Source organism: Paraburkholderia sp. (assembly GCF_035501035.1).
Lineage (GTDB): Bacteria > Pseudomonadota > Gammaproteobacteria > Burkholderiales > Burkholderiaceae > Paraburkholderia.
Genome location: NZ_DATJWR010000018.1, coordinates 1 through 45536 on the forward strand (window position 1 = coordinate 1; position 45536 = coordinate 45536).

Here is a 45536-nt window from a genome sequence, read left to right on the forward strand (position 1 = left end):
CCAGCTCACAAATCGCTCCCGCGAAATCGCTTTACGTACTACGACGCGTTCGGCGCTATCGACCGCATGAACCTGCATCACGCTCTTCGCGAGATCCACGCCAACACGAGTAATCCTGTCCATGACGTTCCCCTTTCCCGATAGGTTGTAGCACTATCCATGATGGCACCAGACGGTGCAGATCCGGCGATCGGGGAGGTCCTTACCAATTCAGTCGATCTTCAGTCCGCTTGCCTCGGCGGCGGCCCGCAAGACCTTCACGGCCTCGGGCACGACCTCGTGCCCAATATCGTCGCCTTCGAGAATGCCAATCTTCATGAGTCGTGCTCCAGTTGCGGTAAAAAATCCAGCTCAGGGGGAAAGCACTTCCAGGCTGCGCCCGTTCGTGCGCGGCCCGAATACGCCAACGCCAACAATGATGGCGAGCATGGCGGCGCCAATCATGCAAAACACGCCGGACTGGCCGTAGCGCGCCATCAGGTCGCCAACCCAGTAGCCGACGAGTAGAGACCGCGGCTCGTGCGCGGCGTCAGCTCCGTCACCTTCCGATTTATTTTTCACGCCTTTTGATGTGAACACCGGCAGTTCTGGAAAGGCGTGACCGCTCGTGGAAATGAAGCGCATGAAATCTGCCCGGTTGGCGGTTTGGATTGGCCGAGCAACGGCATTGTTGATGCGCAGATGCGCGCAGGCAATAGCAAAACCAGTTACTTCTTTACTAACCGGAGGTAATCAATGATCGACCGAACTGACCTCAGCCTCGTGCTCGCCGTCCGGGAAACCGGCAGTCTGACGGGTGCGGCGAAGCGTCTGCAAATCACGGGTGCCGCGGTCACGAAACGGCTCGCGCAGGTCGAAGCGTGGCTCTCGGTCAAGCTCTTCGTGAGGACGACGCGAAGCGTCGCGGCAACTCCCGAGGGCGAAATATTCTGCGAATACGCGAGGCATCTGGTCTCGGGATTCGAGACGCTCGAATCGCGTCTCGCCGATTTCACCACCACGCCGGTCGGATCGATCAAGCTCGCGAGCAACGTGGGGTTCGGCAGGCAGTGGCTCGCGCCGGCCATTCAGGTATTTTCGCAGTGCTATCCGTCGGTGAAGATCGAATTGCACCTGCTGAATCGGCTACCGGACCTGCAGGCAGAAGGATTCGATGCCGCCATCTGGCTTTGGCAACCCGTCTCGCCGCAGTGGATCGTCCACACACTGGCGCGCAACACGCGTGTCGTGGTCGCGTCGCCGGACTACATCGAGCGCTTTGGCGCACCCCTCGTGCCGGAGGACCTGCCCCGTCATCAATGCCTGCGCATGCGTGAGCGGGACATGCCGGCGAATGTGTGGCGGCTCAACCGCATCGCTCCAGATGCCGGAGACTCGCCTCTGGTCGAAATCAACGTGACAGGTCGGCTTTCCAGCAACAATGGAGAGGTGTTGCGCGATTGGGCATTGAGCGGCGCGGGAATCGCACTGCGTCCCTATTGGGATGTCCACGGACACATTCGGGATGGCAGCCTCGTTCACGTGCTGAGCGACTATGCCAAGCTTGATTCGGACGTCCAATGGATTGCGCCCTATCGGCCACATCTGCCCGAACGCGTGCGCTTGTTGAGGGAGTTCCTTGAGATTCGAGTTCGAGAGGCGGCGTGGCTCGATTAGGTCGGGTATGCGAAATCTCGCTCAGGTCACACACGGCGACGCTGAAACATTCCAAGGGGAGTCAGCCCCGCCGCGTCAATCAACCTTAGAAGGTGTGCCTTATGCCAATGTTTCCCCCAACGGTGGTGCCTGACACTCCATGCAACAGGCTGAGATCGGATACCGCAAGACCGGTCCTCATGTTACCGTGATTGGAGACCACGCCAATCTGCAAATACAGCGCAGTGCGCCTCGAAAGAAAGTAGTCCGTTCCCCCTGCCACCATCAACGAGTGGTTCGCGGTGGCGTCGCGGTCGCTCGTGTACCACGCACCCGTATTCACATCGAGGAATGGCGTAATCTGATATCGGATACCGCCGCCGTAGACGTTGTTATTGTTCGACCCCGCGACCTTGTAGTTGACAAATGCCCCCCTTATCGTCAACGACCCGATCGTGTAGCTTCCTCCGATCGTTCGCCCCTCGAATTCAACGGTACTCGGGATCGGGGTCTGGACTGTTCCGCCGCCGTTGCCATCGTAGATCGCCGCATTGATTTCGGCGGCACCGTTCTGGTACTTCAAGCTCGCCGACCATTGCCGTCCCGCCGGGAAGTCACCCGCTTCACCGCCCAGTGCAAGCATCACGCTGCCCTGAAAACCTGCCACTTTGGGGCTCGTATAGGACACCGCGTTGGAATTGAATGCTCCCGTTACGTAGACGTTGTTGCAGTACACAACAAGCGCGCTACCGAACTCCGAAAACTGACGCGGATCCGTATCGTACAACGCGAGATAAAACGGGGAGAACTGTACGCCCCCCTTGACCATACCGAATGGGCTGTCGATCCCGACCCACGCCTGTTGCCCGAAAAAATTCCCGTTCGAACTCTTGAATCCCCCGTTGGCAACGCTGATCCCACTCGCGAGTGTGAACTCCGCCTTCACCCCCGAACCCAGGTCCTCCCTTCCGGCCATGCCAAACGATGACGGACCCACGCCGCTATCGACCAACGCAAACTTGCTTCCAGCGTTGCCTCCATTTGAATTTGCCACCTTGCTGGAATAGGCCAGCCCCGCATCCACCACCCCATACAGCGTGACACTCGATTGTGCGTAGGCTACAACTGAATCGAGCAACAACATGAAGAAGGCCAACAATCTCAACCTGATACGTCCCATCTTGAATCTCCTTATGGTTAGATCTGCATTCCTAATCAATTTCCATGACCTTTTAATCCCGCGAGACGAGCAGAATGCCGTGGGGAGCCGGATCGCCGTATGATGGTCACGCGATTTCCCCCGCGCGTCACGGCGAACAGCACTACGTTGTGTCGGCCCCTCTTAAGAAAACAGGGGCTTTGCCATGCCAGCGGCGTCCGCGTCGGTCATGTCTCAGCGAATCCGATTAGATCTATTTCGCGAGCAACGCCCGCAAAAATCCGCTCTTCGGCGTTTCTACGACCTGTGAATTTGCGCGCCTTGCGAGCATCGTTTTGCCGGATTGCAGCCGGTCAGGTTCGGCCGCCAAAGCCGGCGCGCTCTTTCCCTGCACAAAATCGACCGCCGGGAAACAATTGAAATCGAGGATAGTGCACCGCCCCTCCACGGATCGAGGCGAAGGGCAACGGAGAGGGTCAAACTGGACCGATATCCATGCCGGTAACCCATGTAAAATCGCCAACCACGACTCACCGAGGTACGCAGCGTCGGCCTCATGGGCGTAGACGCCACGGTCACAACATCGCAACCTGATGGAAAATTGCATCGCCTGAGCGCCGTTGCCACGACCCAGGCGTCTCGCCTTCAAACATGTCAGAGACCTGCGCCAGCCCACGAGCGCCCGAGCAGATCGCTCAATGGGCCGATTTCGACAGGACGTGGGTTAGCGTAAGGATTCGCGAGCGCCTGTTCGATCGCATATGCAATGCCATCATGCGGCATCCCGATATCACGTAGCGCCAGTGGAATACCACAGTCGTATTCCAGCCGCAGCAGAGCGCGAGGAGCATCATCAGAACCGATCGCACGGCACAGGCGCGTCATGGCCTCCGGGACCATCGGCGCGTTATAGGCGAGCGCGTAAGGCAACACGATGGCATGCGTTTGCGCGTGCGGAAGATCGAACAATCCACCCAGCGTATGGCACAGCTTGTGATGCAGACCCATTGTGGTCACACCGAGGCAGCACGCGCAGAGCCAGGCTCCATACAGCAGCGATGCACGCGCCTCTGGGTTGCCCGGTTCCTTCAGCACTTTCGGTAGCGCAGCTACGATCGCGCGAACCCCATCTTCAGCCATCATCGCGACTATTGGATTGCTGTCGGGCGCATACAGCGCCTCGACAGCGTGCGCGATTGCGTTGAATGCGGACAGTGCCGACATCAACGGTGCAAGCGTAAGTGTGAGGTCCACATCGTAAATCACCACCTCGGGCTGGATCTTCGGGCTGCGCTGGGTCGTCTTGCGGCGATCCTGCGTCTCGCCGAGAATCGGCGTCATTTCGGAGCCCGCGTAGGTGGTAGGAAGCACGATCTGTGGCAGATCGGTGCGCAGTGCGATGGCTTTGCCAAGCCCGGTTGTGGACCCGCCCCCCGCCGAGACGACGCCGTCGATCCGCTCTGCCTCGACGACCTCCAGTGCTTGCTTCGTCACCTCGATCGGCGTGTGAATAGTCGCAGAACTAAGCGTCCCGACTGCACGATCACCCAGAAGCTTTCGCACACGTTCCGCCAGATCGGCCTGCTCCGGCGTCGACAACACCAGCAAGCGCCGCAAGCCGAGCCGCTCCGCCTCTGCGGAGAGAGCGGCGATCGTGCCATGGCCGAAGACGACCCTCGCCGGGAGCATCTGATAGACAAAAGAACCCTTCACCATTCTGTTCCCCCGATGTATCGCACAGCGGCGCTCTTACAAGAATTGGCACGCCTCGTGGAACGCAAGGCGCGGCAACCGCTCGAGCACCTTGCCCGGATCGCCATAGCCAATGTTGCAAAGGAAGTTCACCTTGATATCGCCTTCCGGGAAGAACTCGTCGTTGATTTTCTGTGCGTCGAAGCCTGACATCGGCCCACAGTCCAGTCCGAGAGCACGCGCAGCGAGAATCAGATAAGCGCCCTGCAAGGTGCCGTTTCGAAATGCCGTGCTCTCGATCAGATCCGCGTTGCCTTCGAACATCGTGCGAGCGTCGGCGCGATGCGGAAATAACTTCGTCAAGTGGTCGTAAAAGCGATGATCGTGCGCGACGATCACACACACCGGCGCGGCAAGGGTCTTATCGACGTTCCCCGGCGCCAGCGCCGGCAGCAAGCGCGCCTTCGCTTCGGGCGTACGCAGGAACACGAAGCGCGCCGGAGAAGTGTTCATGCTCGTCGGGCCGTATTTGGCCAGATCGTAGAGCGCCCGTAACTGCTCATCGGTGACTGACTTGTCGAGCCAGCCGTTTTGAGTGCGGGCACCGCGGAACAGCGTGTCGAGTGCGACTGAAATCGGCTCGTTGATCATGTTCGTTATCCAAAGTAAAGAAGGGAATTTATGCGCCGGACGCTGGAGACGAGGCTACGTCAACACGGGATCAGCGTCGGCTGGACTCACTACCCAGCATCGTTCCGATGCGGGACCGCAGTCGCGGCTCGATTCAGGACGAAAGTGAAGTCGAGCGTACTGAACGGCGTATCGATTCGAGTGCCATCGGGCGCCGTGCCACGCTCGTGTTGCTCCCAGTCGGCTATCAACGAAGAACGCACGCCGAACACGGCATCAGAATCGAGGTAGCGGTCGCCTTCGCGAAATACGTGAGTGATAAGACGCTCGTAGCCTGGTGCCTCGATCATGAAGTGCAGATGAGCCGGACGCCATGGATGCCGCCCGAGTGCCTCCAGCATGCGTCCAACCGGACCGTCGTATGGAATTGGATAGGATTCCGCTGTAATCGAACGGAAGTGGAACGATCCGTCCTCGAGACTGCGCAGCGAGCCACGGGCTTTGCTCTCCGCGCCATCGTACTGAATGTCGTAGAAGCCATTGGAATCCGCTTGCCAGACCTCGATATGCGCGTTCGGCACCGGCTCCCCGGCGAGTCCCAGCACCCGCCCGCTCACGAAGCACGGCTGCCCCGTTGCACCATTGGCAACGTCGTCGCCATTTTCGTAACGAGGTGCGTTTGAGACAAAAAATGGCCCAAAGACTGTCGACTCCGTGCAGCCAGCCGGCTTGCGGTTGTTGAGCGCAGTGACGAGCATGGAAAGGCCCAAGGCGTCCGAGAGCAGGATGAATTCCTGCCGCTTGTCATCGGTGATGTGGCCAACATCCGTGAGGAACTGAATACCCTGGTACAACTCGTCTTCGGTCAGGGCCACGTCCCGTGCGAATGCATGGAGATGCTCGATAGCGCTTGTCATGATCCGCTTGAAGCGGCCATCTTTGGCTTGCGCGTGATACGCAAGGGCAATTTGCGTAATGCTGTCTTCGTTGACGTTTCGCATGCATCCTCCAAGTGGTCCGGAATTTGAATAAAGATATATCCAACTGGCGGGATCCGCCTCATGCCCCCGCGGAATAGTGTCCATGACCCGGAATACATAGAGCCCGATTATTGACCGGTGTACTGTTGGCTCCGATAAAAGACACATGCTTCAAAACCGGGCCGATTGCACAGCCGTGTCGCGGAAATGCTCTTTTTTCGGGCATCGGCAAAGCGCTGAAAAACGGGCAGTTCAATCACGCCGCTCCGCAGTTATCCGGACTCGGTGCTATGTGTTGCATCAACGCGCCCCGCTGCATGGGGCTTGTGCCGTGGCCACGGACGGTCGAACTGATCGCCTTCGGTCAGTTGTTTTGCTTTGGCTACGCCGATATCACGGTGTTGCTCGTCATGACGTGGTAGCTGAATCGGTTCCATTCACGGAAATAAGGAATTCGCGTTTCCCCTCCCGGCATCACATATCCAAAACAGAATATCGTGCAAAAAAGATGCAGACACTCAGCGAGTGCACCGTTTTGGATCGGAGGGGAAGTTATTTTCGCCAATTTGTGTGATTCACCAACAGAGAGGAGTCATCTTGCCAATTCAAGCAATCGATTCGACTTATGCGGGAAGAGATTCCCGCGAAGAGCTGTTCGCCTGTGTTGTCGATCAGCAGGAACGTTTCGCAAATAAGGTGTTTCAGACCAGCAGCCCTGACCTGGAGGTGATCTCATGCCCGTCGCACTAGTCACAGGAGCCAGCCGCGGAATTGGTGCGGCTATCGCAATGACCCTTGCCAAACAGGGGTACCGCGTAGTCGTCAATCATCGGAACAGCGCGCCGCTCGCCGAAGACGTCGTCGGGACCATTGTCGCGGCAGGCGGCGAAGCGGTGGCGATCAAAGCGGACGTCACCGAGCCCGCCGATGTCACGGCCATGGTCGATGAAATCACCCAGCGGTGGGGCGGCGTGGACGTGCTCGTGCATAACGCGTTGACGCCCTATGCCATCACCTCGTTCGCCGACCTGACGTGGGAGCAACTCGGAGACAAGCTGGACAGCGAACTGCGCGCCGCCTTCCTGACAACGAAAGCGGTGGTGCCGGGCATGATGTCTCGTAGTCACGGACGGTTGATCTACCTGAGCGCGTTGCTGTCGCGTCGTCCGCGTGTCGGGATGATTACGCTCGGCACCGCCAAGGCGGCCATGGACCAGTTTGTCCGGTATATCGCGCTGGAACTCGCGCCGCACGGAATCACGGCCAACATCGTCGCACCGACCACCGTGGAGGGCGCAACCTCGACTGAGTTGGTCTCGCCCGACCGGTTGCGAGCGATTGCCGCCGCCATACCGATGCAACGACTCGCCCGTCCGAACGAAGTAGCTAGCACGGTGGCGTTCCTCGCAAGCGAGGATTCGGGCTTCACCACCGGCCACTACCTTCCGGTCAGTGGCGGCCTTGGCATGGACTGAACCGGGCGAATGCGCCAATCGCTACGAGACGGCGGGCGCGCTGCGCTCGCCGAAGCATCCGATCGACCTGATAGAGGAGTAACTTGCTCATGCTCTCGATTGACTTGACCTATGTGGGAAGTGGTATTCACGAAGAACTGATCGCGCATGTAGCCGATCAGGAGGGCTTTTTCGAAGACGAGGGTGTGCACGTCGCACTCCGTGACGGAGCGGTCTGGCCGACTGAACGCGTGCGCGGCGGCGCGACCATCGGTCTGGGCCGTGCTCTGTTGTCGCGAATGACCAATGGCATCCCGTGGACCGTGCTCGCCGCCAATACTCATCGCCCGCTGTTCTGGTTTCTGGCGCGCGGCGATATCAAGTCCATGGACGAGCTTCGTGGGCGCCGTCTCGCTGTCCATGGCGCCCGCACCGCCCCCGGTTGCTTCGCGCGGATCGTACTCCGCAAGCACGGACTGGATCCCGATCGCGACCTGCAGTGCGTGGAGCGGATCCCTGCCGACTATCAAATGGACTTGCGGCGCCTTCGCGATGGGTCGATCGATGCGGCCTACGTGGGTAGCACGCTGGCGCCCGAGCAAATCGCCGCTGAGGAGGGCCTGACGCTGCTGTCCTGGGTCGGCGACCACCTCCAGATCCCGACCGTGGGCATTGCTGTGGACCGTTCGCGCATTGCGCTCGACGATCCCGCCCTTCAGGCCGTGGTTCGGGCAAACAAGCGTGCTCTTCGGGTCATCGCCGAGCAACCGCGCGTGGCCGTCAAGCACATTGCGTCGCTCCTGAATCGATTGACGATGGAGGAAGCACAGCAGCACTACGAGCGCTACGTTCGCCCCTACTTCACCGGTGACGGCAAGGTGAACCCCGAGGCGGTTCGGGAAGGGGTCGCGGCTGTCGCCACCGAACTCGGTGTCTCTGCGGCAGATGCCGATCAGATGTACCTCCCTGCTCTTTGATCGCGGCGGCTTCGAAATATCGGCCCGCAGGTGCTCGTTTCGGACCCGCGGGACCGACAGCTTCGGAGTTCTAATCTCCGGCAGTGCGATTGCGATGGACGTAGTGCTCGATTCATGAATAACCGGCGACGCCCCAGCGAGATCTAGGCTAATACCTCTTCCTGTCGAACCATTTCGAGCAGGTCAAGAAATTGCATCGTGACCTGGATACCCGGTTCTAAATCCGCGCGCGACGCAAAACAGCGGTGTGACCCGCGCTCGTTCATTATGTTCACGTTTGCCTGCAGCGTCGCGCCGCGCCCTTGACACAGAAGAACCGAATATCGTCCGGCGTGAGGAATACACATCCCCTTCGGCAAGAATAATTCTCCCGCCGGTCCAACTTCGCATACCAGCTCGTGACACCTTCCCAGTAATTGGGCGGAGCGCCGCATATCGCCATCGAGAATCAGCTGGCGAATGACGGTCGACGAAGCGGGTTTTGCGTCCAATGCAACACGCAAGGGGACAGGATGGACGCTGAAATTCGTGGACTTTCCAAGTTGCCTCAAATACTCGACTGTCCCTACACGCCCCTTTCCGCAAACAAAATTCTCCCCAACCACGAGCGCCCGCATCCCCAGCTGCCCGATGAGCGCTTCCCGTACGAAATCGTCCGCCGCCTGTTCCCGCTGATTCCGGTCAAAGGGTATCAAGTACGTACGATCGACACATCCCGTCGATTCGAGGAGCTCCAGCCTTCGCTGCACGCTCACGAGCATGGCCGGCGCCCTCGCCGGCTGCAGCACACTGCGCGGATGCGGGTCGAACGTCACGACCACCGACTGCAATCCACGGTCCCTCGCCGTTTCTCGCAACATCTGCAACACGCGCCGATGACCGTCATGCACGCCGTCGAAGACACCAATCGAAATCACGCATCCTTGCTTCGATAATTTCATGATCTCGCTCCATGACGGGTGATGAAGCGGATCATAGAAGGCAATCGAGGCCAGGGCCACCTACCCCATCGAATGATCTAAATAACCGGCAGTCATAGTCCGGTGGCAATCTTCCTGGGAAAAGAGTTGCTTCATTACGGTTCGGAGCCATTGGTTTCCCAGATCGCGGTGTACACGATCGTGCCAATACTGGGCAATCTCAATTGTTGGGAAATCAAGCGGCGGCTCGATAAGCTGGAGGCCGCAATCGCGAACCAGCCCGATAGCCAGCGAGCGCGGAATCGTAACAATGGCGTCCGTGCGCTGCGCGATCAGCGCGGCGGCCGAAAACGTGGGCACGCGGGACACGATGTTCTCGCGCGGCACGTGGGTCTCGAGCAACCGCTCGACGGACAGATGCTCGTGCCCTGTGCCGACGGCCGAAACGACGACGTGCCTCTCGGCGATGAACGCCTCCAGACTCGGCGTAGCGCCGATACGAAGATGGCCCCTGCGCGCCACACAGGCAAATCGCTCCGACCACAACGGCAAACGGCGGATGCCTGTCGTGAGCGAAGGGAACGAACCAATCGCGATGTCGATCAACCCCGATTCCAGCCATAGATCCAGATGTTGGGCGTCGCAGTGGACGGCCTGCAAATGCGCACGTGGTGCGTGCTCGCGCAAATAGTTGAGCAGCGGCGGGAACATGTTCACCACGCCGGCGTCGACCACATGAATTCTGAACACACGCTCCGTAGTCTCTGGATTGAAAGCAGCATGTGACGAGCGCAACTGCCTGAAGTTATCGAGGATCGACTTGATGGGGTCTGCGAGTTCGAGTGCCTTGGGCGTCGGCTCCATGCGCATGGATACGCGAATGAAGAGCGGGTCGCCGAAATATAGGCGCAGACGCGCGAGCGTCTTGCTCAGCGCCGGCTGTGTGACGTTGAGTACATGCGCGGCTTTCGTGATGCTGTGCTCAGTCATCAACACATCAAAAACCTGCAGGTGATGAAAGTCGAGATCCGCCTCATTCCGCTGCGGAATAGTGTCCATGACGCGTCATCCATAGAGCTGTAGGTTGGGTCGGTGTAATTTAGCTCAAACAAAAAAGCTGCAGGGCACCGGGTAATCCCCAAGGCGCGCGCCGAGAATGCGGCCGATACGCCCAGCCTCGCACGCTTGTTCAACACATGCAAAGCCAGAGCCAACCAGGAGACACCATGACTCAAGCGCAAATTCAATCGGTGCAGGCGGCCACCCCGCCGCTTTATGAAGCCGCCGACGGATTACCGCACATCGACGCCACGGCGTTTCGCGAGGCGCTTGCCCATGCTGCAACCCCGGTTACGGTCATCGCATCGGACGGCGTGGCAGGCAAGGCTGGCGTGACCTGCTCAGCTGTCTGCTCGGTCAGCGATTCGCCGCCTACGATTCTTTTTTGCGTCAACCGGCGCAGCGCCGCGAATAGCATCATCAAGGCGAACGGATTTTTGTCCGTGAACTGGCTGCATGCGCTCCAAACCGACGTTTCTCAGCTTTTTTCCGGCGTCGGCCAGATACCCATGTCAGAACGCTTCAGCGACGAGCGCTGGCAGTTCTCCGAACATGGCATTCCATACCGCGCCGACGCCATTGTCTCGCTCGATTGCCGATTCACCTCGGCAACGGAAGTGGGAACGCACAGCGTTTTCTTCGCACGAGTCCTGAGCGCACGGAAATCACCAGATGCAGCACCGCTGGTTTATTGCCAGCGTACATATGCAACGACACGCCCCACAGAATCCTGACCACGCTGTTTCAAGACCACCAAAGGAGTAGACGTATGATTCGCACCGGCAAGCAATATCTCGAGTCGCTCAACGACGGACGTGACGTCTGGGTCGGCAACGAGAAGATCGACAATATCGCAACGCACCCGAAAACGCGCGGCTATGCAAAGGTTCACGCCGACTTCTACGATCTGCACCACCGGGAAGACCTCCAGGACGTGCTGACCTTCGTCGACGAAGATGGCATTCGACGTTCGATGCAGTGGTTTGGCCATCGCAACAAGGAAGAGCTTCGCCGCAAACGTAAGTACCACGAAACGATCATGCGCGAGCTTGCCGGCGCTTCGTTTCCGCGCACGCCCGACGTGAACAACTATGTGCTGATGACTTACGTCGATGACCCGACGCCGTGGGAAACCCACGCTATCGGTGCAGAAGGAAAGGGTCTCGCGCAAAATATCGTGAATTTCGTGAAGCACGCCAAGGACAACGACTTCAACTGTGCACCGCAATTCGTCGATCCTCAAATGGATCGCTCGGGTCCCGAGGCGCAGGCGAAATCTCCTGGCCTGCGCGTCGTCAAGAGCGATGAGCACGGCATTACCGTCACCGGGGTAAAGGCCATCGGCACCGGCGTGCCATTTGCCGACTGGATCCATATCGGCGTTTTCTTCCGCCCCGGCATTCCAGGCGAGCAGATCATTTTTGCCGCAACGCCGGTCAATACGAAGGGCGTGACGATCGTTTGCCGTGAAAGCACCGTGCGGGAGGACGAAACGGAGCACCCGCTTGCGTCACAAGGCGACGAACTCGATGGCGTAACGGTATTCGACAATGTGTTCATTCCGTGGAGCCATGTGTTCCATATTGGCAACCCGGACCATGCCAAGCTTTATCCGCAACGTGTATTCGACTGGCTCCACTATGCCGCGCTGATTCGTCAGGTGGTGCGAGCCGAACTGATGGCGGGGCTTGCAGTGCTGATCACCGAGCACATCGGCACGAACAAGATTCCGCAGGTGCAGACACGCGTCGCGAAGCTGATCGGCTTCCATCAGGCGACGCTCGCGCACATGATCGCAGCCGAAGAACTCGGGTTTCACACGCCGGGCGGGCACTACAAGCCCAATATCCTGATCTACGATTTCGGCCGCGCGTATTACCTCGAGCATTTCTCGGCGATGATCTACGAACTGGTCGATCTATGCGGCCGCAGCGCGCTGATTTTCCCGACCGACGCACAGTGGAAAGATCCGAAGCTTGGTCCGTGGTTCGAGCGCATGAACAGCGGCCCGATGGGCGAACCGATCGATCGCGTGAAGATTGGTCGCGTCGTGCGCGATCTGTTCCTCTCGGAATGGGGCGGCCGCCTCTTCATGTTCGAGAACTTCAACGGCACGCCGCTGCAGACCATTCGCTCCCTGACGATGCAACGTGCGGAGTTTGCCGGATCGGGGCCCTACGGCGCGCTCGCCTCCAAGGTTTGTGGCATCGAACACCGCACCGAGGCGATGACGGAATATGCCGCTGCCGCTGACTACGCCAAGGCTCAGGACAAGGCGCGTCATCAGGAGCAGATCGCCATGCGCAGTGCGCTGACGGTTTAGTGATGAAGGGTGTGCGGCGCTTGCCGTGCCGCACACCTCGCGATGGTTTGAAGCCATTCCCCGAGCGCCCCGGATTCGGTAATGCCTCGTGCTCAAAGCAGCGCATCAGGACCCAACCGCGAGGTCGTTATCCTGCACGTAAAATAATCAGACGATTTACACGTACCTGTCCCGACACTGCAAATAAACAACACTCCGCAACCAATATCTTTGCCTCAACGAAATGACGCGCTACGCTCCCGTTCACGGTCTTATTGTCGAGCGTGGAAAATCTTCCCCAGTCCGCTCACCAATTACTGTGGATTGCTGATGAAAAAAGTGCTCATTTCCAGTGCAACTGGCGCGCTTTTCGCTGCCGCGGCGTCGTCGGTGTTCGCACAAAGCTCGGTCACGCTGTACGGCATCGTCGATGAAGCCATCCGATATCAGACGAATGCTGGCCCGGGCGGCAACGACCAGGTCGCCATGACGTCCGGCCCGGAAACCCACAGCCGCTGGGGCTTGAGGGGCAGTGAGGATCTGGGGGACGGCTGGTCCGCAATCTTCCGCCTCGAAAACGGCTTCGAAGCCTTCAATGGGCAACTACACGTCCCTGACACGCTGTTCAGTCGGCAAGCTTTTGTGGGTCTTTCGAACAAAACGTGGGGCTCGCTGACCTTTGGCAGGCAATATGCGCCGGCCTACGACACCTTGGGCGATATCTTCGACCCATTGACCGTTGGCAACTATTGGCAAAACAGCTGGATGTATAACGGCATCGGCCCTTACCTGGAAGTCAACAACTCGGTCAAGTACAAGGGCAGCTTCCAGGGCCTGGATGTCAATGCCCTTTACGGCTTTGGCAACCAGCCGGGCGCGGTCGGTCTCGGCGCCACCTATGCCGTGGAACTGACGTACACGTATGGCCCTGCCATGCTTAACGCTGGCTTTCAGCAGGTCTCCGTTCCGACATCTGCGACTGGCTCTTCGGTTGGCAACAATGTCGGCAGCTCGATCAATGGCGCCAAGACCAACTTCCTGCACATCAGCGGCGCATTTCAGCTCACCCACGACATCCGCCTCCTCGCCGGCTGGCTGCGGGCGCAGGACCAGACTGGTTTGACTGACAGCTACATGCAACAAGCTGGCGCGCCGGCACTGAAGGGTGCCAGCCCCAACCGTATCGACGACACCTATTACGTCGGTGCGAACTGGCACGCCATGCCTGCGCTGCTGTTCACGTTCGCCTACTACTACGGGCAGACGCGCAATGCTGAACTACTCGACGGCTCGCTCGGCAATGGGGTGAACCAATCGGCTACCGTTCTCGCCGAATACTCGTTCACCAAGCGCACGGAAGTCTACGGGATCACCGACTTCGCGCGCGGCACAGGCGCCTTCTCCGCCGACTACCCGGGCGGAGTCAACGGCGAGGGCGTTCCGACCAACACCATTGGCCGGACCAACCAGGTGGGCGTGGCAATCGGACTTCGCACGATCTTCTAATGACGCGTTCATAGCATTCGACACGCCCCCGTCGCGTGCACGCGCCCCGATTGCTGCGGCCTTGAATGCAAGGCAGCAAACAATTCCTCCGCATGCCTCGCAGCTGAACGTCGACTGCCTGGCCGCGAAGCGTAGGTGCATCAGCCAGCTCATTGCATCGTCCACGTATACCAACAGCGTGCAGGTCGGCGCACGCGTGGCTGGTAGACCTTCAGCGGTCGTTGCCGGCGCGGCACCCAGTCCGACCTCCGTCATGCGTTTCCCGAACGCTTCGTTCGCGAGCCGGATGCCATGGCAAACGAGCGGTTCTCTCAAGTACGAAGGGGCCTCAGAGGCCCCTTCGTGTTGATGCAGCCGTGGTTCACGTCAGGACGTCGGGCGTCGTTTGCGAGGACGAGCGCTCGCTGGGTCGCCCCGCCCCGCTCAGCGTTCGAGAAAGGACCTCAACTTGTCAGCGTGACCGGGACCCCTGAGCCTGCGCATCGCCTGGCTTTCGATTTGACGGATCCGCTCGCGGGTCACGCCAAACTGCTCGCCGACCTCCCCCAGCGTATGGTCAGAGGTCGTATCGAGCCCGAATCGCATCCGCAGGACTTTGGCCTCGCGTGGCGACAATCCGTCGAGCGCCTCATCAATTGCGGCACGCATGTTCGCGTGAACTGCGGCCTCAGCCGGCGAACTCGCAGAGACATCCTCGATCAAGTCACCGAGCGTCGCGTCGGCATCGTCGCCTGCCGGCGTTTCGAGCGACACAGGTAGCCTGGCGGTCCTGAGAATACTGCGGACTTTATCCTCGGACATCTCCATACGCTCCGCAAGCGCAGCGGGATGCGCTTCCTGTCCCGTCTGTTGCAGGATTTCGCGCGAAATCCGGTTCAACCTGTTGATCGCCTCGATCATGTGCACCGGCACACGAATGGTCCGCGCCTGATCGGCAAGTGCACGCGCGACAGCCTGCCGGACCCACCAGGTAGCGTACGTCGAGAACTTCCAGCCGCGCCGATATTCGAACTTGTCGACCGCCTTCATCAGGCCGATATTGCCTTCCTGGATCAGATCCAGGAACGGCATGCCGCGGTTCACGTATTTCTTGGCAATTGAAATGACAAGGCGAAGATTCGCTTCGATCAGCTCCCGCTTGGCCTGCCGCATTTTCGACTCCGCGGTGCTCATCTTGCGGTTGATCTCCTTGAGCTGCTGGAGCGGCAACGAGACCCTGGCCTCGATGCCAGTGAGTTTCTGCTGCCCGGCCTGAATGGCTGGCAGATGTCGCTCGAGCGCCGCGCCAAACCGCCGCGAAGTCGCCGCCATGCGGTTGGTCCATTCAAGGTCGGTCTCGTGGCCCGGGAACGACTCGACAAAGGACTCCCGTGGCATGCCGCAACGGCCGACGGCGATTTCGAGGATGCCACGCTCGATCGCGCGAACTTCCGCAATTTGTTCGTGCACATTGGCACACAGGCGGTCGACGGTTCTAGCCGTAAAGCGGATCTGTACCAGTTCGCGCTGGATCTCCGAGCGCACTCGCGCAACGGCTGCAGAAGGGGCTGTACCAGTGTCGGTAATATCCTGCAACTGTTCGAACAGTGCACGTACACGCGCGAAAACCGCCAGACACTCGTTCGTGAGTAGTTCACGGCGGGCTGCGTTCGCCGCCTCCGGATCCTCCGCGTCCAGCTCAATATCGTCACTGTCCGCAGTCGAAATCTTCACTTCATTTTCTTCGGAGTCCGGCGTGATTGCGCCTTCGCTTACCTCGTCGCTGATGCCATCGACCAGATCGTCGATACTCAGTTCGCCGGCAACGATGCGGTCCACATCGGCGAGCATCGTGGCCACGATCGACGGACACGCAGCGACCGCCTGAATCATGTCGTGCAGGCCGCACTCGATACGTTTCGCGATCTCAACTTCGCCTGCACGGGTCAGCAACTCTCTGGCGCCCATCTCGCGCATGTACATCCGGACCGGATCAGTCGTGCGTCCGAATTCGGAATCGACGGTCGACAGGGCAGCTTCCGCTTCCTCGTCCGCCTGCTCGTCGGGCGAGACGGTGCGTGCGGTGTCGCTTAGGAGGAGTGTTGCTGCGTCCGGCACCTGCTCGTACACCACCACGCCCATTTCGCTGAACGTGCCGATGATTGCCTCCATCGCGGCAGTTTGCGTAAAGTCGTCTGCAAGGTGATCGTTGATCTCCATGTGCGTGAGATACCCGCGCTCACGGCCAAGCGCGATCAGCGCACGCATCTGGCGTTGACGTTCTTCGTCCTGTCGTGCGATTGACTCGATGTCGAGAGGTGCTTCGACGGCCAGGGGCGTTCCCTTTGCCGCTCGGCGACTGGCCTTTGGCGTAACCGCGATCGCGCGGGATGCTAAATCGTCACGAACTGGATTTGCCAATACGTTCTCCTCGACAGGTTGGCTGACGATCGGCGCAGGCAGGACGGCAGATCAAGTTGACTGTCGGGGTGCAAACGGAATCGCGGAATGACGCACGGACAATCGAGGCTGGGCTGCCTCCATCTGGATCTGGTGTGCGAAGATTGGGGAATCCTAAATCATACCCGACATTGTTGTGCAGCGCAACATGCGATGCCGATCTTCGACCCGCGCACGTGCGGTGCCGCCCTTGCGCCGCCCCTCGGGTGGTGCCTCTATGCCGCCATCGAACTGGCCTCACTGCCGCCCCGTGGGTGGGACTGCCCCTCATTCGCATAGCGGATGAACGCATCTGCGTTCGCACGAACAAGCACGCGACAGCTTTGAACCAGACCGGGATCTCCAGGCGCGCAGGGGGAGGTGTCTGGCATCTGGAAGCGTTGCCTGGAGGCGGGAGATCATGCGTCGTCATAGCGGCATGCCTATCACTCCGGCCATGTCAGTACCTTCTCGCGTACCCTTCGCGCCACAAGGCAGCACCCACGGAAGCCAGCAACATTACGTCGCTCTCGCCCAAACCATCCCATGCGCCGGCCAGCCACTTTGCGAAGCTCGCGCAGGCACGGTCTAGATCGATCGCCGCGCGACCTTCGCGATTCAGCTGCTCGAAGACGGAAATCACATCATCCGGGGTCATCGTCAGTTCCATTTTAGGGGGACTGCAAGCGTGCATCAGCGCTTCAAGGCCGCCGCCCATATCGAACTACGCCATCGCAGCGCCCCATAACAGCGCGCCACATGTCGCGATCAATTTCCAGTTTTCACTGTCCATCGCTGCATATGTATGCACGAGCAGAAAAGCCAGGCTGAACATCGCTGGTTCAGGCTCGACATCACCCCAATGCGCCGCCGATCGGAGCATGAACACACGACATCAGGAGTCACCGTGGTGACTTCCCGAAGGCCTTCTTGCCAGCGCCGCATCAATTCATCGATGCGGCCTCCCGGTACGACTGCCAGGTACGCCAGTCTCGCCACAGACAGGCGCCCGCTGCAGCAATGACATCCTGGCCTGCGTCATCCAGCGCTCCATGGGTGCGCGAGCGTCCGCCTGGCAGATCAAGCATCGTAGCGGCTGACCGCAAGCTCCCGCAATAAACCAGGGGTGGATGACTGCCAGCACAAGACAAGCTGAGGTGCCGCGATATTCTCCGGCAACGTGTCCATGGCTAAAGTCGCCGGATATCAACAGCGACAGGCAGCGAGAACACGCGCTATGCGTTGGGGCCGATGACGGCGTCGACTGCGGCCTGTCCTGCACCCTCGGCAACAAGGTACGCCTCAGCAAGAGCGAATGGGCCACTATGGAGCTGAGTGGGTGCGCCGATGTTGCCCATCACCCTGACGTTACCGCCGCCCCTGATCTGGAAAAACACGTTGTATTTACCCTCGAAAGCCACGGCCACTCTCGCGTGGATTTCGAATCCACGATACGCGAACACCCGGTACATGGACACCCCTGATCTCCGACGACGATGTGAACCCACGAACTAGCTGAATTTATGTAGACCACGGAATTTGATCGCACCCCGGATGGCGTGTCTGCAATCCGAGAACGCTGCATAAAAGGCAGCATCGGCAGTTTCGAAGGCGGTATCCGTGTTCTTCTTGATTACGCAGCATAGCGAAACTTCCGTCGAGAATTCCTTGTATGTGGCGGGCTGGACGATGTAATACTTCAAGCTGCCCCCATTGGTGGGCCGGCTTTCAACGGTTGCCTTCATTTGCCAACCGTTGAAGGTATCAAGACGTGTTTCCATATGGTCTCCGACCGGCAGTGGGGAAGACCGTCGCCAGATCGAAAGTAATTCCCACAATCATCCTGCGCCCGATTTCCGCACAACGCAAGGAAAACCAGGGAACGGAAATGAGCGAGGCCGTCACGCCAATGACCACTAGTTCTGGCAGCAAATTCGCCGCTCTTTCCTAGCCGTTACCTGAAGACCTATGGACGGATGGTCCGCGCGATGGTCTGCATTACAGATCTCGCAATTGACGATGCGCACGAGCCCGCCCTCGGTCAATTCAGTTCTGGTAACAGTCTGTGCGCCACTCCGCGCTGCCCGTTTCCGGGTATAGTGAGGCGTCCCCTACGGAGTGACCAATATGTCGACACACCCGTTTCTACTCTATAAGGGGTACGAACTTCATCCCCTCGTCTTCCCCCGAACGTTCAGTCGCTTTGACGGGCATTCCCGTTACGCTGAAGGTTATGACATTGCAGTACGGATATGTCGTCCGGGAGCAATAGCAACCTCCACGGCAAGCCGTGTCTTCCGGCTGAACCAACCGCATGCATTCTCCGACTTCGGTGTGGCAAGGCGTGCCGCGAGGCAGCAGGGAAAGGACATCGTCGATGGAAAGGTCAGCGGAGCTTCGGTCATCGACATGTGAAAGGGCGGCTGGCGTGTGGCATCAGCTGATTTGCTCGAGCGGCGAGCCGGTCTCTACTTGATGGCCGCTTTGGCCACCGTTGTTTCAGCCGTGCAGCCGTCGCTGCCGGATCAAATAACTTGACTCCTGCCCCGTTCAGGCGTAGGCTGCGAAGCTGAAGTCTTCAAGAAGTGCGATTGCTGCTCATCATTCACCGCGAAGCGCGGTATTCGTTGTCCTCTCCCTCCTTGATTCTTTTCCGTGCGCTCCATGTGGAGCACACCTATATTCGTTCATATTCAGGAGAATTCCATGGACACCGGTACTGTGAAGTGGTTCAACGACAGCAAGGGTTTTGGCTTTATCACGCCCGATGCAGGCGGCGACGACCTGTTTGCGCATTTCTCTGAAGTTCGCGGCGATGGCTTCAAGACGCTCGCAGAAGGCCAGAAGGTCAGCTACGAAACGAAGCGCGGCCCCAAGGGCATGCAGGCATCCAACATCACCCCGCTGTAAGTCATCTGCGGGGCCGGCGCCATAGCTGGCGTCGCCCCCCTCGTGAAACGGGTCCCATCTGAGTTCGCTTGAAGAGCCAGCCCGTAATGCGGCGGCTTTCGCGGTGAAACCCGTTCACCCAGCTCAAGCGGCCTCCCAGAGCGCGAGGCCCGCTCCAGTATTCTTTCTCCAAGGTTATAGTGCAGATTGCTGTCGCCAGGCATTACCGCGGTTACGCGGTCGGCCCCTCGGCTCACCGTCTTTCCGACGGCTGTTTTTCATCCAACCTCACACTCAACCGCCTCAACACTCGCGAGGAACGAGCGTGTTATGACTTTTACTCGCTCGGGTACTTCACTACCGAGACTGAAGCCTTGCGCTTTTCGGACCTGTGGGCACGTGACTGGATCGACAATCGAGGCTAGTTCCGTATTCGCCAAAACTGACGGCGGATGCCATCCGTTTTTCAGCCCGCTTCAAGGCAGGTTGCCAGACGAGCAGCAAACCGGCTCACCCCAACGCTTCCCTAACCAAAGCGTGCATCCAGCCATTGTTGTGCCCAGCCTTTTGCATAGGCAATGGCATCATCACGCAGGTCAAATCCTGCGAGATCACCGCTTAGGTGGACGTCATATTCGCTTCCATCTGCGCGTCTGCTGCTGATACGCGCGTGCGCCATATATTCCCCGTCGGCACAACGTGGTGTCGGGTCTATCCTGAATTGGGTCGAATCGGAGCGCATGCTTACCTCATCAATTACGTGCGACATCTGTTTACCGCTGACGACTTCTCCATCATGAGCCTCAGGTTGCGCATCTGCTCAACCGGGCCATGATCTGCCCCGCTTCGCAGTCCGACTCAACGCTTGGCATACCGTTTTCACGCAACAGCGCACGAACCGAAAGAAACATCCGGAACGCCTCTGCGTGTACCTCGTGGCGATGCGCGCCCATAAGCCCCTTCAACTCCCCATCGGCGCCAGCCGGAAGAAACTCCGCTATTACATCGAGACCGTTGACTCTGATCCGTTGTAGCAGCTCGTCTCTGTTCATTCCAAAGCTCCAGTGATGCTGTACCCCGCTGCTAAAGCGTGTATCGAAAGTTCCGGCACGGCGGTCGAAATAATCAGGATTTCATATCAAGCACGGTTTCTCCTGGTGAGCATGCATCGATCAGGCGCTCTGCGTAGGCAATCGACGCCCGACGTGCATCACCCGCATTGCTGAACGGCGTGTCGACCACGAGTCCAAATACCCGGCTGCGCAAGCTACCAGCAGGCTCCGATGGCTCCTGCGACGCCTGAATTCGAACGGCTGCATCAAACCCTTCGTCGTAGTTGTGACCGAAGCCTGGTTCCGTCGGGCGATGCGGATAAACCAGCGGATAAATTTCCAGCCCACGGTAGAGACGGAAAGCAGTGGTCATGTTGGTTCTCCTGGCGCCGCGCGCTTCGCGGCCGTATACGGTAAGGACGTGCGCGACCGCACCGGCATCGTGCCGCGCGGTCGCCGTCTTGAGGAGGTCTGCACTGGAGGGAGGCAGCTCGATCCCTGTAGAAGAGGCTGCAGGAGAGGCGCTGGGATCGGTCGCAGGTTGACTGACTTCCCCATGCTACGCCTAATCCGCTATTTGTACAGCGAAAGTTTCGCTACACCGGCTGTGGATATGATTTCTTCCGTATACGTCCGGAGGACGCCAATCAATTCTCCTGAGCAGTTAAGGGCGAAGCGTCACTACTGCGACGTCGACGCAAAAGAGGTGTGAGCATCGCGACTGCAATTGGTCACGCGATGCTGGTTGAAAACAGTTTTACTGTCGCGCCGTGTTGCGAGCGAGCGCGTAGTTGCCACGCCAGGAAGCGGTAGGCACTACGAAGAAGGATGGCAATTCAGTTGCGGCCCATGCAACCCGGTCACGCCGACCCCAGCGGTCATCCACGCCCCCCCCCCAGCTAAAGGACGCCTTGTCCGCCGGACAGCGCCGACACGATTGCCGCAGCATTGGATGACTTTATATCCCGACCTTCTTATCGGTTTTTGAACCCGAAAAAATCAGCATCGCTAAAGAACTTCATTTGAATTACTTCGTCGCTCCGTATTTCCGGGATGCCGATTTTTTCTCCTGTTGCATCTACTGTTTCTCGTACAGCACTCCGACCCAGGATAGATACGCTCTCAAGTATGGAGACCATGCTCGCAGCACCCGCGAGGAACTCATCGTCATCTCCCGTGCGCGCTATCGCCACGAAACGGCCCCCAGTGCTCTCGGCTCTATCGCTTTGGCCCTTTCATCCATTCCGACTCCATCGCCGCATTCCGCTCCTCATCAGCCTCGATGGGGTCCATCGCCTCGTCAACCGACGCCGTTGCGCGTTCGGCGGCTGCATTCATTTCGTCTGCCGCCGCGCCAACATCGCCGTTGTCGTAACCCGGCGGCTGCAGCATATCCCTGAGCATCGCACTCAGTTCCGGCGTGTCCCACGGCAACCCGTGCTGCGTACGGACCTTGATATAGTGCCGCACTTCGGCATCCTGCTCCGACGTAAGCGGTAGCCCTCGGAACGTGGTTTGGGGGTCAGAGTCTGTCACGGCCATCTCCTGTTTCCGTCACACTTCCAGTGTAGCCCCGTTGCGGTCAGGATAGTTCTGAGGTGCTATTGGTCTAGCCATGCGAGCGCGTCCTGCAGGAACTCGCGAATCACCTCGATAGGAGACGCTACCGGGTCCGGCTTTCCTGGCAGCGCGTTCCACAGAGAGCCTCCGCCGGCACCGGCCGCACCGCAGCGATCGGCATCACAACTGGACTGCCAGAGGTGGCGTCGGAAATTCGGAGAGGTCGATAAGTGAAACCGCTGGAACCTGAGCTGGTCAGAGATCCAGCGCAGATGGCCGTCTTCGGTTACAATAAGAACTTCATTCGCCCTGTACGTGGCACAACACGATCTCAGTTGGCTCGTAGCGAATCCTCCTCCGACTGATCGCCCTCTGAGGCCGGCGATAACAGTATCCGTTGGACGTATCCCTATCCCGATCGGACCGGCATGGCTGGCTCCCGCGTCTGACTCATCCACTTGTCGCAAGACTCGCCGCCCAAACCGGGCGACGGCCATGACACCCGCGGTGCGAGGCCTCATCCGCCCGCGCGCTGCTCACCATTGCGCGGTGAGCGCCTGTGAACACTCGTAGCTTGCTTCTCGACGAGGCATCGCGCATTGATGTCTGGCAAATTAACCAGGACCCTTGAATGGCAAAAGAAGAACTGCTGGAACTCGACGGTATCGTTGAGGAAGTGCTTCCGGACAGCCGCTACCGCGTCACGCTCGACAATGGCGTCGTCGTGGGTGCGTACGCGTCCGGACGTATCCGCAAGAATCACATCCGCATCCTTGCCGGGGACAGGGTCACGCTGGAACTCTCGGTGTACGACCTCACGAAAGGAAGAATCAATTTTCGGCACAAAGACGAGCGCAGCGGCGGCGCAACGCAAAGGGCCGCGTTTCGCCGTCGTTGACCTGTCGGACGAGGATGTAGGCTGCGGCCCGGCCTCCGGCATCGCGCCAGGCGCATGGCCGTCGTCGACTGGCCTCACGCGCTTCGCGACCGGGATGAGAATCAGAGAGCTTTAGCTGTACAAGGGCGACAATCGGCGTAGCATTAACTCGTCAATCGCTCTACGGCCGTTCCCGGTGCCTCCCCAGTCGCCTTTCCAGCGGGATTCGGGCCGTTTACTTTCTTCGCAGACCGAACAGCGGCGGCCACCCGTGTAGAGACTGGATTCAGTCGCTCGCGCCCCCCCCCAATCCGCCGCGTACTGATGCGGCAGCAAAGGCAATCCATGACAACAGGTTTCCGTCTCTACCGTGGGCTCGAAATTTACCCGCTGGTCTATCCGCATCGCGCCACCGGGGCGAGGGGCGGCCGCAACTACGAAGAAGGTTTCGATGCTGCCGTGCGTATTCAGGAGCCGGAAAGTTCAGAAGGGACGTCGCGCAGCCGCGTATTCAGGCTTGTCGAGAGAACACCCTTCCAGAACGCCGGTGACGCACGCCGGGCGTCGACTGCATATGCAGTACGCCTCATCGACACCTGTCCAGAGAACACGACAGTGCTCGATCTGCAGCCGTGATTCGCGGTCCCTTGAGCACCGCGCCGCACTGGCAAACGTTCACAGTGAGGCATGCGGCAAGACAGGAGGCATACGAGAAAGCAATGCACTTTAATTCAACGCGGTTCCTCATTGACCCCACCCCACGTCGCGCCGACGGCGAGTATATGGCCCATGCCCGTATCAGCTGCAGTCGTGCTGACGGCGGAGAATATGACGTTCATCTGAGTGGCGATCTGGCGAGCTTCGAAGTACGCGACGACGCGATTGCCTACGCGAAGAACTGGGCACGGGAGTGGCTGGACGGGCGATTTGGCTGAGGAAGCCCGCGGCCATACGGCTTCACTCATGTGAAGAAAACACCTCGTGACGTGCCACCGCTGCGCCGGCTTCGACCGAAAGGCGACTCGCGCACTGCCACGACCGTTTGCACGATTTACAGCACAAACTCACATCCAGGAAAAGAAATTGACTACTGTAATCCCCAAGCTGAATGAACCCCTGGAAGTCGCGTTGCGCCGCTTCCGCCGTTCGATTGAGAGCACCGGCCTGATAAAGGAACTGCGCGCCAGGATGGCTTATGAAACACCGACAGCAGAGCGCAAGAGAAAAAAAGCTGCGGCTGTGGCTCGACTGCGCAAACAGATCAAGCGGTCATTGCCGCCCAGAAAGCTGTACTAAACCAGGCTGCCGTGACGCACAGACATGACTGGAAAACGTGCGCACTAATGGATGAGCTTACTGTCCGCAATGGATGCCCAAATTGATGCAGTCAGAGGGCGGACAGTAACCGGAGCTGATGCTCGCTTTCAGCCCCTTGAACTAGTGCGTAGGCCCGCATGTCGATGCGCTCGAGGATCGAAACAGATTCCAGTTCCGAGAAGTCGTTCCACGCGTCGTCCGCGATTGAGGTCGGCGCGCTGCGGGCTCTCGCGAACGATCGCAGGAGAAGGCTTGCCTCGCGGCGCAGGACGTGGCGGTGAGCGTTCAGAACATAGGGCGCACAACCGGCACGTAAAACGAGGTAGTACGGAATCGCGTCGCGATCGCTTTGCATGGAGGCCATACGAGCTCGGAAGAATGGGGGCGCTCAGTTTCGCGCGCCGCTGCCAGGCGGCACGCGTTGCCATGCCGAAGTCGGAGAGCACGTGCGGTTGGTTCGGCCTGGAAACACGGCTTGCGGCGGAGGATGCTATGGCTCCAGGGCAAGATTGGTGTGCCTCAATGTCATACCCTTCGGCGTAATGGAATGTCGGTCAAAACGACTGCACGTGCGGGCGAAGACAAGGGGATAAAGCTCTACCCCTCGTAGAGAAGAAGCGGGTGTGTCGACATTTTACTCACTCCACGCGGGACGACTCACTATACCCTGAAACGATCGGCGTAGGGGACACGCAGACTACCGCCAGAATCGAATTCACTGAGCGGTATCGACCTGCCCCAACGGTTAGTTCGGGCGCTGTGTTGTGTACGTTCAGCAGGCACAAGCGCATCTCCGGCTAGTGAGCGCATACCGACGTCAAGCACGAAGCTTGCTCGCGGGGCCAGCGCATTTTTCAGCGCTCACGAAAGGGCCTTAATTTTGCAGCGTTACCGGGATGATCCCGCAGCACGCAGTTGCCCGAGACGGGCTGCCTTCGCTGCCTCCGGGTTCCCGGCGTCCGCTCCAACGTCGTCACCGTCCGGAACCATCGCCGCACACGAATGGTTCCGCTTCGTTTTCTTCGGATTCCATACGAATTTCCATCTGGCGTGGCGGGCAGCGAAATGGGAAGAACCGACTCGCCGTCACGGTCGCGTGCTCCGCGCGTGTGCGAGCATTCACCCCGCATGCGGACATTGCATACAAGGCGGCCGCACGAAGCGCCTCGGCGGCGGCGTCAAACGGAAATGCCTTGACTTTTATCGCGCTCTCGGGTATCGTGCGCTACTGAAATCTTCAAGAAGCGCGGTTGCTGCTCATCATTCACCGCACACTGCGGTACTCGTTGTCCTCTCCCCTCCTTGATCCTTTTTCCCCGCGTTCTTCGGGAGCGCACCTTTATCTCTGTTCATAATCAGGAGAATTCCATGGACACCGGTACCGTAAAGTGGTTTAACGACAGCAAGGGTTTTGGCTTTATCACGCCTGACGCGGGTGGCGACGATCTGTTCGCGCATTTCTCGGAAATTCGCGGCGATGGCTTCAAGACCCTCGCAGAAGGCCAGAAGGTCAGCTACGAAACGAAGCGCGGCCCCAAGGGCATGCAGGCATCCAACATCACCCCGCTGTAAGTCATCTGTGCATGTGCCGCCACGACGGCGGCACTGCCGACTCTCTCCCGTAACGGGGCCCACTGGTCACCGGTGCCAGGTGGCAAAACCACCTGCTGCCCGCCGACGATCGCCTACATGCCGTTTTGCCGGCCTCTTCAGGCGAGTGACCAGTTCCTTATCCCCGATCTGCAGCAAGCTGGACTCGCCCGAGAGTGGCAGGACTCCCCGCAAAAAAGGGTCAGTCACAAGCGTGCTTCTACTCTACGGCGCGCGTCTCAGTGTAGCCCCCCTGTATATTTGCTCACCGTGAACTCTGCCGAAACCTGGCGGTGCGTTTCGCCTATGGCGATAGCAGCATTGCGTGCTGTACGAGGCTCCCAGTCGATACCGACAGCATCTTCGGCCCGACCATTCCGAGGCAAGAGAAACATGTGCAGACCAGTCGTGTAGCAATCGTGGTCTGGAAGCCGCCTATTGACCTCGTTGACAAACTCCTCAGGGCTTATAACGGGCTTTCGCATAGCACACCTCCTTATGACCTGCCCCATCGTAGCATGTCAGCCTCACGTGAATTTCCAAACCACGTTGAGAGAAAACTCGATCCATGATGGTCCCGAGAGCATGGCAGGGCATCCGGCCAGCTAACCTTCTGCACATGATGCGGAGTTCGACATGCTCGATCGCCTGTCTGCAGATATCAAGCGCAGCGCGCAATGACGCTTTGGCGCCGGCCGGGCAGCCTGTCTCGCAGACGCCCCATCTCACGCACTTCGCCATTTCCTTAAACTTCGCGCTGGGGATGGCCTGGGAGCGCGGCCACCAATGCCATCCGAGCTTGTTCATTCCCGCGGCACCACGCATACCAGCCCGACCAAGAGGATGAAGCGGCATTTCATAGTCCAGCGCCGGATAAGCCGGATCGCCACCCAGACCCGCAACGCCGAGGAATTTGTCGACGCGATTGTAGTAGGGCTCTAGATCGGCGTAGCTGATCGGCCAATCACAACATCTCATTCGTCGTAAGGTGTAGACATCTAACTTTCTCGCACGGGAGGATTCAACTGCCTTTGGTGCTGGCAGTTTCGTGCGAGACAAACGCATATGCAAATACCGAATTAGCGATACTGGTATGCCCGTCCGGCATAGCTCACGAATCCCCTGCGCAAGGGCGATTATCACATCCAACGGCGGTGTGCTGACTAGCGCTCGGCGCAATTGTAATCAGGGAAAACGCTTATGTTACCAAACCAACGGTCGCAGTGTACCGAGGAGCACCACTTGCATTTATCGGGTTTATACCGATTGATACCACAAATACGGAGTTTTTGAACTGACCGCCCGGCGGCAAACTCGAAGCCTTTCCAGACAATATGCCAGCCGCCTCGCCGGCTCGACCTCGACGCCGTTCAGACGTTCGGCCGGCTGCCAACCCCGGCAGCTTCACGCATGCGGCCGAGGTGCGGTATACGGCTCGCCGCTATCCCGCGGCTTATACGAGAGTGCGTACAACGGAAAAATAGGGATATCGAATCGGACTACTTATGATATTCAGCAGTCGTTCGATTAGCGCGCAGGGGTGCCATGATGTCTTAGGCATCAAGACGATGGCGCTGGCAACCCCACCGCGAATGTAAGTTGAATCTGCAACTCAACTGCGTCGATCCAAACAGCATCCCAATCCTCGAAACCTGGCGCCTGCGACATTGTAAACACAGCAGGGGTCCAGGCGGGTAGGATGCGGGTTGTTGTAGTGCTTGCCAGTTCACGCTCCATCTCCGATTTTCTGAAGACGGACGACCTTCACAGTTTTGTGAATTCCAGACAGGGGCTACAGAGCATGGGCACGATGTACTCGATTCCTGACAGTTCCCGATTCTCCCTCGTTCTCATCAAGCCGACCCATTACGACGATGACGGCTACCCGATCCAGTGGCTCCGCTCCGTCATGCCCTCCAATACACTCGCTTGTATGTATGCGCTCGCTGATGACGCGCGAGAGCGAAAGCTGCTGGGCCCTGGCGTGCATTTTGAGGTCGAGACATACGATGAAACCAACCAGCGGGTGTGGCCAGAGCGCATCATTCGTGACCTGAAGACAAAGGGTGGGAGATCGATGATTGGTCTGGTCGGTGTCCAGTCGAACCAGTATCCGCGCGCACTCGACCTCGCCCGCCAGTTCCGTGCCGCAGGCTTGCCGGTTGCGATTGGTGGCTTCCACGTTTCTGGCTGCATCTCCATGCTGCCCGAGATGCCCGCTGAGCTTAAGGAGGCTCAAGCAATGGGTGTGGCGCTCTTCGCTGGGGAGGCCGAGGAACGGCGTCTTGATGAAGTCCTTCTCGATGCGTGGAATGGCGCAATGAAGCCCCTGTACAACTTCATGGACACGTTACCCACGCTCGAAGGCGCTCCCCAGCCCTTCTTGCCGCGCAAGCATATCGAACGCACGGCCGGCACCTATACCTCGGTTGACCTTGGTCGTGGCTGCCCGTATCAGTGCTCGTTTTGTACCATCATCAACGTGCAGGGTCACAAGAGCCGCTTTCGCACCCCCGACGATCTCGAGAAAATCATCCGCGAGAACGCAACGCAGGGCATCGACCGGTTCTTCGTTACGGATGACAATTTCGCCCGCAACCACGACTGGGAGGTCCTTCTCGACCGCGTCATCGAACTTCGGGAAAAGGAAGGCATTCACTGCGGCTTCACGATCCAGGTCGACACGCTCTGTCACAAGATTCCAGGCTTTATCGAAAAAGCAACGCGCGCGGGTGTGCGTCGCGTGTTCATCGGGCTCGAGAATATCAATCCCGAGAATCTGATCGCGGCGAAGAAGCGGCAGAACAAGATTACCGAATACCGCGCCATGCTGCAGAAGTGGCGCACCCACGGCGCGATTACCTACGCTGGCTATATCATCGGCTTCCCGGCGGACACGAAAGAATCGATCCTGCGCGACATCGATATCATCAAGCGTGAATTGCCAATCGACATTCTCGAATTCTTCATGCTCACCCCGCTTCCGGGCTCAGAGGATCATCAGACGATGATAAGGAACGCTGAGTGGATGGATCCGGACATCAACAAATACGACACCAACCACCGGGTCACGCACCACCCGAAAATGTCGGACGCTGAATGGGAAGAAGCGTATCGGTGCGCCTGGAGCACGTTCTATTCGTATGAGCACATCCGCACGATCGTCAAGCGGGCAGCGCAGATCCCGAACGGCCGACCGAAGACGATCATGCGAACAATCGCCTGGTTCAGACTGATGATCGAACACGAGGGTGTGCATCCGCTCGAAGGGGGAGCCCTGCGGATGAAACACCGCCGCGACCGCCGTTGGGGGCTACCGGTCGAATCGCCGCTTCGCTTCTATCCGCGCTACTGGAGTGAGACCGCTGTCAAGGCGATAAAATATCTGCGCTTCTACCTCAGGACAGAGGCTATCCTCAGGGAAGTCATAAAGGCACCGGAGCGATCCGCCTACACGGATATTGCCATCACGCCGCTGCAGGAAGAGGAGTTCGAGCAGCTGGGACTCTTTCACGCCACAAGCGGCGGCGAGGCAGCGCTGGCTGTCCACCACCGGCGTATTGCCATCCGGTCATCGGGCCCGTCTACAGCGTGATATCGTCGACACACATCGGCGGGCGCGGTGTCAAGTGAGCAAGCCATACCCTCGGCTGCGAGCAGCCGACTTCGCTTTTACTGACCGAATGCAGTCGCCGGGCGCACGGTCTCACCATCCCAGTCTGCCAGCACGACCGATGCGCCCGACAAAGCAAACGCCCTGGCCGTCGCGAGACCAAGCCCGGAGCCCGCACCCGTGACGAGTGCGACCTTGTTCTCAAAAGATATATTCACAATCAGCTCTCTCCACGTGTACGGATACGGTCCTGAGCGAGGCTACGCGCCGCTTGCGCGGCGATTGCTCATGGCGCACGGAGAAGCGGCTCCGTGCGCCGGAACCACGCTGATGCGCGTGCTGCCCGATCAACCGTCTACGCGTCGGCCTTCGATGGGATAGTTCGGATCCGTATAACCAGGCGTCGATGCATGGCCTGGAGAAACCAGACTGTCGACAAACTTTTCGTCGTCCGGTCCCAGTTGCAGCGACAGCGCCTCGACGTAACTGTCCCAATGCGCTTGCGTGCGTGGCCCCGCGATGGCGGAACTCACAAGCGTGTTCCTGAGTACCCACGCAATGGCGAACGCAATGGAGGTGGTTCCTCGCTCAGCGGCATACGCCGCGACTTTCTGTGCGATGGCGAGGGATTCCGGGCGCCATTCGGTCTGCTGAATACGTTTGTCACCGCGCGCAACACGGGAGTCGGCAGGCGGTGCGCCGTCGAGTGCATATTTGCCGGTCAGTACACCTCGCGCGAGCGGGCTGTAGGGCACGACGCCAATGCCATAGTGCCCGGCAGCAGGCATCAGTTCGACTTCGGCCGTGCGGTCGACCATGTTGTAAACCGGTTCGATTGCAACGGGACGATCAATGCCGAGCTGATCGCTCAGGCGCACGATCTCCGCAATACGCCAGGCGCGGAAGTTGGACAGGCCGAAGTAACGCACCTTGCCCTGGCGAATGAGGTCGCCGATTGCCCGAACCCCTTCTTCGAGCGGCGCGTCAACAAGGGAGCGGTGAAAGTAGAGAACGTCGATGTAGTCAGTGCCGAGACGCTTCAGGCTGGCGTCGACCGTCTGGAAAATCCACTTGCGTGACTGCCCCTGTTCGTTCGGACGCGCCATTGCCGACGCGGGGTAGCCAAACTTGGTTGCGACGATCCAGTCGTCCCTTCGTTGCGCGATGGCCCGACCGACGATTTCTTCAGACCGGCCTGCGTGATAGACATCGGCGGTGTCGAGAAAATTGACGCCCTGGTCGAAAGCCTTGTCGATGATCCGGCGCGAGGTCGCTTCGTCCGTTTCGCCCCCAAACATCATTGCACCCAGGCAGAGGGACGACACCTTGAGGGCGCTGCGCCCCAGATACCGATAGTCCATTCTCAACATCTCCATGCAGGCTGGGCCCGCGGTTAGCCAGAACATTCACGCCGGAAAGGGCGCGTCAGCCGGCGCTTCGATCGCCGTCCGCATCGAGGATGATAGGTCGATGGTATCTAGTGATAAAGCCAGTAAAACGGCAAACTCCCATGAACTGAATTCATGAATCGCGTGTCAGTCCCTGGACTTTTCTTCACGATAGCGGATCGCATCGATGATCACGGTCATCGCTCGCGAGAATTCGCGTCGGGTCGCATAGCAGGCGTGCAACCCCGGAAAGGTGGGGCACCAGTCTTCCAGAACCTTCACGAGGCGACCTGCTTCGACATGCGGCTGGGCGAGGTCTGCCGGAACGTAAGCCAGGCCATATCCCGACAACGCGGCAGCCAGCATCGGGTAGGTCCCGTTGAAAGCGAGTTGTCCGTCCACGCGCACCTGCACTTCTCGGCGGCCTTTCTTTAACTCCCATGCGTAAAAGCCGCCCAGCGTCGGCAAACGCAGATTGATGCAGTTGTGCGCAGTCAGATCCTGGGGCTTTTTGGGACTCGCACGCGTCTTCATGTACTCCGGCGCCCCGACGATTGCCATGCGCATTTCGGGCGCCAGACGGACTGCGATCATGTCTCTCGCTACCTGGTCGCCGTGGCGAACGCCGATGTCGTATCGATCCGCCACGATATCGGAGAGGCCATAGTCGGTGATGATCTCCACTTTGAGGTCTGGATATTTATGCAAGACGGGCGCTAACCGGGGCCATAGGACCGTCTCGGTCGCGTAATCGGTGGCCGTGATGCGGATCGTGCCCGCCGGCTTGTCCCGAAACTCTGTCACAGCCGCCAGTTCGGAATCGATCTCTTCAAAGCGGGGTGTGATGACCCGAATGAGGCGTTCGCCTGCTTCCGTTGGCGCGACACTGCGCGTGGTTCGGGTCAGTAGCCGCATGCCGAGCCGGGTTTCGAGTGCGCGAATCGTATGGCTCAAGGCCGATTGCGATACGCCAAGTTGAGCGGCAGCACGCGTGAAGCTGCGCTCGCGCGCGACGGCAATCAGAGCAAGCAGGTCGTTGTAGCTTTCGCGACGCATTGATGAGCTCGTTTCATAGGTGTTTGCTGATTCTAGCGCCTAGTCGATGATGAGGGGTACGTTAGATTTCCGATGCGGCGCATCGCCGGGCCACCCTGTGGCCCTGCTGCGATCGGATGTCAAAGCACAGCGCCTATTCTCAGTTCGAAAGGAAAACTGGTGTGGAAAGTCTGGATCACGCGTCCTCCGTCAACCTTCTCGCCGGAATGGACACCGTTTCACCTGCCCTTGAGCGCTATACGAACGATGTGGTGCTGGGCAATCTGTGGAAACGTCCGCAACTCTGCGCACGGGATCGCAGCATCGTCACGCTGTCAGTATTGATTGCGCGCAATCAGAGCACAGAGTTACCGTTCTATCTCGATCTCGCCCTCGACAGCGGCCTCCAGCCAAGCGAGATTTCGGAAATCATCACGCATCTCGCCTTTTACTCCGGGTGGCCCACAGCGACCGCGGCCGTGAAGGTAACGAGCGCCGTTTTCGAGAGACGTGGGATGACGGTGACGCAACTCCCGCCTGCGGCGGTTGAGCTTCTGCCAGTCGACAAGGCGGCAGAGGCCCAGCACGAAAGCACGGGGCCACAACGCCCTGTGCCTCCCTATGCAGGTAGCCAAAGACAACCTGGACGCGGTCATGCACGCCCTGACACTGACCGGAAATGTCGACGGCCTGCTTGTCACAATGCCGCACAAATTCTCGGCATTCAGTTACTGCGCGACCAGCTCGGATACTGCAAGGTTGCAAGATAGATCTCGCCATCGGATGTCAGGCTGAGGCTTCGTGTCGAGCGAGCGAACAGGGAGGATGCGGCATGAATTCCGCCAATGTGTTTGCGAATGGGGAATTCTGCACGTCAAGGTCCCGGTTGGACATGTTGATTGTCTTCGATGAGTGCGCTTTGCGGACGACGGCACTGCGAGGTGATCATCGCGGTGCCTACGACCGAGGGCAAGCAAAGCGCCTAACCACGAGCCCCGCTTACCGCGTAAGTCGATACGAATACAAGTCGCACTGTGTCACCCGGGCGCACATGCTCCATGTCCACGCCCTTTGCAACCTCGACCGTCACGGGCTGGTACGGGCCGCGCAGTTTGAGCCGGCGGTCCTTCAGGTTGACGTCCTGGACCGTCGCCTCGACTTCGACCTGGTGCGCAACTTCATAGCCGTTCGTCTGCGGCACGAGAACGCCGGTGTCGACACGCTTGCGAATCCCGCTCGGCGACCCATCCAGCTTCTGCATGTCTACGGCCACCGCATCCTTGTATTGCATGTCGATCTTGTCACCCGCGGCCACGGGCCTACCGGCCCGCTGCGACATGACGAGCGGCATCTGCACCAGGTTGCCCATTGGCCCCCCCACCGTCATGGTGTTCCCGGCGCGATCGACCGAGAGAACCTCAGCACGGATCGCAATGGCGGGGGACTGCGCAACGACCTGGCGGGTCGAAGCGCTCAGCGTGTCGTGAGCCCCAGCCGTTGCCGCAACGGTCATACCGATCAACAGTGTGGCTGCAAAAGTGGAAATCTTCATTTTGAACTCCTAAAATATATTCGATTGAATGCCCGCCTGTTCTGGCGTGACAATACGCGTCTACCGGCCAGTGAAACCCATCAGTTGGTGGTGGGCGCCTCGCAGCTAAAGGTAATCTCCCGCTTGTCTGCTTCGGGTTTCGAATCGACCGTGGCAGGCTGGAGAGACGACAGCTCGCGCACATTCTGGTCACCGCAGATCTTCTCTGCCTGCTTCATGCACGTCTTGCTACTTTCAAAAAGTCCCTGGCATTGCACTCGATAGATTTGCGTGCCACCTTGCAACTTGATGGTGTCGGTGTTGTGCGTCGGACCCGACGCTGTCGAGCAACCCGCGGCCATCGTCATGCACGCGGCAACAAGAAGGATTCGGATATTCATCATTTTCTCGCTAACATTGTTTGGTGCCGGACCATGCCACGGCATCTCTGATCGTTTGGTATTCGTCGCCTGGCGTTCTCGTTATCCGCCTTGCGCGAATACGAACCGGAACACTGCGTTCAAACATCTGCCTACCACTGATACGACGCACCTACACCCACCGTGGTGCCGCCAGAACTCAATCCCGCGCCCACGCGCACCTTCACGTTCTGCTTCACGCGCGCGGTGGCGCCGATCGCCGTGGCCTGGTATCCCTTGTAGTTCGCCGTTCCAATTCCAACCGCAATCGTCTTGCCGAGATCGACGTCGGGAATCATCGAAAGCGCGGTTGCTGCGGCTACGCCGGAATAAGCATTGCGTGCAACGTCGTTGATCGTCGATCGCATGCCGCCGATTTGCTGGTCCGTGTACTGCTGCGCCTGCGTGGATGCCGCGTTGAGTTGATTCAGGTTCACGGCGTCGGTGCCTTGCGTGCCCGCGGCGACGTTGGTGATCTGCCGTTCACTGCCGACATCACCGACCGACACCGTGTTTGCGCGATTCGCGACCGAGCCCGCGCCGAGTGCGACTGAATTGTCCGCATTGGCCGTAGCGTTCGCGCCCATCGCCGTGGAGTGTGCCCCCCTGGCGCTCGCCGCCTCGGTTTGCCGGTTGCCGTTCGCGGTAAACATCGGGTTCGATGCGCTCACCATCGAATTGTTGATGACGCTTAGCGCGCTGTTCAGCTGGTCCACGTTCACGGCATCCGTGCCGTCACTGCCTGCCGCTACGTTGTGAATTCGTGTGCCGCCCGACCCGCCGTTGAGCGTGACAGTGCTGTAGTCGGTCGAGCCGTCGGGATTTGTGCCGTAAGTGACCGCAGTGTTCGTGGTCCCGTCGCCGTTCACGAGGCCAGCATTCTTCAGTTGCGAGACGTTGACGGCATCGGTGTCCGCCGTACCAGCGGCGACGTTGGTGATTTGCCGTTCGCTTCCCGCCGCGCCAACCGAAACCGTGTTGTCGCGGTTCGCCGTTGACCCGGCGCCTAGCGCGACGGCATTATCCGCACTCGCCGTTGCGTTCGTGCCGAGCGCCATCGAACCCGCGCCGCTCGCGTTCGCCGCGCCACCCACAGCAACCGAATTCGCGCCGATCGCCTGCGAGTCCGGCAGCGATGAGTTCGCATGAAAGTACTTGATTCCGCCGCCCGTATTGATGTTGTTGATCGTACTGTTGATTGCGTACAGCTGTGAGCCGTTCACGGCGTCCTTGCTGTTCTCGCTCACATCGCCGTCCGCAACGTTCGTGATCTTCCGGCCGGCGGCGTCGATACCGCTGGTCGTCATGCCTGGACCACCGTTGATGGCGACGCCGTCGTTGTTGATGACCGTGTTGCCTGTCGTCACCGAGTTGAATGACGGGTCGGAGGAAACGTCGATCTTCAGGCTCTTCGTCTGCGGATCGTAGCTCGCGGTCGTGTTGCTGCCGTCAACCACACTAAGCGTGTCGCCAGGAGCGATGTTGTCTGACGGGCCCCGATTGGCGCGGATGTTCCAGCCCGCGTTCGCCACGGTATTCACCGCGTCCAGTTGCGATTTGTTCACCGCGTCGCTGCCGTCGGTTCCGTCGGCGACGCCGGTGATCTTGCCGGTGCCGCCTTCGTTGATGGTGACCGTGCCGAACTTTGGCGAATCCGCCATCTGCAGTTGCATATCGCCATTGGCATCGACCACGGTATTGAGGTTGCCGCCCGAGTACGTGCCAGCGGTCGATGCCGCTCCGATGATGTTCATGGTTTCGCCGAGCTTGCGCGGCGTCGAGCCGGTATTGCCCGCGAACGTAATCGGCTGGGAGGTCGCTGCGTTCAATTGCTCGACGTTGACCGCGTCGGTCGGGTCGCTGCCATCGGCAACGTTAGTGATCCTGTTGCTGCCCGTCGTGCCATGGCGCGCGCTATAAGCACCTGAGCCATTGTTCGCGGCAGGGTCCCACATCAATGCATCGCTGGCGACATTCTTGATCGAACCGTCGAGCAGTTCGAGCGCCTGGTTGGTTGCGTAGAGTTGTGAGCCGTTCACGGCATCGGTGCTCGTCTGGCTCAATCGTCCAGCGGCCACGTTCGTGACGGTGCGCTCACTGCCCGCAGCGCCCACGCTGACCGTGCTACTGGGGTTGGCACCCGCGAAACTATAGGTGTTACCGGCGATGGTCGCGCCCGGGGTCCTCACAGCTTCGGCTGTGACCGAACCCGCGCCTAGCGCGACACTCTGCGCCTGGCTCGCGCTTGCACCGGCGCCGATCGCGACGGCCGATGCGGCGCTCGCGGTCCCGCCGGTTCCCACCGCGATCGAATCGGTGCCCGACGCCACCGTTGGCACGCTTCCACCGCCAATCGCCAGCGAGCGCGCACCCGAAGTACCGTTCAATGTCGCAGTACTGCCGATGCGCATGCTGTCGGCCACCGCACCGGTTTGACCGCCACCCACGCCGAGATTGCCGCCATTGACGTACAACTCGCCACCGAGCGACAGCGACGTGCTTGCCGCCGTCGCACCGGCAACTGTGTCGCTATAAAACAGTGCGCGATTGGTTTGCGACGCTTTGTCTCCCGAAAGGCAAAGCGCATTCGAAACGATGTTGCGAAGCTTGCTGTTCGTGCCGAACGACGTCGTCGTGCCGTTTACCGTCGTTCCAGTCGGCAGGTTGTATTGTTCATCCGTGATGAGCGTGCAGCCGTTGTCGTTGCCATCGTTGATGAAGATGCCCGCACCGGCGAATGCGTTCTGCGTGAGAAATGGTGAAGCGGCCAGCACGAGCGAAGCGACCACACCGCCGAACGACACGTTTCGAAGGGCGCTTGTCTTGCTGCCGCGTTGTCCGCATCCTTTCCCGTTTGCCTTCGATGATTCGCTCGCCGCCACGAAACCGTTGAGTTTTCTGCTCCATACCAGTCGATAGATCTTGTTCACGACGCTTGCTCCGATGAAATATCTAGCGGCATTGAACATCTAGCTTGTCCGTCCAACACCTTGCGACGACGGAGTGCGATTTGATATGGATTACTAACTACATAATTCAGTACCGGGATCAGGAAGCCCGCTCAACTCGTACGTCCATCACTGCGACCGAACGCCACACTTGCGCAGTGCAAATCGCTCGTTCGATCCTTGAGATAGAGGATCGCACCGCAGGCGTCTAACTGAAATTGGGCGAAGGCTGCAATGGGTCGCAGAAAATGCTTAAGCGCGCGGATCGAGCCGCGCATAGCGATGACGTGGTGATGAGTCGAGACGTGACGCCCTCGTCCCTGCGGGCAAATGCTTTAGCACCAGGGCTGGATCACACGACCGAGCGACAGCGGGGCGCCCGCAGGGGCGCCGGTCGAACTCCTTGGCTTGCGCTACAGTGTCATGCGGCGGGAACTAGCAGGCTCATCGTGACGCGCGGACCACCATGTTTCCAATCGTCCATCGTCAGCGAACCGTGCATGAGTTCAACGTATCGCCGGCAAAGCAGCCACGCGAGCTGGCTTCCCGCCTCGCCGAGCGCCCCGTTATGTTGCGGCACATCACCGCCGGCTGCCTGGCTGATCTCGACAGTCAGACGACGCGTGTCGGGCGACCAGTCCTGCACGTCAATGGCGACATCAATCCTGCCGCCCGTACCCGCGACCACCTGGCGTCCGAGAAGCAGATGAAATACTCTGGAAAATCGCTCCCGATCGAGCAACACGGACTTGTCTGCGTCCGGCGTGGTAGCCAGCTTCAGCACGCAGCCACGTGCGTGAGCGGCAGGCTGCGCGGCGTTTACGACCTCCCGAACGGCGAACTCCGGCGACATCTCGCTGAAAACGAGTACGCGCGAGCCATACTGGAGTGCGAGCAGGTCCTTGACGGCGAGCGCGATCCGCTCCAGCCGTTCGCCAACAAACTCGGCCCGTTTGTCGAGCTCGGGGTTCTTGTGCTTCTCTTCGAGGTCAAGCGCGCTGCGCAATTCCCTCAAAAGCGCACTGGCCGGGGTCAACTCGTCGCAAAGCGCTTCGAGCAGATGTCCTATGCTATTCGCCAATGCCTCCGCGCTATCGCGTTGCAGCGCCAGCAGGCTGACGAGATCTTCGCGCCCGGTCAGGTCGATCGACCCGCATACCATGCCAAGCAACTCGCCCCGCCCGTTCCGATACGGCGTCATCCAGATGTGAGTGGATACCTGCTTGCCGTTCCGCACCCACTTCCGGTCCCCGCTGACGGGTCTGCCCTCAGCGAGATAGGTCCGGTACCGCGCGTCCAGATCGCGCCCCACCACTGCATCGAAACTCGTGAGGTCGGAAAAGTGCGTGCCAATCGCCGTTGCGAGTGTCATGTGATGCATATCCAGGAAAGCCTGGTTGCACGACACAAGGCGCCCCTCCGTGTCGCGCAGGTGAAGCGGAAGCGGCGTCCCGTCCAGCATCTTGCGCAGGAGCGTCGCTTCCCGCTCGGAAAGATCAGGTGGCTGTGCTGCGCCAATGCCGGACGCTTCATTTTCGCCCACAAGACCATAGCGTCGCGCCAGCTGCGCCAGATCGATGATCGAGCGCACATCGAGCTTTCTGCTCAGGCGGCTTCGATGCGCGCTCACGGTCTTGTGGCTCAGCGCGAGCTCCTCGGCAATCTGGCTGTTGCCCATTCCGCGCGCGAGATAAGCCATGACGGTCAGTTCGCGCTCCGTCAATACCGCAAGGGGATTCGAATTCCCCTCAGGCTTACGCCTGCCGCCCACCAGAATTTCACGGCTCGGAAAATAGCGATGGCCGCTGAGAATGGCGGTCACGGCCCTCCGAAGCTCGTCAACGTTCTCATGGCGACCGACGAACCCATCTATGCCGGCGTCATAACATGCTTGAACAAGCAACTTGGCATCCGCATCGCCATAGAGCAGCGTCCGAGTCCTCTTTTTTGGACCAATCGCGCCGAGACGCCGCATGAAGTCGGGCGCATTGAACATGGGTAGATCGGTCGAAATCATGACGAGTTCGGGCATCACGTCACGCACGAAAAGGAGTGCCTTGCGTCCCGTATCCGCCTCGCCCACCACCTCGTGCCCCGCCGCGCGCACGATATCAGCGAGCGCACTCAGCTCGACAGGCCGACCGCTTGCGATAACGACTCTTGCCATGCTTCATCCTCCGTGGACGGTACGGCGCACTTCGGGCATCCTGGAAGCGCCACCTGGCAGAAGTCACGGTGGCGTGTCGACATATTAGCGAAACAATGCTGTCGAGACCGTTTCACCGTACTGATATGACGGAGATTGTCAAAATCACTGTTATTGCGAGTCCGCCAAACGCTGAATTGCCACGTGAAATTCGCAGCGTTCGCGACACGACGCGCCCTATGCATTCTGGTTTTTATGACTGGGCGCTTGCTGATATTGCTTCGCAGCAGATGACAGCTACTGTATTGGTATCTCCCCCGAATCTGCCGGGCAGCCCGTGCGCCCTTCCTTGTGCCCGCACGCCACGCCGGTTCGCCATCTGCGCACCAAAGAAAACGACGATGGCGATCAGAATGTAGGCATAGCGCTGCAGGATGCACCGCAGGCATGGGGCTTGTCCCTCCACATACCGGAAGTACAAGGCGCCACCCAGCGGTGCGAGGCAGATCAGACCGAGGAGGTCACTCCGCAATCCGGAGAGTCGGGCATCCACCGAACTCAGGGTAGAGTGCTTCGTCGCCCAACCAACTCTGGCGAACGCTGCTTCGATGGCGTGCAGAAGAAGGCGTGGCGAAGCGTGTCGAGAGCAATGATTCTCGCATTTTGACTCAACTCGCCCGCTATGAGGATGTGGTTCAGATCGCGCCGAACCGCGCAGACAAAGCCACCTTCGAACGCGCGCTGCGCAGTCTGCCACCAGGCAGGCGGCAAGGGGCAGGACGGATTGGCGCCGCCACTTACGTCCTATCCCGGCCGCTATGTGACCTCCGCGGCGAGTCGCCCTCGTGCTCCGTGCGCGTCGTGATGTCCGAGAGCGACGAGCCAGCCTGAGGCTCGGACAGACACATCGTGCCGCAATAGCGGCCTTCCAGTCCCGGACGCACGAACGTGTCGATCTGCGCGCGCGTGCCGTGAGCGAGCAGCAGATTCGCATTGCCGATGGTGAGAAAAGGAAAGGTCGCCGTGCCGATGTTCGCCGCGTTGATCCACGCGAAGCCCGCCTTCTCGACCACGAGCGGCAACTGCATGCCGCCGAGCGCGTCGTGCCCTTGCGCCTTCAGTTCTTCGACGGCGAGGGTCTTCATGGATGCATTGAACGATTGGGGCTCATTATGCGCGTATACGATCAGTACATTCATCGCCTCGTATTTCCTGTGTTGTCGGTGTTAGGGGACGCGGTGCGCTTACTTGCGCCGCTCGGCGGCGAGGCGAGCTTGCTGCGCGTCGATACGCTGATGATTTTCTTGCGAGCCGATATATGTGTGGAACAGCCACTCCTGCGTGCGCATCGCGCCATCGAGGTCGAGGTTCAGCAGTTGATTCGAGAGGCGTTTCGTTTCGAGCAGGCACATGCGGTCATAACCGGCCATTTCCGTCGCGATGGCCTGCACCGATGCGAGCAGTTCGCCTTCCGGATAAACGCGGCTCACATAGCCCATTCGTTCGGCTTCCTCTGCATTGTAAATTCGGCCTGTGAGCGCGACTTCCTTTGCCCGGCCGAGCCCGATGATGCGCCACAGCGGATCGAGCACCGGCGTCAGCGCCAGCACTACTTTGCGCTGACCGAACTTCGCGCGGCTCGACGCGTAGCGGATGTCACACATCATCGTGAGATCGAAGCCACCGGCGATGGCCGGACCACCGACTGCGGCGATCACGGGCTGGCAGAAGAGGATCGCCCGGTACGCACGGTGAAAAAGTGCGGTGTACGCTTCATTGGAAACGTTCTCGAGCTTGCGGATTTCGTTGAGATCGAAGGCCGCCGAAAAATAGCGCTCGCCGCCTCTGAGAACGACTACGTTGACATCTTCGCGCTCACCGACTCCCGCGAAAACGTCGATGATTTCCTCGAGCACGCCGGGAGCCAGCGCATTGCCCTTGTCTGGACGATTGATGGTCACCGTCGCGACCTTGTCGGCGACGTCGAGCAGCAAGTCCGGAGCGCGTGACCTACGACTGCTAACTGCGCCTGTTGACTGCGCCGCGCACTAAATCAGCGCCGCGTTGTGAAGCCGTTTCCATTGACGTCGAATCCCGACGTACGCGGTCGAGTCTAGGGCGCCACAGTCCGTGCGCCCCTTCCTTTTTTGGACGGGACGGGACGCGCGCTCGGAATCTATGCCGCGCGCGACCGGACATCACCCAGGCGAGCCGGCGTCGACGGGGTCAAGCGTGAAAACCGACACCGCGCCGACGAGGCTGCTCGCTTGATCGCGCAACGCCGTAGCCGCTGCCGAATTCTGCTCGACGAGCGCCGCCTTCTGTTGGGTCGCGCGGTCCATCTGCGCGATGGCCGAACCGATCTGCACGACGCCGGCGCTCTGCTCGCCGCTCGCCGCGCTGATCTCGCCCGCCCATGATTTCGGTCACGCGCTGAATGCTGCGCACGACAGTGCGCCATTGTTTCGCCAGCCAGATCAGCCTGGACACTGCCCTGTTCGACACGTTCAACGTTATCCGATATCAGAGCCTTGATCTCCTTGGCGGGCTCGGCAGTGCGTCCCGCGAGACCGCGCACCTCGCCCGCCACCACCGCGAAGCCGCGGCCCTGCTCGCCGGCCCGCGCAGCCTCGACAGCCGCGTTGAGCGCGAGGATGTTGGTCTGAAACGCGATGCCGTCGATCAGGTTGATGCTGTCGGCGATCCTGCGGCTTGCCTCGGTGATGCCCTTCATCGTACCGACGACCAGACACGATCTCGCCGCCCTGAACCGCAACCCGCGAAGCATCATGCGCAAGCTGGTTGGCGTGGATCGCGTTGTCGGCGTTCCGGGTCACGGTCGAGCCGAGCTCCTCCATCGAAGCAGCGGTCTCTTCGAGCGCACTTGCCTGGCTCTCCGTGCGCCCCGACAAATCGACGTTGCCCGACGCGATCTGAGCGCTTGCCGAAGCTACCGTCTCCGAACTGATGCGCACGCGCCGAACGCCTGGCGATCGGCGGTCCGATAGTAGGCAATGGCGTCCTGTGCGTGGGCCGTCCCCTCTCGGGAGAATGGCAAAAAGCTTTCCACCGTGCCGAAGTACACGTCCATGTCGGACTTGAGGCGATCGAATGCTTGTTGCTCTTGCCCAGCGGTCACCATGCTCGCGTAGGAAGCCATCAACGTTGCGAGTTCGTCGCGTACCTTGGCGATCCTTTCCTCCGCTCCCCCCTATCTTTGACGTTATCGCCCGAGATGAGATGGTCGGCCTCCACCCTTCGTCCCGTGTTCAACGCGCCGCGAATCGACGCCAGCACCTTCACGGATGGCATCCAGTTCGTGGCGATATCCCTGGTATTGGCGTTGATGCTTCGCGTGTCATGGACCCCCGCGGCTCCAACGACAAACAGCAGCACGACGAGCGCGCAGAATGCCAGCACAAGTTTCTTTTTAAGCGTCATTCGCGCCCCGCTTGAATGGATAGCGTTCACGTTGCTTTCGCTCACACGATCCACGACGTCTGTTGAAGCCGCGGCGTGGCCATGCACGGAAGCCTTCTCCGGTAAGGCCGGAAAAATCGGTGATTCTTATATCATCGCCAGCGTCAACCAGCCCATTCCTAAATGGGGGGCGTACGTCGCGCCGCGGGTTCTTAAGCCGGAGCGCCGCTCGCGAATGCCGACTTCAAACGTTCGAGATCCCGCACTTCAATCGCGCGGTAACGGGTCTCGAGCCAACCCTGTTCACGGAAACGCCACAAGGCCGCGGCGACTGCCTCGCGCGTCACGCCGAGGGCATCCGCAATATCCGTTTGTCGAATGTCGACGGACAATCCGCCCCCGCTACGTTCGACCTCCGCAACGATGAACTGCGCGACGCGTTGCGGCACCGACAGCCGCAGCGCGCTATCGAGCCGGTCCGCGGCATGAATGGGCCTTTCTGCCAGTTTGGCGAGCAACCGGTCACGCAGCTCGGGCTTGCGGTTCAGCAGGTCGCGAAAGCGGGCATCGGGAATGTTCAGCAACCGGACGTTGCCCACAGCCGCGGCATCGTGCGTACGCGGACGCCCCGTCAACAACGGCAACTCGCCGAACGACTCCCCGGGGCCGAAAACGGCGACATTCACCTGCCGCCCCTCACTGTCGAGGCGGCTGAAACTGACGCTGCCTTCCAGAATGAAACGGAGCGAGCGATCGCGGTCGCCTTGTCGGTGAATCTGCTGCCCCGGGCGGTACCGAACTTGCGTGCCTATCGCAAACAGCTCCGCGCGCATCGCCTCGCCAAGCACGGCAAAAACGCCGCTCGACACCGTGCCGGACGCAACGACGACGAAAGGTGGAGACAATACGATGACGGAACGCGACAACGCCACGAAGGGCAGCTTTCGTCTCGACGTGAAAGACAGCGCGGGCACTTGCTGGATACGTCCCGGTGAAACCCTGCTCAAAGGCGCTGTGCGGCAGGGCATACGCATTCCACACCTCTGCATGACGGGTGAATGCGGTTCGTGCCGCTGTCGCCTCGTTCGCGGCCGGGTTCGGCTGAAACGCGACATTTCCCACCATGTTGACGCGGCCGCATTGCAGCTTGGCTACCTGCCTGCCAAAGCGAAGCACAAAGCGACATCGTGCTAGCCGTTCCCGGGCTGTCGGGAGCGATCGAAGAAGCGGCGTTGATCACCCCCCCGGCCGCATCACGGCGATCACGCTGTTGAATCACGACATCCCGACATCCGCCTGGTCACGGTCGAACTGGATAATGCGATCCGCTACCGGGCGGGTCAATATGCGCAGTTGAGTGTTGAAGGTCATCCCGAACTCGAAGCAGCACCGCGTTGCTATTCAGTACGTTTTCGGAACTGTAGAGGAACTCGATTGGCTTCCGAAAATTCAACCAAATAACTTCCGGATCTGGTCCATCCGGTAGGCTGGAACCGGTTCAACTGGGGGTTCAATCAACCATATAACTTCCAAGATTCGAGTCTTTAAACCATTTGTCCTCCGCCGTGTGGGCCTTACGCCCGGATGTTGAACCGGTGCACCATTTCGCGCTATCACCTCACCGCGGCGCTGTTCCAAACAAACGTTGAGCAGTAACACTCAAGCCCGTTCGAATCAACATTGTCAATATCAGGCAGTACTTTGCCGAATGCACGCACCCTCGTTCTCTTGCAATCTGCCGGCTGGCGACAATGGTAGATCGAGTTTTGCATAACGGCTCGGCGCGCATTCTTCGCCAGGCCACGATAACGTCGCTTCTCACGGGAAGGACACCCTGCCGCCACGTTGCGCCCCTTCCCGGCCACGCGCCCCATCCCGCCTCGCCGCCGCAGGTGCCCCGGTCCGTGCGGCCGGCGCCCGCCAGCCACCTGCTGCTGCAACTGGCCACAACCAGCGCTCACCGCCGGAGGAAGCCTGCCGTTGGGACGGCCGCATTACTCCGAAACCTGGCGGACGGGCTACGCGCAGAATTCGGCCATTGCCGACGTTCAGGTGTCGCCATTCGTGAGGCAGCTTCAGGTTGCACTCCCGTCATTCGAACCTCCACGACCGCGAATGTCGGGTCTCACTTTCAGCGGATGCGTACTTACGACCCGAACGCGACATTCATCAGCCCTCGGCTGGGACGACCGTCTCCTGAGTACAACGGCCCTTCCCTCACCGACTCGTCAGTAGTCGATCAGGCCGGAGCTGCCGTGAGAATGCGAGGTAACTGCGACTTTCGGCCTCGCCTGCGCCGCGCTCAGCCTACTTTGATTGCCCGGACCTCGGCAGCGCGCTCGTCCACCGGAATCATCGGCGGATCGCCTTTCCGCTTGACGGGCAGACTGCGGAGATGATCCATGATCGCCTGCCATTCCTTGATCTCGCGCACCGCGTCTCTATCAGCCACAGTGGCGACTTCGTTCCTGTCCAGTCTGCCCGGTGGCGGCAACAGATATGGTGTGTCACCGCGGACGTCTTCGAGTGCCTCGATTCTTGACTTGAGGGGTTGACCATCCTTCTTTTTGGGCTCAAGAACGAGTTTTCCCTTCGTGAACCTGGGAATGGCAACGATGATCAAGCCCAGATACAGGGGGCAGGTCAGACTGTACAAGCCTTCATCCTTCTCGCTAAGGTTGATTGCGCGGTAGCCGCGATCCAGGTCTCCCATTTCGATCGCCGTCACGACGTCGAACTTGGGACGAGACGGGTCATAGCGAAATCGCATACCGGAAGCACGGGGAAAATACTCCCCGGGGTGAGCCGGGCTATCTACAAGCAGAAACTCGAGCAGGTTCTTCAGTTCGGGGCCAGTGAACCATGCGGTAACGAGTGCGCTACCGGCCGTGCGATCAACGATACCGGCGCCTAGCGGCGCCACCGAGAACACATCGTACACGGTTTGCACGCCCGATTTGCCCCGCTTCAAACCTGCCCGCATCAGCCCATTCGCGGTGAAACCGATGTCCGCCTTTGT

Annotated in this window: 46 protein-coding genes and 6 pseudogenes; 20 read left to right on the forward strand and 32 right to left on the reverse strand. The window is 59.7% G+C overall.

The features are described from left to right. Both VMJ11_RS01095 and VMJ11_RS01100 read right to left on the reverse strand, forming a co-directional pair. Positions 1-123 (reverse strand): annotated as a pseudogene (locus tag VMJ11_RS01095) (IS110 family transposase); the annotation flags it as partial. A 228-nt stretch (positions 124-351) separates the two neighbouring features. Next, positions 352-624: a hypothetical protein gene (locus tag VMJ11_RS01100; protein ID WP_325616048.1), complete on the reverse strand. Its 273-nt coding sequence runs from the start codon at positions 622-624 to the stop codon at positions 352-354. A 111-nt stretch (positions 625-735) separates the two neighbouring features. On the opposite strand from VMJ11_RS01100, the gene VMJ11_RS01105 reads away from it, so the two are divergent. Then, positions 736-1656 carry a LysR family transcriptional regulator gene (locus tag VMJ11_RS01105; RefSeq protein WP_325616050.1) on the forward strand — a complete coding sequence of 307 codons (921 nt, stop codon included), beginning with the start codon at positions 736-738 and terminating at the stop codon, positions 1654-1656. Positions 1657-1741: 85 nt separating this feature from the next. Here the strand turns inward: VMJ11_RS01105 and VMJ11_RS01110 are convergent, their stop codons facing one another. The 4 genes from VMJ11_RS01110 to VMJ11_RS01125 form a co-directional block, all read right to left on the reverse strand. After that, positions 1742-2815, reverse strand: a complete 1074-nt coding sequence (locus tag VMJ11_RS01110; RefSeq protein WP_325616052.1) for a porin — start codon at positions 2813-2815, stop codon at positions 1742-1744. Positions 2816-3448: 633 nt separating this feature from the next. After that, positions 3449-4510 carry a maleylacetate reductase gene (locus VMJ11_RS01115; protein ID WP_325616054.1) on the reverse strand — a complete coding sequence of 354 codons (1062 nt, stop codon included), beginning with the start codon at positions 4508-4510 and terminating at the stop codon, positions 3449-3451. Positions 4511-4543: 33 nt separating this feature from the next. Beyond that, entirely contained in the window at positions 4544-5137 is a 594-nt protein-coding gene (locus VMJ11_RS01120; protein ID WP_325616056.1) for a malonic semialdehyde reductase, read from the reverse strand. An 89-nt stretch (positions 5138-5226) separates the two neighbouring features. Continuing rightward, positions 5227-6117 (reverse strand): intradiol ring-cleavage dioxygenase, encoded by an 891-nt coding sequence (locus tag VMJ11_RS01125; RefSeq protein ID WP_325616058.1) that lies wholly within the window; start codon positions 6115-6117, stop codon positions 5227-5229. 110 nt (positions 6118-6227) lie between these two features. Between VMJ11_RS01125 and VMJ11_RS01130 the strand changes: the two genes are divergently transcribed. The 3 genes from VMJ11_RS01130 to VMJ11_RS01140 all read left to right on the forward strand — a co-directional run bounded on the left by VMJ11_RS01130 (position 6228) and on the right by VMJ11_RS01140 (position 8527). Further along, positions 6228-6518, forward strand: a complete 291-nt coding sequence (locus VMJ11_RS01130) for a hypothetical protein (RefSeq protein ID WP_325616060.1) — start codon at positions 6228-6230, stop codon at positions 6516-6518. Positions 6519-6830: 312 nt separating this feature from the next. Then, positions 6831-7571: an SDR family NAD(P)-dependent oxidoreductase gene (locus tag VMJ11_RS01135; protein ID WP_325616062.1), complete on the forward strand. Its 741-nt coding sequence runs from the start codon at positions 6831-6833 to the stop codon at positions 7569-7571. Positions 7572-7660: 89 nt separating this feature from the next. Next, complete coding sequence (locus VMJ11_RS01140) at positions 7661-8527, forward strand: ABC transporter substrate-binding protein (protein ID WP_325616064.1); 867 nt, start codon at positions 7661-7663, stop codon at positions 8525-8527. 143 nt (positions 8528-8670) lie between these two features. Here the strand turns inward: VMJ11_RS01140 and VMJ11_RS01145 are convergent, their stop codons facing one another. Both VMJ11_RS01145 and VMJ11_RS01150 read right to left on the reverse strand, forming a co-directional pair. Then, positions 8671-9468: an FAD synthetase family protein gene (locus tag VMJ11_RS01145; protein WP_325616066.1), complete on the reverse strand. Its 798-nt coding sequence runs from the start codon at positions 9466-9468 to the stop codon at positions 8671-8673. Between the two features lie 60 nt (positions 9469-9528). Further along, positions 9529-10506, reverse strand: coding sequence for a LysR family transcriptional regulator (locus tag VMJ11_RS01150; RefSeq protein WP_325616068.1), 978 nt, complete (start codon positions 10504-10506; stop codon positions 9529-9531). A 167-nt stretch (positions 10507-10673) separates the two neighbouring features. Here VMJ11_RS01150 and VMJ11_RS01155 point away from each other — a divergent pair, with 167 nt between their 5' ends. From VMJ11_RS01155 to VMJ11_RS01165, 3 genes are all read left to right on the forward strand, one after another. Continuing rightward, complete coding sequence (locus VMJ11_RS01155; protein WP_325616070.1) at positions 10674-11240, forward strand: flavin reductase; 567 nt, start codon at positions 10674-10676, stop codon at positions 11238-11240. Between the two features lie 35 nt (positions 11241-11275). Beyond that, complete coding sequence (locus tag VMJ11_RS01160) at positions 11276-12829, forward strand: 4-hydroxyphenylacetate 3-hydroxylase family protein (protein WP_325616074.1); 1554 nt, start codon at positions 11276-11278, stop codon at positions 12827-12829. A 309-nt stretch (positions 12830-13138) separates the two neighbouring features. Further along, the gene (locus VMJ11_RS01165) at positions 13139-14314 is read left to right on the forward strand and encodes a porin (protein WP_325616077.1); all 1176 of its coding nucleotides are present in this window, start codon (positions 13139-13141) and stop codon (positions 14312-14314) included. Positions 14315-14416: 102 nt separating this feature from the next. On the opposite strand, the pseudogene VMJ11_RS34375 reads toward VMJ11_RS01165, so the two are convergent. From VMJ11_RS34375 to VMJ11_RS01185, 5 genes and pseudogenes are all read right to left on the reverse strand, one after another. Beyond that, a pseudogene (locus tag VMJ11_RS34375) lies at positions 14417-14611 on the reverse strand (ISNCY family transposase); the annotation flags it as partial. A 126-nt stretch (positions 14612-14737) separates the two neighbouring features. Continuing rightward, a complete protein-coding gene (gene rpoD, locus VMJ11_RS01170) occupies positions 14738-16714 on the reverse strand; it encodes an RNA polymerase sigma factor RpoD (protein ID WP_414694263.1) in 1977 nt (658 codons plus the stop codon). A 478-nt stretch (positions 16715-17192) separates the two neighbouring features. Beyond that, positions 17193-17390, reverse strand: a complete 198-nt coding sequence (locus VMJ11_RS01175; protein WP_325616140.1) for a hypothetical protein — start codon at positions 17388-17390, stop codon at positions 17193-17195. Positions 17391-17967: 577 nt separating this feature from the next. Then, on the reverse strand, positions 17968-18204 hold the full coding sequence (locus VMJ11_RS01180) for a hypothetical protein (RefSeq protein ID WP_325616079.1): 237 nt from the start codon (positions 18202-18204) through the stop codon (positions 17968-17970). Positions 18205-18243: 39 nt separating this feature from the next. Further along, entirely contained in the window at positions 18244-18513 is a 270-nt protein-coding gene (locus tag VMJ11_RS01185; RefSeq protein ID WP_325616081.1) for a hypothetical protein, read from the reverse strand. Positions 18514-18859: 346 nt separating this feature from the next. Here VMJ11_RS01185 and VMJ11_RS01190 point away from each other — a divergent pair, with 346 nt between their 5' ends. From VMJ11_RS01190 to VMJ11_RS01200, 3 genes are all read left to right on the forward strand, one after another. Continuing rightward, complete coding sequence (locus VMJ11_RS01190; protein ID WP_325616083.1) at positions 18860-19147, forward strand: hypothetical protein; 288 nt, start codon at positions 18860-18862, stop codon at positions 19145-19147. Positions 19148-19438: 291 nt separating this feature from the next. Beyond that, entirely contained in the window at positions 19439-19642 is a 204-nt protein-coding gene (locus VMJ11_RS01195) for a cold-shock protein (RefSeq protein WP_325616084.1), read from the forward strand. 179 nt (positions 19643-19821) lie between these two features. After that, a complete protein-coding gene (locus VMJ11_RS01200) occupies positions 19822-20046 on the forward strand; it encodes a hypothetical protein (protein ID WP_325616087.1) in 225 nt (74 codons plus the stop codon). A 101-nt stretch (positions 20047-20147) separates the two neighbouring features. Here the strand turns inward: VMJ11_RS01200 and VMJ11_RS01205 are convergent, their stop codons facing one another. The 4 genes from VMJ11_RS01205 to VMJ11_RS01220 all read right to left on the reverse strand — a co-directional run bounded on the left by VMJ11_RS01205 (position 20148) and on the right by VMJ11_RS01220 (position 22209). Continuing rightward, positions 20148-20363: a hypothetical protein gene (locus VMJ11_RS01205; RefSeq protein ID WP_325616089.1), complete on the reverse strand. Its 216-nt coding sequence runs from the start codon at positions 20361-20363 to the stop codon at positions 20148-20150. A gap of 61 nt (positions 20364-20424) precedes the next feature. Beyond that, on the reverse strand, positions 20425-20673 hold the full coding sequence (locus tag VMJ11_RS01210; RefSeq protein WP_325616092.1) for a hypothetical protein: 249 nt from the start codon (positions 20671-20673) through the stop codon (positions 20425-20427). Between the two features lie 73 nt (positions 20674-20746). Then, a complete protein-coding gene (locus tag VMJ11_RS01215) occupies positions 20747-21046 on the reverse strand; it encodes a hypothetical protein (RefSeq protein WP_325616094.1) in 300 nt (99 codons plus the stop codon). A gap of 845 nt (positions 21047-21891) precedes the next feature. Next, on the reverse strand, positions 21892-22209 hold the full coding sequence (locus VMJ11_RS01220) for a hypothetical protein (protein ID WP_325616097.1): 318 nt from the start codon (positions 22207-22209) through the stop codon (positions 21892-21894). Positions 22210-22864: 655 nt separating this feature from the next. Between VMJ11_RS01220 and infA the strand changes: the two genes are divergently transcribed. The 4 genes from infA (at position 22865) to rpsU (ending at position 24406) form a co-directional block, all read left to right on the forward strand. Next, a complete protein-coding gene (gene infA / locus VMJ11_RS01225; RefSeq protein WP_325616100.1) occupies positions 22865-23131 on the forward strand; it encodes a translation initiation factor IF-1 in 267 nt (88 codons plus the stop codon). A gap of 324 nt (positions 23132-23455) precedes the next feature. Next, entirely contained in the window at positions 23456-23746 is a 291-nt protein-coding gene (locus VMJ11_RS01230) for a hypothetical protein (protein WP_325616102.1), read from the forward strand. Positions 23747-23829: 83 nt separating this feature from the next. After that, a complete protein-coding gene (locus tag VMJ11_RS01235; protein ID WP_325616105.1) occupies positions 23830-24045 on the forward strand; it encodes a hypothetical protein in 216 nt (71 codons plus the stop codon). Positions 24046-24193: 148 nt separating this feature from the next. After that, complete coding sequence (gene rpsU / locus VMJ11_RS01240; protein WP_325616106.1) at positions 24194-24406, forward strand: 30S ribosomal protein S21; 213 nt, start codon at positions 24194-24196, stop codon at positions 24404-24406. Positions 24407-24497: 91 nt separating this feature from the next. Here the strand turns inward: rpsU and VMJ11_RS01245 are convergent, their stop codons facing one another. Beyond that, positions 24498-24782, reverse strand: a complete 285-nt coding sequence (locus VMJ11_RS01245; protein WP_325616142.1) for a hypothetical protein — start codon at positions 24780-24782, stop codon at positions 24498-24500. Between the two features lie 1013 nt (positions 24783-25795). On the opposite strand from VMJ11_RS01245, the gene VMJ11_RS01250 reads away from it, so the two are divergent. Then, positions 25796-25999 (forward strand): cold-shock protein, encoded by a 204-nt coding sequence (locus VMJ11_RS01250; protein ID WP_028207638.1) that lies wholly within the window; start codon positions 25796-25798, stop codon positions 25997-25999. A gap of 1819 nt (positions 26000-27818) precedes the next feature. Then, positions 27819-29612 (forward strand): radical SAM protein, encoded by a 1794-nt coding sequence (locus VMJ11_RS01255; RefSeq protein ID WP_325616110.1) that lies wholly within the window; start codon positions 27819-27821, stop codon positions 29610-29612. A 77-nt stretch (positions 29613-29689) separates the two neighbouring features. Here the strand turns inward: VMJ11_RS01255 and VMJ11_RS01260 are convergent, their stop codons facing one another. The 3 genes from VMJ11_RS01260 to VMJ11_RS01270 form a co-directional block, all read right to left on the reverse strand. Next, positions 29690-29848: an SDR family NAD(P)-dependent oxidoreductase gene (locus VMJ11_RS01260; RefSeq protein WP_414694264.1), complete on the reverse strand. Its 159-nt coding sequence runs from the start codon at positions 29846-29848 to the stop codon at positions 29690-29692. Between the two features lie 129 nt (positions 29849-29977). Further along, complete coding sequence (locus VMJ11_RS01265) at positions 29978-30991, reverse strand: aldo/keto reductase (protein ID WP_325616112.1); 1014 nt, start codon at positions 30989-30991, stop codon at positions 29978-29980. Positions 30992-31165: 174 nt separating this feature from the next. Then, a complete protein-coding gene (locus VMJ11_RS01270) occupies positions 31166-32074 on the reverse strand; it encodes a LysR family transcriptional regulator (protein WP_325616114.1) in 909 nt (302 codons plus the stop codon). 206 nt (positions 32075-32280) lie between these two features. On the opposite strand from VMJ11_RS01270, the pseudogene VMJ11_RS34380 reads away from it, so the two are divergent. Both VMJ11_RS34380 and VMJ11_RS34385 read left to right on the forward strand, forming a co-directional pair. Further along, a pseudogene (locus VMJ11_RS34380) lies at positions 32281-32532 on the forward strand (carboxymuconolactone decarboxylase family protein); the annotation flags it as partial. A 142-nt stretch (positions 32533-32674) separates the two neighbouring features. Then, the gene (locus tag VMJ11_RS34385) at positions 32675-32848 is read left to right on the forward strand and encodes a hypothetical protein (protein ID WP_414694265.1); all 174 of its coding nucleotides are present in this window, start codon (positions 32675-32677) and stop codon (positions 32846-32848) included. 187 nt (positions 32849-33035) lie between these two features. On the opposite strand, the gene VMJ11_RS01280 is transcribed toward VMJ11_RS34385, so the two are convergent. The 5 genes from VMJ11_RS01280 to VMJ11_RS01300 all read right to left on the reverse strand — a co-directional run bounded on the left by VMJ11_RS01280 (position 33036) and on the right by VMJ11_RS01300 (position 39854). Beyond that, positions 33036-33605, reverse strand: coding sequence for a hypothetical protein (locus VMJ11_RS01280; protein ID WP_325616118.1), 570 nt, complete (start codon positions 33603-33605; stop codon positions 33036-33038). An 80-nt stretch (positions 33606-33685) separates the two neighbouring features. Then, on the reverse strand, positions 33686-34030 hold the full coding sequence (locus VMJ11_RS01285; protein WP_325616120.1) for a hypothetical protein: 345 nt from the start codon (positions 34028-34030) through the stop codon (positions 33686-33688). Between the two features lie 86 nt (positions 34031-34116). Next, positions 34117-36933, reverse strand: a complete 2817-nt coding sequence (locus VMJ11_RS01290; RefSeq protein WP_325616122.1) for a YadA-like family protein — start codon at positions 36931-36933, stop codon at positions 34117-34119. A 439-nt stretch (positions 36934-37372) separates the two neighbouring features. Further along, on the reverse strand, positions 37373-39118 hold the full coding sequence (locus tag VMJ11_RS01295) for a LuxR C-terminal-related transcriptional regulator (protein WP_325616125.1): 1746 nt from the start codon (positions 39116-39118) through the stop codon (positions 37373-37375). 232 nt (positions 39119-39350) lie between these two features. Next, a complete protein-coding gene (locus VMJ11_RS01300; protein WP_325616127.1) occupies positions 39351-39854 on the reverse strand; it encodes a disulfide bond formation protein B in 504 nt (167 codons plus the stop codon). Between VMJ11_RS01300 and VMJ11_RS01305 the strand changes: the two are divergent. Further along, positions 39831-39938 (forward strand): annotated as a pseudogene (locus tag VMJ11_RS01305) (c-type cytochrome); the annotation flags it as partial. The gene VMJ11_RS01300 and the pseudogene VMJ11_RS01305 overlap by 24 nt on opposite strands. On the opposite strand, the pseudogene VMJ11_RS01310 reads toward VMJ11_RS01305, so the two are convergent. The 5 genes and pseudogenes from VMJ11_RS01310 to VMJ11_RS01330 form a co-directional block, all read right to left on the reverse strand. Continuing rightward, positions 39928-40218 (reverse strand): annotated as a pseudogene (locus VMJ11_RS01310) (acyl-CoA dehydrogenase); the annotation flags it as partial. The pseudogenes VMJ11_RS01305 and VMJ11_RS01310 overlap by 11 nt on opposite strands. Before the next feature lie 123 nt (positions 40219-40341). Next, on the reverse strand, positions 40342-41091 hold the full coding sequence (locus VMJ11_RS01315) for an enoyl-CoA hydratase/isomerase family protein (protein ID WP_325616129.1): 750 nt from the start codon (positions 41089-41091) through the stop codon (positions 40342-40344). Positions 41092-41295: 204 nt separating this feature from the next. After that, positions 41296-42081, reverse strand: a pseudogene (locus tag VMJ11_RS01320) (methyl-accepting chemotaxis protein); the annotation flags it as partial. Between the two features lie 175 nt (positions 42082-42256). Further along, positions 42257-42625: an MCP four helix bundle domain-containing protein gene (locus VMJ11_RS01325; protein ID WP_325616131.1), complete on the reverse strand. Its 369-nt coding sequence runs from the start codon at positions 42623-42625 to the stop codon at positions 42257-42259. 104 nt (positions 42626-42729) lie between these two features. Beyond that, positions 42730-43449, reverse strand: a complete 720-nt coding sequence (locus VMJ11_RS01330) for a Crp/Fnr family transcriptional regulator (RefSeq protein WP_325616132.1) — start codon at positions 43447-43449, stop codon at positions 42730-42732. Between VMJ11_RS01330 and VMJ11_RS01335 the strand changes: the two genes are divergently transcribed. Further along, complete coding sequence (locus VMJ11_RS01335) at positions 43427-43711, forward strand: 2Fe-2S iron-sulfur cluster-binding protein (protein WP_325616134.1); 285 nt, start codon at positions 43427-43429, stop codon at positions 43709-43711. The two genes, VMJ11_RS01330 and VMJ11_RS01335, sit on opposite strands and share 23 nt — an antisense overlap. A 1108-nt stretch (positions 43712-44819) precedes the next feature. On the opposite strand, the gene VMJ11_RS01340 is transcribed toward VMJ11_RS01335, so the two are convergent. Then, positions 44820-45536: 5'-nucleotidase C-terminal domain-containing protein (locus VMJ11_RS01340; protein WP_325616136.1), on the reverse strand; the 717-nt coding region annotated here is incomplete at its 5' end.

Coding starts and splice junctions, on each gene's coding strand:
- VMJ11_RS01250 (WP_028207638.1), top strand. CDS start 25,796: ATGGACACCGGTACCGTAAAGTGGTTTAACGACAGCAAGGGTTTTGGC.
- VMJ11_RS01110 (WP_325616052.1), bottom strand. CDS start 2,815: ATGGGACGTATCAGGTTGAGATTGTTGGCCTTCTTCATGTTGTTGCTC.
- VMJ11_RS01295 (WP_325616125.1), bottom strand. CDS start 39,118: ATGGCAAGAGTCGTTATCGCAAGCGGTCGGCCTGTCGAGCTGAGTGCG.
- VMJ11_RS01255 (WP_325616110.1), top strand. CDS start 27,819: ATGGGCACGATGTACTCGATTCCTGACAGTTCCCGATTCTCCCTCGTT.
- VMJ11_RS01175 (WP_325616140.1), bottom strand. CDS start 17,390: ATGACCCCGGATGATGTGATTTCCGTCTTCGAGCAGCTGAATCGCGAA.
- VMJ11_RS01265 (WP_325616112.1), bottom strand. CDS start 30,991: ATGGACTATCGGTATCTGGGGCGCAGCGCCCTCAAGGTGTCGTCCCTC.
- VMJ11_RS01335 (WP_325616134.1), top strand. CDS start 43,427: ATGACGGAACGCGACAACGCCACGAAGGGCAGCTTTCGTCTCGACGTG.
- VMJ11_RS01115 (WP_325616054.1), bottom strand. CDS start 4,510: ATGGTGAAGGGTTCTTTTGTCTATCAGATGCTCCCGGCGAGGGTCGTC.
- VMJ11_RS01235 (WP_325616105.1), top strand. CDS start 23,830: ATGCACTTTAATTCAACGCGGTTCCTCATTGACCCCACCCCACGTCGC.
- VMJ11_RS01180 (WP_325616079.1), bottom strand. CDS start 18,204: ATGTACCGGGTGTTCGCGTATCGTGGATTCGAAATCCACGCGAGAGTG.
- VMJ11_RS01245 (WP_325616142.1), bottom strand. CDS start 24,782: ATGCAAAGCGATCGCGACGCGATTCCGTACTACCTCGTTTTACGTGCC.
- VMJ11_RS01215 (WP_325616094.1), bottom strand. CDS start 21,046: ATGACCACTGCTTTCCGTCTCTACCGTGGGCTGGAAATTTATCCGCTG.
- VMJ11_RS01120 (WP_325616056.1), bottom strand. CDS start 5,137: ATGATCAACGAGCCGATTTCAGTCGCACTCGACACGCTGTTCCGCGGT.
- VMJ11_RS01230 (WP_325616102.1), top strand. CDS start 23,456: ATGACAACAGGTTTCCGTCTCTACCGTGGGCTCGAAATTTACCCGCTG.
- VMJ11_RS01190 (WP_325616083.1), top strand. CDS start 18,860: ATGTCGACACACCCGTTTCTACTCTATAAGGGGTACGAACTTCATCCC.
- VMJ11_RS01155 (WP_325616070.1), top strand. CDS start 10,674: ATGACTCAAGCGCAAATTCAATCGGTGCAGGCGGCCACCCCGCCGCTT.
- VMJ11_RS01145 (WP_325616066.1), bottom strand. CDS start 9,468: ATGAAATTATCGAAGCAAGGATGCGTGATTTCGATTGGTGTCTTCGAC.
- VMJ11_RS01125 (WP_325616058.1), bottom strand. CDS start 6,117: ATGCGAAACGTCAACGAAGACAGCATTACGCAAATTGCCCTTGCGTAT.
- VMJ11_RS01165 (WP_325616077.1), top strand. CDS start 13,139: ATGAAAAAAGTGCTCATTTCCAGTGCAACTGGCGCGCTTTTCGCTGCC.
- VMJ11_RS01140 (WP_325616064.1), top strand. CDS start 7,661: ATGCTCTCGATTGACTTGACCTATGTGGGAAGTGGTATTCACGAAGAA.
- VMJ11_RS01185 (WP_325616081.1), bottom strand. CDS start 18,513: ATGGAAACACGTCTTGATACCTTCAACGGTTGGCAAATGAAGGCAACC.
- VMJ11_RS34385 (WP_414694265.1), top strand. CDS start 32,675: ATGCAGGTAGCCAAAGACAACCTGGACGCGGTCATGCACGCCCTGACA.
- VMJ11_RS01100 (WP_325616048.1), bottom strand. CDS start 624: ATGCGCTTCATTTCCACGAGCGGTCACGCCTTTCCAGAACTGCCGGTG.
- VMJ11_RS01285 (WP_325616120.1), bottom strand. CDS start 34,030: ATGCCGTGGCATGGTCCGGCACCAAACAATGTTAGCGAGAAAATGATG.
- VMJ11_RS01195 (WP_325616084.1), top strand. CDS start 19,439: ATGGACACCGGTACTGTGAAGTGGTTCAACGACAGCAAGGGTTTTGGC.
- VMJ11_RS01205 (WP_325616089.1), bottom strand. CDS start 20,363: ATGCGCTCCGATTCGACCCAATTCAGGATAGACCCGACACCACGTTGT.
- VMJ11_RS01270 (WP_325616114.1), bottom strand. CDS start 32,074: ATGCGTCGCGAAAGCTACAACGACCTGCTTGCTCTGATTGCCGTCGCG.
- VMJ11_RS01135 (WP_325616062.1), top strand. CDS start 6,831: ATGCCCGTCGCACTAGTCACAGGAGCCAGCCGCGGAATTGGTGCGGCT.
- VMJ11_RS01210 (WP_325616092.1), bottom strand. CDS start 20,673: ATGAACAGAGACGAGCTGCTACAACGGATCAGAGTCAACGGTCTCGAT.
- infA (WP_325616100.1), top strand. CDS start 22,865: ATGGCAAAAGAAGAACTGCTGGAACTCGACGGTATCGTTGAGGAAGTG.
- VMJ11_RS01150 (WP_325616068.1), bottom strand. CDS start 10,506: ATGGACACTATTCCGCAGCGGAATGAGGCGGATCTCGACTTTCATCAC.
- VMJ11_RS01280 (WP_325616118.1), bottom strand. CDS start 33,605: ATGAAGATTTCCACTTTTGCAGCCACACTGTTGATCGGTATGACCGTT.
- VMJ11_RS01105 (WP_325616050.1), top strand. CDS start 736: ATGATCGACCGAACTGACCTCAGCCTCGTGCTCGCCGTCCGGGAAACC.
- VMJ11_RS01160 (WP_325616074.1), top strand. CDS start 11,276: ATGATTCGCACCGGCAAGCAATATCTCGAGTCGCTCAACGACGGACGT.